This is a genomic window from Bartonella sp. ML69XJBT (assembly GCF_028618515.1).
Classification (GTDB): Bacteria; Pseudomonadota; Alphaproteobacteria; order Rhizobiales; family Rhizobiaceae; genus Bartonella.
On the sequence record NZ_JAQITB010000010.1, the window covers coordinates 1 to 57671 of the forward strand.

Here is a 57671-nt window from a genome sequence, read left to right on the forward strand (position 1 = left end):
GTGGCATTACCTCCAGCAGCTCAGCTTCATCCTTTCGATGGACAACAACAGGCTTCAGTTTTAGCAGATGCTTCATTGACAACAGATCAAATGGTTTTGCGTCCAACTGTTCAGGATCAAATTTCTTCCCAAGCAGGTGAGGAAATATCAAAGCCTCGTTTTTTGACCACCCCTTCTACGGACGCTGTGTTGTCCATGTCTGTGGCTCCAGCAGTTATTTTTCATAATGAGTTGCAAACTGTACGTGCGGGAAGAGGCGATTTAGACAGAAGTCAAAAAAATTCAGCTTTCTGGACATATGCCATCAAAAGCAAAGAAAATATTGTTACAGACCATATAGATTTTAAACTTGAGCAAACTGGTATAGTGTTAGGTCTCAATGGTTTAAGCGAATGGGAGAATGGGGATGTTTATATTGGTGGTTTTGGAAGTTATGATAGAGCACGTGTAGAGCATGCACGAGGTGGTGTGAGTGGTATCAATACTTATGGCGTTGGAGCTTATGTCACTTATTCTGATCATAGTGGATGGTATCTAGATGGTCTTGTCAAATATAATCGTTATCAAAATAGTCTGAAAGCTATTTCAACGAATGGTATAGCGATTGAAGGGAATTATGATCAGTGGGCAGTGGGCTCATCATTTGAAACGGGTTATCGTGTTAAAATGTCTCCGAGCAGTTGGCTACAGCCTTATGGGCACCTCACATGGTTGCAAGTTAAAGGTCAAGAAATTAAACTTTCGAATGACATGATGGGTGATATCAAGCCATTTACGTCACTGCGCAGTGAGGTTGGTCTATCATTGGGATATGAATTTGGTTTGGGAACCATTGGTTCCTCTCTAGCTTACATTACGGCTGGTTGGTTGCGTGAGTATAAAGATGACAACCATACGACGATTAATCAAGGGCACCAATTTACCACAGATTTGTCGGGTAATGCAGGGAAATTAGGAATTGGTTTAAGCAGTTTAGTCAGTGATCACTTAAAGCTTTATGCACAGGCACATTATGTCAAAGGACGTAAGACAAATCAGTCCTTTCAGGGGATTTTAGGATTACGCTACAGCTTCTAAATATGTGTTTTAACATGAAAGATCTGATGTATAATCGGAGAACAATTTTTGAAAAATATTGATGCATCTTTCGGATCAGTTATGCTCTTTAATGGTGTAGGGTATCTTTTGTTTTTTCTATTTTGTAAGGAACCTCTGAAAAATACAAAAAGTAATAGAAGAGACTTTTTGTGCTCTCAATGAAAAAGCATTTAAAGAATATAAAGAGTCATTTCTTGCGGGTGCAAAGGGAATATTCAAGAGAATTATTACAACTTTAGGTTGAAAATATATTTTGCAGAGCTAATTACACTTGATGTCTGCTCAGGCGTGAAGGGGGAGGATATAATTATGCAATATAAGTGGAAAAGAAGTTATTGGGGGCTCATATTATGCAGTTGTTTTGTGCAAATGGCTGCTGCAAGTGAGGGGGGGGAACGACTTTTTTGTCAACCTTCAAGCTATAAAAATGAGAAAATCTCTCATATCTACCATAATGAAGGTGTAAGAACAGGAGAGTGTATAAAAGTCAGGACATCTGGAAACAATGTTGTTGTAGAGGCGTTCGATAAATCAGGATTTTTTGAAAAACTAAATGGCATTACCACGGGTAAAAGTACTGAAATATTGCTTAGTAAATTGCAGGAGCTTAATAGCGATAATGGTATCAACGCTGGACAGAATATGCAAGGAAGCAATATTGCGACGTTTAAAAAGCCTGAACTTATTTTTATTAGGGATGGAGCTCTTCTGGAAAATTTTGTACTCGATAATGATGGCAAAGCCTACATTTCGAATGATGGAGAGAGAGATGATCCAGGGCGGTCTATCAATAATACAGCAAAAAATGGTGCAGAGATTTATGTTTATGCCGGCGGTCTTAGTGAGAATAGCAATATTGAGCATGGTGGAACTGAAAGTGTTCAGGCTTTAAAGGGAAAACAAGGCTTTTCAAAAAATGCTGTTGTTAAAGAAGGAGGGCAGCAAAGCGTTGGCAATGGAGGAAAAGTAGAGGGGACTAAAATTTATGGAGGTGAGCAGCTTGTTTTTGGGGAGGGAGATGTTGAGGGACAAATTAAGGAGAGTAGTGCTTCTAATACGGTCATTTATGGTCAAGGCGAGACATTTGGGCAACAAAAGGTCTATGATGGGGGGGTAACTTGGAATACGAAAGTTATGAGAGGTGGCATACAAGAGATTGCAAAAAAATCTCAAAATGCAAAAAATGGTGGTACTGCATTTGATATACAAATTCTTGGTGGTGGTAAACAGCGTATCTTAGAAGGAGGAAAAGCTGTTAATGTTACTTTAAACGAGACTGCTCTTCAAGAAATATATGCTGATGGATCTGTAAAAAATCTAACAGTAAATGATGAAGCAAAATCGTTCGTACATGCTGGAGCAACACTAGAAGGTAAAACATTACTAAACCATTCTGGACAACTCCACCTTTATGCTGGAAATGATCAGCATCATACCACAGTAGAAGATATCATTTTAAATGGACAAGATACAAAGCTGTACGCGATCACAGATGAGTTTGATGGCAAAAGCTCTCTGATTGAAAAATTAACCGGTGAGGGGAGTGTTATTTTTGCTTTTACTGGCTCTGATCCGTATTACTCACAGCTTCATGTTAATAATCTTTCGGGTAGCTTACATTTCGCATTGAATACTACAATTGCACATAATCGAGGTGATTATCTCCTCATTGAGAATGGTAAAGGGAATCATACAATAAGTGTTGCGGATTCTGGAGTGGAAATCACGGATCCTTTTTCAAATAAGCGTGATTTAATTATGGATCAAAGCGGTGGAGCACATTTTTCTCTGACAGATCTCTCTGGTGAAGACATTCATGCTGTTGATGGAGGGACCTATATGTATGATTTGAAACAGAGAAAAGATGAAAAGGGCAAAACTTGGTTTTTATCTGCCAACCGACTAAGTGGACCAGAATCTTCTCTTCCTGATCCAACAGATCCATCATATCCTGGTTCATCAACAACGCCTTCAGTTGATGCTGTGCTTTCTACAGCAGTGGCTCCTGGACTGATTTTTAACAATGAGCTGGAAATTGTACGTACGGCGAGAGGAGTTCTAGACCAAAACAGAAAAAATACAGATTTATGGGCTTATGCGATCAAGAGCAGAGAGCGTATTGCTAGCGGTCATACAAATTTTAAGCTTGAGCAGACAGGTTTCGTGTTTGGTGTTGATCAGTTGAACGAACTCACACATGGAGATTTGTATGTTGGTGGTTTTGGCAGTTATGATCGAGCAAGTGTCGCGCATAAACGGGGTGGTGATAGCAATTTAAATACTTATAGCATTGGTGCTTACGCAACTTATTTTGATCATCATAGATGGTATTTAGATAGCGTTTTGAAATATAATTATTACCGAGATAGTCTAAAAGCCATTTCAACAAATGGTTTAGCCATTCAAAGCAATTATAATCAATGGGCAATAGGTGGATCATTTGAAATAGGCTGTCATTTTGAGCCAGCACAAAATACTTGGATGCAACCTTATATCAAACTAACAGGTTCGCAGGTTGAAGGCAAAAAAATCACGCTTTCCAATGGCATGACAGCTGATATAAGTCCATCAACTTCATTGCGTAGTGAAGTTGGGTTAACGGCAGGGCATAAATTTATTGTGAATGCAGAAACTTCATTAACAGCTTATATTACAGCTGCTTGGTTACGTGAGAATATAAATAATAACCATACGATAATTAATAACCGGCATAAATTTATTACAGACTTGTCAGGAAATGCGGGTAAGCTTGGAATTGGTGTAAACAGTTTGGTCAATGATAAACTCACGCTTTATGCGGAGGCACATTATCTGAAAGGACATAAGATTAAGCAGTCACTACAAGGTATTTTGGGATTACGCTATAGTTTCTAAAATATGTGTTTTACGCTATTAATTCACTTGAGAAATAGAATTGTTTTGTAAGTTAAACAGTTCAGTGTTCAGTGAAATCTTTTGCAAATGTAGAGACGATGATGATTCTTTCTTTTATTCAAAAGTAATATCGTTTGCTTTATCAATGATGAGAAGTATTGCAAATTATGCCCTTGTATTTAGGGCATAATTTGCATTGTGTGAAGTTATACAGTTTCAGATGCAAAGAGTTTCTTGTGGTTTACAGGAATACAACTTATAGTTGCTTATATATAAAATATACGCCAATAAATTGCATTTAGACATAAATAAAACACATTATGATACATTCTAAAATGAGCTAGCTGTTTGGTAGCAGGGTATTTTTTGAATGATTAAGAATGGAGTGTGGATGATGCAAAATAAACACAAATTGAGTTTTTCGGTATTGCTGATTAGTACTTGTCTCGTGCAATCTGCAAGTGCATCTGAGAGAAGGAATGAAGAGCTAAATAGAATAGAACATGTGGAAAATGGAGGAACGGTACCAAAAGGCTCTGCATTGATTACTATATTATTACCTATTAGCACTAATATTAAGATTGAAGATGGTGGTGTAGAGGTTGTTGATAATGGAGCAACTTCTGTAGGGGCCACTGTCAAAAAAGGGGGGATGCAAATAGTTACACGTGCGGGAACTGCAATGAATACTAAAATTGAGGGTGGAAAACAGTTTGTTCATGAAGAAAGTAGTATTTTAGATCTTGAAAGTGTAGAGAAGAAAAGCGGTGCTTATGATGCTACAGTTACTGGTGGTGGTAGAGCGATAGGACAGCAGAATATATATGATGGCGCGTGGGCTTGGAATACAAAAGTTGGGAATAATGGAGAGCAAAATCTCTATGCGGGAAAAAGAACAGAAGGGGGGAGAGCAAGGGATGCAGAGATTTCTGGAAATGGTAGACAGCATGTCCTAGCATTAGGAGAATCATACAATACTACCTTAAAGGATCAAGCTACTCAAGTTGTATATCCTGATGGATTTGTAGATAGTTTAACAATTATGAATTCTGCTCGTTCATGGTTTCACACTGGTATTCTAAGAGTGGTTGGAGAAGTAAGAGTCAATAATAACGGAGAACTTTATTTGTTTGCTGGTGATAGGACAAATCATATCACTAAACAAAAGATTCCTATAAAGGACAGACCTGAGGAAACAATATTTGAGGTTGGTGAACGAAATATAGGAGAGAAACCGCAGATTGAAATTGAGAATTTAGGTGGTAATGACGGGACTATAATTTTTACTTCTATGCCATATGATCCACGACATGTGTCACTTCATGTTGAAGAACTTTCAGGGAATTTACATTTTCGGTTTAACATAGATACTACAGGTGGTAGCGATTACTTATTGATCGATAATGGTGCTGGTAATCACAAAATAAGTGTTACCGATACAGGTCGTGAAATTACAGGAGCTCTGTCACAGAGGAATGGTTTAAGGACTGAGATTCCATTAATTACCGATAGAAGCCCAAACGGAGAAGCAAATTTTACTTTGGCAAATAGTGTTGGTACGGCAATAGAAGCTGTTGATGGTGGAACTTTTATATATGTTTTATATAAGAAAGAAAGATGTGCTAGTTCTAGCGGTAATTTCACAATTTGGTATTTGGGCATGGGTACTGAAAATACAGAAAGCTCGAGTACTGGGGGGCAGTGCGCAAAACAGAAATCAAAGGTTACTACTTTTTCAAGATCTTTATCTACTGATACGGGGACAAGGACACATCAAGAATCTTCTTCTCGGAGGAAAGGATCTGGTCCTAGGAAGCCTAACAACAGACAGGTATCTAATCCGCGTCCTCCACGCCATTTAAAAGATGCACAAAGTGCTTCAGGATTTTCAGTATCTTCATCTCAGAGAGATAGAGCTAGTGTGGCATTACCTCCAGCAGCTCAGCTTCATCCTTTCGATGGACAACAACAGGCTTCAGTTTTAGCAGATGCTTCATTGACAACAGATCAAATGGTTTTGCGTCCAACTGTTCAGGATCAAATTTCTTCCCAAGCAGGTGAGGAAATATCAAAGCCTCGTTTTTTGACCACCCCTTCTACGGACGCTGTGTTGTCCATGTCTGTGGCTCCAGCAGTTATTTTTCATAATGAGTTGCAAACTGTACGTGCGGGAAGAGGCGATTTAGACAGAAGTCAAAAAAATTCAGCTTTCTGGACATATGCCATCAAAAGCAAAGAAAATATTGTTACAGACCATATAGATTTTAAACTTGAGCAAACTGGTATAGTGTTAGGTCTCAATGGTTTAAGCGAATGGGAGAATGGGGATGTTTATATTGGTGGTTTTGGAAGTTATGATAGAGCACGTGTAGAGCATGCACGAGGTGGTGTGAGTGGTATCAATACTTATGGCGTTGGAGCTTATGTCACTTATTCTGATCATAGTGGATGGTATCTAGATGGTCTTGTCAAATATAATCGTTATCAAAATAGTCTGAAAGCTATTTCAACGAATGGTATAGCGATTGAAGGGAATTATGATCAGTGGGCAGTGGGCTCATCATTTGAAACGGGTTATCGTGTTAAAATGTCTCCGAGCAGTTGGCTACAGCCTTATGGGCACCTCACATGGTTGCAAGTTAAAGGTCAAGAAATTAAACTTTCGAATGACATGATGGGTGATATCAAGCCATTTACGTCACTGCGCAGTGAGGTTGGTCTATCATTGGGATATGAATTTGGTTTGGGAACCATTGGTTCCTCTCTAGCTTACATTACGGCTGGTTGGTTGCGTGAGTATAAAGATGACAACCATACGACGATTAATCAAGGGCACCAATTTACCACAGATTTGTCGGGTAATGCAGGGAAATTAGGAATTGGTTTAAGCAGTTTAGTCAGTGATCACTTAAAGCTTTATGCACAGGCACATTATGTCAAAGGACGTAAGACAAATCAGTCCTTTCAGGGCATTTTAGGATTACGCTACAGCTTCTAAATTTCTGCTTATTTTTTAGATTTTTCTTTGCATGTGTATGGGGGGAGGGGGGGATGCGCGGTGTTGAGGTATCATTATCATATGTTGTTTTTTCTTATATTTTTCCCCTTATTGAATGATAATTTTAGAGAGAAGTATTTAAGATTATGCAAACAATCCAAAATGATAAGAAGAGCAGTGGTACTGTTATAAAAAGATTAGGTACCACAAATGTTTCTATTCTTGACTGAAATTCACACAAGCCAATACAGGTTTTTGAAATTTGCTATTGAAGATTTTTCTACAGTCCCTTGGCAAAGAGCTTCTTGCTCGTTATAGAACAGCCAGATAATGTTATATAAAGGTGGTCAAATGGCTGTAGAACGTACTTTTTCGATGATTAAACCAGATGCAACGCGTCGTAATTTGACAGGAGCAATTACAAAAATGCTTGAGGATGCAGGATTGCGTGTTGTTGCATCTAAACGTGTATGGATGAGTCGGCGTGAAGCGGAAGGATTTTATGCTATTCATAGGGAACGCCCATTTTTTAGTGAATTGGTTGAGTTTATGTCTTCTGGTCCAACAGTTGTGCAAGTTTTAGAAGGTGAAAATGCAATAGCTAAAAACCGTGAAATAATGGGCACTACAAATCCTTCGGATGCACAAGAAGGAACAATTCGTAAAGTCCATGCTTTGTCTATTGGGGAAAATTCTGTTCATGGCTCAGATAGTCCTGAAACCGCAAAAGTAGAAATTGCCTTTTGGTTTTCAGAATTGGAAATTGTGGGTTAATAAAAGCATATAAATAGAAAATCCCGAAATAGTCTATTTCGGGATTCTTTTTATGAAGCTTGTAGTTTTTTTGAGGTACGTGGTACGGACTGTTTTTTTATGTGATAACGTGTTTTAAGCCTGCACGAAAATAATCCCACCCTGTCCACAATGTGAGAAGAGCAGAAATCCATAGCATAGTAATGCCAAATTCTACTGTGTAGGGGAGAACTTTATTACCAGCTGGTCCTGCTAAGAGAAGAACGATAGCTATCATTTGTACAAAAGTTTTCCATTTAGCAAGACGAGAAACAGGAACACTCACTTTCAATTCCGCCAAATATTCACGTAATCCTGATACAAGAATTTCTCGACAAAGAATAATAATCGCTGCCCATAATGTCCATCCAGCAATCGTACTATCTGCGGCTAGCAATAGCAGACAGGCAGAGACGAGAAGCTTATCTGCAATGGGATCTAACATGCGACCAATATTGGATGTCTGTTCCCAAATCCGAGCAAGATAGCCATCCAGAAAGTCAGTAATAGAGGCAATAACAAAAATAGAAACAGAAGTCCAACGTGCAATATCGCTTGATTGCAACCTTCCTTCTAAAAAAAAGCAAGCAACAACCATTGGCACCGCGATGATCCGTGCATAAGTGAGAATATTTGGAAAAGAAAAAGTATGATTTTTCATAGAGCAATTTTCAATTCTTTGTAAGATATGATTTATTTTATAAAGGTAACAAGGCGAATATTATGAAACAAGCCTATTTTTCATTAAAATAGTTATAAACTTTTTTTGCAATGGTGGCCGAAATTCCCATTACTTTTGTTAAGTCTTCGAGTGAAGCATCGGCTACGGCTTTGGCACTTCCAAAATGATGCAGCAATGCACGCTTTCTTGTTGGACCGATATTTTCAATTTCATCAAGCGGGTTTTTGAATGTCGCTCTTTTTCGTTTGGCTCTGTGCGTTCCAATTGCGAAACGGTGTGCTTCGTCGCGTAGACGTTGCAAAAAATAAAGGATAGGGTCACGTGGAGGTAGTGTAAAGGGTGTTTTGTCCTTGATAAAAAACCGCTCACGCCCAGCGTTACGGTCTACACCTTTGGCTATTCCAACAACGGTGATGAGGTTGCCTATTTTTAATTCAGAGAGTACTGTATGCACACTATTAATTTGTCCTTCACCACCATCAATGAGGATAAGATCAGGCCAAAGAGGAGAAGAATCATCGCTTTGCTCTTTCATGTCACTGCCTGTATGAGGCAGATCATGCTCTTTGAGAAGACGTGAAAATCTTCGTTTAATGACTTCTTTCATCATAGCAAAATCATCACCAGGTGTGATATTGGTCGAGCGAATATTGAATTTGCGATATTGATTTTTAATAAATCCTTTGTGATCTGCAACAATCATCGCACCTATCGCATTTGTTCCCATCATATGGGAATTGTCATAGACTTCTATACGGCGAGGAGTATGAGACATTTGGAATATTTCGGCAAGTCCCTGAAGCAATTTTGTCTGTGTAGCTGTTTCAGCAAGTTTGCGTCCAAGTGCTTCATGAGCATTGATAGAAGCGTGATGAATAAGAGTTTTTCGTTCACCTTTTTTAGGTAAAGAGAGTATTACTTTACGATTTGCTTTGAGACTGAATGCCTCCATAAGAAGTGCTTGTTCTTCTATTGCTTCAGATAAAAGGATCAGTTTTGGAAGTGGCTTATCATCGTAGAATTGGGCAAGAAAACTCTCTAAGATTTCAGAACGAGAAAAAGAGGAATCTGCTTTAGGAAAATAGGCTCTGTTTCCCCAATTTTGTCCCATGCGGAAAAAGAACACTTGGATGCAGGTCACTCCTTCTCGTTGTGCAATTGCAAAGACATCTGCTTCTTGTATTGTTTGAGGGTTAATACCTTGATGGCTTTGTATGTAAGAGAGAGCCGATAAGCGATCACGATAGGTAGCAGCTTGTTCAAAATCAAGGTTTTCTGCAGCTTTATGCATAGCTTGAACCATATGACTTTTAACAGATTGGCTTTTTCCTGAAAGAAAAGCTTTTGCTTCTCTCACCAGCACAGTGTAATCACCAATACGAATTTCATCTGTACAGGGTGCAGAACATCGCTTAATTTGATAAAGCAAACAGGGGCGTGTACGGTTTTCATAAACCGAATCGCTACAGGTTCGTAGTAAAAAAGCGCGTTGTAAAACATTGATTGTTTGTGTTACTGCACTTGATGAGGCAAAAGGACCAAAATAATGGGCTTTTTTTGTTCGGGCACCACGATGTTTGTAAAGTGCAGGTGCGCGATGATCGTCAGTGATAATAATATAAGGAAAACTTTTATCGTCACGCAGTAACACATTAAAACGTGGATGTAATCTTTTAATAAGATTAGCTTCTAGAAGCAGAGCTTCTGTTTCCGTATGGGTAACGACAAATTCCATATGGGATGTCGCACGAATCATTCGGGTAATACGGTTATTGTGCCCTTGTTCTCGCGTATAGTTTGAAACGCGTTTTTTGAGATTACGTGCTTTGCCAACATAGAGGATATCACCATTGTCATCAACCATTCGATAAACCCCTGGCTTATGAGGAAGATGTTTGACAAACTCTTGTATGAGTTTGGCACCTTTCAATTGGTTTGTATCATTTTCTTGGTTGGCATTGTCCCACATAATGGGTGAGAGAAAAGAGAGATTTTCTCTTTCATTTTGGAGAAAAGCTGTGTCGTTTTTCAGAACCATTCAGTTTATCCGGAAACATTTTCTATTTATTTTATGAAGTGTTTTTATTCATAAAAGACTATTATTTATGTAATGGTAGTTATTATTTCCTATAAATAACGTATTATGACATGAGACCGTTTAATTTTGGAGTAATTACTTTTCAATAAAACAGAGGGCGTTTTTTAAAAACAATTTTACAAACTTTCCAACACTATTTATCAGTATGAAAGTAGGTTTTGTTGAAAAAATGAAATTCCCACAGCTAACCATGATGTATACTAAGAGATAATATAGTTCAAAAGGTCAAGAAAACCAAGATCCTTGGTATTGCAAGATTTTTAAGCAGTGCAAGAAATTTGATTTTTACCAAGAAAAATTTAACTTAAAATGCAATTTAGATGAAAGACCTAACATAATGAATGTTCTTTTTGGATCCAATTATGAAGTATCCTTGCATGTTTATCTTGTCCAAGACGATGAATAAGAAACGGGGTTAGTTTTTTCATTTCTTCTTCCAAAAGATAAGGAGGATTGATAAGAATTATCCCACTTCCATTCATTGTGGGTGGGATTGAATTTTTTCGAACACGCATTTCGAGTTGTAAAATTTTTGGGATTCCCGTTTGATAAAGTGCATGAAGAAAATTTTCAATTTCTTTGTCGTATTTAACTGGATACCATAGAGCATAAATTCCTCTAGGAAAACGACGATATGCTTTTATCAATCCGTCAATCAGACGGGCAAATTCACCAGTTTTTTCAAAGGGAGGATCAACAAGGATAAATCCACGTTTTTCCTTTGGTGGCAAGTGCGCATTTAAAGAAAGCCAACCATCTAAATGCAAGACTTTTGTTTGATAATCACCGGCAAAATTTTTTGCTAAAATACGATAATCTTCATCATGGAGTTCAATTGCGGTAAGTCGGTCTTGTTTACGCAATAATTGGCGAATAACAAAAGGAGATCCAGGATAGAAGAGAAGTTCTTTTTCTCCTTCATTAAGTAAATCAATAATATTATACCATGGAGAAAGGAGTGTTTTTAAATCTTCTGGAATAGGAGTTGATAAAAGCCGTTGTACACCTTCACGCCACTCTCCAGTTTTGTATGCTTGTACAGAAGAAAGATCATATATGCCAATTCCAGCATGGGTATCTATAACGCGAAAAGCTTTTTCTTTGCGTTTGAGATATTCTACAATGCGGGTGACAATAATGTGTTTAAAGACATCAGCAAAATTGCCAGCATGATAAATATGCCGATAATTCATGAATAAATTCTACCGTATATGACTGCTTACTCAATTTCTCTATTAACATAAAATAATGGTTTTATATCAACAAAAATCCTTTTGTAGAGGTCAAGCAATCGAAAAGTCGTATATGCATCTACTAGAAAAGATAAATGTTATAGCCTTACAATTATGTTTTCTATTTTGGTAATCCATACAATTTGTATGAAGGGGGATTAATCACCAAGGTTTCGAATTTTTTGTCAGAATACGGAAAGAAAGAGAGAAAAGACTTCAAGCATTTATTCTTTATTTTTGTGAAGGAATTTTTTTTATTATTGCTGTCTTACAAAGAAAATCAGAGAGGATACAAATGAGCTGAAGCAGCAATGGAAATCACTAAAATTTTAAAGATAAGTTTTTACGTTGAACAATGAATTTATCAACGAGTTAAAAATTGATATATTTAAAATGCCTGATAAAATACGACTAACGTGTTTTAATAAAATTACTATAAATCTTTGAGAAAAAAGCAAAAACACGGTTATAATATGTAGAAAAACATCTCCTGTCAGCATTTAATTGAGTGAAAGCACAAATTTCACGTGTATGTATGATAAATCATTAGGTTATGTATAATATTGAAATATAGCTTTTAAAAATTGATATGAGGTAGATGAGCTGTGTTTAACAAAATAAAAACTATAATTGTTGGTATTTCCGGTATTTTTGTAAAAGATGAAGAGAAGCTTTCATTATGAAACATAAACCTTGGGCTGTTATTCTGTTCGCACGCAATATAGGGGCAGCAGATGATATCAAGGCGTCTATCACTTCATTTGCGTGAGGTAAGTGGACGGGATGATATTTTTATTGATCAAAAGAGGAAAGAATACACCATCTGTTACCTCACTATCCAGCTGCTACAACATTAAGGAAACTTTATAAAATAAAAAAATCAAAAGAATGCAATTCATGGCACATGGAATCTGTCTCGCATTCATGCTTTTGATTTAATAAAATTTGGCATGAATGCTCGTTGTTTTCCTGTTTTAGATATTCCTACAAGAGGAACACATAATATTATCGGGATACGTGCTTATCTAAAGGAGAAAGAAACAGTTATAGCTTTAGGACGTACGACAGCTCAAAGGTTTATTGATAGGGGTGTTTTACTGGTGATGAAACATATTCGTGAGACATGGACGAACACTTTCTGATACGCATTCTGAGTGAGTATCGCTTGATATCTTAGAAAAATACGATTTTATGCTTTTTTAAAATTTTGCTGATTTATCAACTGTAATGGTAGCATATATTATCTATGAAGCAATCGATGATCGAGTTTCGGCAATATTGTATAAAAAAGCTATTGAGAACATTTTTTGTGAGAAGATAGACTTTTACGGTCTTTGAGTGTCAGATGATGTATCAATCAAAGCTCTTTCAAGGGTTACATTTTCGGAAAATTTTCAGATTGAATACGTAAAATTTTGCAGAAGGTTGTGATGGTGCTCTTCATTGTAATAGTAGTTTGCAAGAGATGTGCATGATTGTACAGATGACACCATTTTAAAAGGTAAAGCATTGGAGCGTGTATAGAGTGCTTCCAAGAAGTTTTTTCACTCCGATAAATCCGATGAGGTTGCTTTAAGAGAAGAGTTTTCAAGCCTTTTTGAATTCTGTTTAAAGCAGCTTATTATTTAAATTTTATGAGGTTCATGATAATAAATTAAGAAAAATGGACGAGAGGTTAAAAAGTGAGTTTACAATAAATAGCGTACGATTGCCTTTAACTGGAAAAGAAAATATACAAGTAAGAGAGGTGTATATTTGATATATTTCTTCAGAATAAACATAAACAAATGAACGCAAATTTAAAAGCAGTGAGAGAAAGTAATGGGTAATATTTTTTCACCAACGCACTTAATTGTAATTTTGTTAATTATCCTTGTACTTTTTGGGCGTGGCAAGGTTTCTGAATTAATGGGTGATGTTGCTAAGGGGATTAAAGCTTTCAAAAAAAATATGAGGGAAGAAGAGGACGCTATCGAAGATAAGCATGAAATAGCAGATTCGTCCAAAACAATTGATGTTGAGTTTCAACAATCTGAACCATTAACGGTAAAGCGTGCAGCAGTGCGTAAAAAAGCTTCTTCTTCCCCTCAAAGAGGAAAGACATCTGTCGCTAAAAAACAGCATATAGAATGATAAAGACGTGATCGCAGTTGTACATTCTTTTTGAATGAGAAAGTCGAGTATAAACAATGTTTGGGATTGATGGGCCAGAGTTTCTCGTGATCTTACTTGTTCTCATAGTTGTCGTTGGACCAAAAGATTTACCTAAAATGTTAAAAACAATGGCAAGAGCAATAGCTTATGTCCGTTCAACAGCAAAAGAATTTCGTCACCAGTTTGATGATGCAATAAGACAGTCCGAGCTTGATGAGTTACAAAAGACATTGTCGGATATTAATGATCTTAATCTAAACAGGAGGGTGACAGAGACTTTTTATCCTATTCATGATGCAGTGGAAGATATCCGCAATAATTTTGATGGAAAAACAACACACCATAATTTGAAAACAGAGAAAGAAATTTTGAAATGTGATCAAAACAAAGCCAATGAAGATTTAACCGCATCCGTTGATTCTCATAGTTATGGAAATATTTCTTTAATTTCCAAAGAGAGAGAGGGTCGTCATGAATATTAAGAAGGATGAAGTTGATGACAATATGGCTCCACTTTTAGAACATTTGATTGAACTGCGTCAGCGAATTATTGCTGCTCTTATTGCATTTTTGATAGCTTTTATTCTGTGTTTTCTTGTCAAAGATTACATTTTAAATTTTCTGATATGGCCTTATCAATGGGCAATGAAAATATCAGGTGGTAATCCTGAGAATATTCGTTTGCAATCAACACAAGTATGGGAAACTTTTTTAGCAAAGATGAAACTTGCGGCTTTTGGGGCAGTTATTTTATCTTTTCCCTATACAGCTTTTCAGTTTTATAGTTTTATCGCACCAGGACTTTATAAAAATGAGCGTATGGCTTTTTTGCCATTTCTGATTGGCGGACCGATTTTATTTTGTATTGGAGGGGCATTTGTTTATGCTCTGTTAGCACCAATAATGCTTTGGTTTAGCCTTTCTCAGCAATTTCTTCCAGATGTTCATTTAAGAATAGAGTTTATCGTCCGTATTTCTGACTATTTGAGCTTTATAATATCATTTATCCTCATTTTTGGTTTGATTTTTCAATTACCTCTTGTGACAAGTCTTTTAACGAAAGTTGGACTTTTAACTTCTCATAGTTTAGTATCTAGACGCAAGTGGGCTATCCTTATCTCTTTTATAATTGCAGCGATAGTAACGCCATCAGATTTTTTTACTATGTTTGCAGTAGCCTTACCAACGATAGCTCTTTACGAGATTTCAATTTTAATTGCTTACTGTATAGAAAAGAGAAAAAAAATCTCTTAAGAGAAGTTTATATCCTGTGTGATAGCGCACGAATAGAAATGATGTAAATGAGGAATTTTGATGCTTGATATTAAGTGGATTCGTGAACACCCTGAAAAATTAGATAAAGCACTGGAAAATAGAGGCATTGAACCGCATGCAGAAAGATTAATAAAACTTGATCTTGAACGCAGGTTACATGTTGCCAAAGTGCAGTCTGCGCAGGAGCGTCGTAATGCAGCTTCAAAAGAAATAGGACAAGCTTTAGCAGCATGTAATCAAGAAATGGCTGAACGTTTGAGAGCGGAGGTTGAAGAGATTAAAGCCTTTCTTTCTTCTGCTACAGTGGAAGAAAAGCGCTTGACTGAAAGTATTGAGGAGGCTCTTTCAGCACTTCCAAATATTCCATTGGATGATGTTCCAAAAGGTAAAGATGAAAGCGATAATGTTGTTATTCGACATTTTTCTACACCTCCAACATTTGACTTTACACCAAAGGAGCATTTTGATCTTGGTCAAAATCTCGAACAGATGGACTTTGAACGAGCAAGCCGTTTATCAGGGGCGCGCTTTACAGTCCTTTCAGGAGCTTTGGCGCGGCTTGAACGCGCATTAGGTCAATTTATGCTTGATGTGCATGTTGAGGAGCATGGTTATACAGAAGTTTCAATACCTCTCCTTGTTCGTGATGAGATTGTTTACGGAGCAGCCCAGCTACCAAAATTTGCTGATGATCTGTTTCGGACAACAGACGGTCGATGGCTTATTTCTACAGCAGAAGTGCCGTTAACCAATTTGGTGAACAATGAAATTCTTGAAATGTCAGATTTACCACTGCGGTTTTCTTCTTTAACGCCCTGTTTTCGCTCGGAGGCAGGTGCGGCAGGTCGTGATACGCGTGGGATGTTACGTCAGCACCAGTTTTGGAAGGTAGAAATGGTATCCATTACCACTGAAGAGCAGTCTTTAATGGAACTAGAACGTATGACAGAGTGTGCAGAAGATGTGTTGAAACGCCTCGATTTGCCTTTTCGCACGGTGGTTCTTTCTACAGGTGATATGGGATTTGCTGCACGTAAAACTTATGATATTGAAGTTTGGCTTCCAGGACAAGGATGTTATCGTGAAATTTCCAGTTGTTCAGTTTGTGGAGATTTTCAAGGGCGACGTATGAATGCGCGCTATCGTAGAGAAGGCGATAAAACATTGCACTTTGTGCATAGTCTTAATGGTTCTGGTACAGCTATTGGACGTTGTCTTATCGCTGTTTTGGAGAATTATCAGCAAGCTGATGGATCAATTATTGTTCCAGATGTTCTACAGCCCTATATGAAAGGCTTACGTTGTATTACCGCTTAATTTTATAACAAAAAAGAACCACTCTATGTTTCTTGCTGAGGGATGATGACGTGTAAACACAAGGCTTTGCCATTTTAAAAAATGAGTTGTAAGTACGGTAAGGGTACCACTTCATTGGAGAACGACTGACATTATGGGGCAAAAGAGTATTTTACGATTTCGTGAGGAATTGGCCAGCCTTGTGCTGAAAATGCGTAGCAAAGGAATTGATGATGTTCGCTTTTTTTCGGCATTTGAGAAAATTCCGCGTCAACAATTTGTTGCTTCTTCTTGGTTCAACAGTGCTTATGATAATAAAATTATTCCTATTGAGTGTGGTGAATATATTGAGCGTTTAGAAGAACAGCTTTTAATTCTTTTTGCTTTATCGTTGAAGAAAAAACATCGTGTTTTAGAAATTGGTACAGGATCTGGTTTTTGTACGGCTCTTATGGCATGTCTGAGTGACCGCGTGACAACAATTGATCGTTATAAAACATTGGTTGATTTGGCAGGTCAGAGATTTCAAAGTTTAGGGCTCGAAAATATTGTTATACGGCAGATAGACGGCAGTTGCACAGGTACAAGTTTAGGATCATTTGATCGTATTCTTATTTGGCCATCACGTTCAGATGAACCCCAAGAGTTTCTCAATCTTTTAGCTGAAAATGGGATTCTTATTCAAGCTATAGGACCTGACGAAGGGGTACAAACGATGACACGTTATAGGAAAATTGGTAGCCAATTTGAGTGTTTAGAAATGTTTCAAGTGCGTTATCAGCCTTTTATTAAAGGCCTTGCAGAAATACTTTAATTTTTTAGGTTTAAGATACTGTGCAAACTCTTTTCCCTTTTTATTTTACGATAAATTCATTTTGATCTTATTATAAAGATATTTATGAATAAAATATCGAATTTTAACTCTTAGGTAATATTAAAAAGCTTTAATAGAGTGAGTTGAGTATTGACGAGTGGGCAAAACTATGTGGTTCAAGGTTTTGGATAGTATTTTTTTTGGTTATTTTCAAAGAATAGCTTTTTTAGCGATGATAATGATTTTTGCGGGGTGTAGTTCTGGTACGCAGCGCTTTACAAATATTTTCTCTCATCGCGCAGGATCACCACACCCGAATATATTTACACCTATGTCTGCAGATCCGCAAGCGTCACCCTATGGTAGCATGATACAAAGCACCGATTTGCCTCCGGTAGATCAGAGTGGTGTTTCATGGACAGGTGATGATACTGGGTATGATTCTCCACAACAAGGAGGGACGTCTCCTGATAGCCGGATTATGGGGACACCGCCACGCAATCTTGGAACTCTTTCTCGTTCACAAATGGATAATTCTCCGGTCTTCCGGCGAAACTCTTATATTGTTCAAAGTGGCGATACACTGTTAAGCATTGCACGGCAAATAGGAGTGAGTGTTGAAGCATTGAAATTAGCAAATGGTATAAGCAATAATTCCATTTATATTGGTCAAGTACTCGTGGTTCCAAGAAAGCGCACACTAGCAACTTCAAACACCTATAATGATGATAAGGGAATATCAGCAGCAGAATCTTCATATCAGTCTCAAGTTATGACTTCTACAAGACAGAGAAAGGTTCCACCTACATATAAAGCGCCGGTCACAACTTCTCCTTCTGCAAGGGTGAACAATTCAAGTATTGAGAAAAAATCTTTTAAACAGATGGCGCAATTCAGTCATGAGACGAATTTATCAAATGCTGTTACAAATACGGATAATATTGTGACTCCGCAAGCCACAGGAATTTCTAAGATGCGTTGGCCTGTAAGGGGGCGTTTATTAAGTCAGTTTGGTCAGAAGAAAGGAACGGCAACGAATAGAGGGATAGATATTGCTGTGCCTGAAGGTTCATCGGTAAAGGCGGCGGAAAATGGTGTCGTTATCTATGCAAGTGATGGGTTAAAAGAGCTAGGCAATGTTGTTATGATTCGACATGAAAACAATATTATTACTATTTATGGATGTAACAGTAAACTTGTTGTGAGCAAGGGCCAAAGAGTACGGCGTGGAGATGAGATTGCTAAATCTGGTGTTTCAGGAAATGTTAAAACGCCACGCGTTTATTTTGAGGTGCGTAAGAATTCATTACCTGTCAACCCTAGCAAATATTTAGAAAACTAATTCATTTTGAAAATCTATGGTTTACGTAGTTTGAAAACAGAATAATTTTTTTTCTTAAACGAAATAGTATTTCGATGGGAAAATTATATAAAAATCATATATTGAAGAAGAGTCGTTAGTTTAGTTTGCTAAAAGATAATGCAATTGATTTATATCGTTAATTCTTCCGTTAATGAGGATGCGTATGATATATAAAGGAAGAAAATAAATCTGTTTCTGAAAAGTTTTTTCTCGTTGCCTTCTGTCTTTTAAGGATTTATTTCCTTTCTATAAAGCTATGGTTACATTGTGTCGTTATCGCTTTGTATGACAATTCCTCTGGGAGAGCTTTTTTTCTGAGCCAAAAGTCTATTTTAATGGAGTGGGAATTACCTGAAGTTTATCTATAGGAGATCAAAATGTTTATTAGTAACGCTTATGCTCAAGTTGCAGGCGGTGTTTCCAATGGGACCTCACTTGTTAGCTTTGTTCCATTCATTTTAATTTTTGTAATTATGTATTTTTTTATGATTCGTCCACAGCGTCTACAAATGAAAAAGCGTCAGGAAATGCTTGATGCTGTGCGCCGTGGTGATACCGTTATAACGGGCGGTGGTATTATCGGCAAGGTTACAAAAGTTTACCATGAGAGTGGTGAATTAGAGGTTGAGATTGGTGATGACATGCGTGTTCGGGTTATCCGTTCCACATTAACTGATGTACGTGTTAAAGGAGAACCCATTGCGGAAAAAAAATCAAAATTGAATACTAAACCAAAAACACCACAAAAATCTAAGACTAAAATAAAGAAAAATGTAAGTGTAACTGAAGAGAAAAAAACTGGATCAGAAGAAAGTGAATCTTAAAATATAATTGCGGCTTATGACGTTATTCTACAATGTATTTTTATAAAAATGGATAACTTCTGTATAAAAAATATTCAGCTTATGGGCAGTTTCGTAGTCGATAAATGAACATAATCCCTTTATTTTCTGCGAATTATTGAAAGACTACTTAAAAAGTAATATTTCATTTGCTAAGTGTTGTAGTCAATCTTCCTATTTTTTGAATAAGTTTATTGTTTAAGAGAACAGAGGTTATCTGTTTTTAGTGAATAGTCTGAAAGAGTGTTTTAGCTAAATATATTGAAATGAATATGATATTTAATAGCATCTTGTTATAAGCTTTTATAAAATCTAGAAACAGATTTTCAATTGAGTGCTTACTGTATGATCAGAAGAGTGTTTATATGAGAGATGCATCAATTGCTATGCGAGGTATGATTACTCTAGTACTATTTATTACAGATCCTTTGCTGATTTTGAGAAGTGAGAGTAAAAATGCAATTAGTTATCAAAAATAAAGGGTACTTTTGATGTCTCATGCCATTCAAATCCGTGAAGCTCATTTTCCAAGACGTGCACCTATTGATGCTTATGGAAATGGTGGATTTCGTTTTGCTGATATGTCCCATAAAGGATCTATTATTTGTGTTCCATCAGGTATTTATGGTATTGACATGGGGGAACCAATTCCCACTAAAGAGGATATATCTCGAATTTTAGAAGAGGCATCTGAGATTGAGGTTTTGCTCATAGGTACTGGAGTTGAATTATTGCGATTACCTGAAGAATTACGGATGCTTTTATGGCAAAAACGGATATCATCGGATACAATGAGTACAGGGGCTGCTGTGCGTACATTTAATGTTTTGTTGGCTGAAGATCGTGCAGTTGCTGCGCTATTGTTTGCAGTAGAATGATATTTTATTTATCTCCTCTTTAGAGGAAGATATTTTTATCTCTTTTATAGCGTTTTTTCCGATGAGCTCTCTTTATGTATGGAGATTCAATACTGTCCTAATGTATATAATTAAAAAGTGTTTTGCCTTGACAGTATAAAGGGTAGACAGCGCTAAAAAATATCGTTGTAAGCCCTATTATGTTTTTTCTCGAAAGAATAGTGTATAGTATAACATATACCTGATATAAATACATAAACTCAAGATTGTTTTTCCCTGCATAGTATAATCATAACCTTCAAGAGGAATATCTATCATTATAAGTTTCTCAGTTACGAGATAATAATGAGAGATGCAGTTATTGCATCTCAATTTTTGAACAGAAAAAAATCTGGGCAGCGGAAGCCATTGCATTTATAGATAGAAAACTGAGATAGAAAAACAAAATCTATTAGAGAGATAATTTTTTGTATCTTAACGGAGTGACTTCTTAGATGAAAAGAGAAAGAAGTGTAGGGCACCAATGTTGAAAGAATGAAAGCAGGCAGAGCTTCTATTGGTTTTGACGATCGTCCTGTTAATTTGCATCATATGCTACAAATAAAAGACGGACCTCTGGTAGAGGTTAGCTCCAGTCATTCCATCAAAAACATACTTCCGTTACTCGCATTGATCTTAACACAGAAAAATCAGCTATTAATAGAGACGAATTTGAGATGGTGAGGAGAGGTATTGGAAGAAACGCGCTGGAGTCTATAAGAATAAAGATAGAGAAACTAAAAAATAATCAGTTATGGAAAATAATTGATGAAAACCTGTACCTTAGATGATGTTGCAGTATTAATTGATAAAGTGAATAAATATGATGGTGATATTAGCAATTTTGGTACTGCAAAAAATGTGGTTGATGATTTTGTAATTGAAAAGGCGGAGAAAACTCTCGGCTTACAGTTTACAACTTCTTATAAGGATTTTTTAAAAAATTATAAAGGCGAGGAAATTGGTGGTGATGAAGTTTTTAGCCTTTATAAGGATTATGGGGAAGGTATTCCTTTTGATAATATTGTTTACCGAAACTTAAATGCTAGAAAACGTGGTTTTGAAACGCCAGAACAGCTTGTTGTTAGCAGAACAGATTTTGGTGAAACCTTTTATTTTGATTATACGCAGTTTTGGGATGGTGAATGCCCACTCTATATCATGCTTTCATCTGAAGATTGCGAATATTACGCGAGTAATTTTTATAAATTTCTCTGTAAAAGAATTAAAGAAAGCGTGGGAGTTGAGATACCTGATGGTGATTAACCGATTGAAAAACCAGAGAATCCTCCCATTCCGCAACTGATACCTTTTTACAAGCGTTTTTGGAAAAAAATATGGAGGAGATGACATTGGTAGTGAGGAAATCTCTAGTTTTTCTAGCGATCCCCTTTATTATTGCAAGTAATTTTTATGAGTTTTTATGTAAAAGGATTAAGGAAAATGTGGGCGAAGATTCATGAAAACCTATACCTCAGATGATGTTGCACAATTAGTTGATAAGTGAACAATGATGCAAACCAAAGATGCAACAGAAATTTTAAAAAGACTAGGCTGGGAGCTCCATCGCGATGAAGTGGGGGATACATTTGCTTATTATTATCTCTCCGATCGTATTGTGCATATCCTTTATGATATTGTAAATTACGGCGAGAATGGGGGAAAGTTTCGGTTGTCTGTTAATCTCACCACTGCTGCTTATTGTCTTGGCTGGGAATATGATAATGGCGAAAAATCGCAATATAAAAATACATTAATTTCCGCAAAAGATGACTTTGATATTAAAGCTTCAGATCTTTCTCTTGTAGCAAAGGCTTTGCTTGGTGATATAGAGGCTTTAAAGAGTTCTGAGGATATATCTCAGTTGTATGTACCAGAATTTTCTGATTACAGCACAATGACGAGGTATGATCGCCTCCTTCTTTTTGCTCAAGCCTATAAAAATGGAGAATTGGACGATATTCTCGCACGCAAAAAGTTCAATCAGCGCTTGATGAATCTTACTGCAGCAAGCCGCATTCTCAAAACGCAAGGGTGGTTTTCTATGGAGCCTGGAAAATGTGGCTCTCTTTGCCGGATCGTTTTATTAAGTTAGTTTTTGGCTTTGTACATCTCCATGATCAGTACAGTGTCCATCTTGAATCTGAAATCTGAAATATCTAACGAAGAGATTTCTTTGGCTTGCTGGTATATTCATTTTCATGGACAATGTAATCTTGTAGGTCCTACGGATATTTATCAGTCTTTTAATACACTTGGAGGGAATAGTATTCTTGATAAAGGGATTGATATTTGTGTGGAGACATTAAACGAGCAAGAGTTGACAAAAATCTCTGAACGGATAATACAATGGGCACGTGCCCAAGATTTACAAGCATCGATAGAAAGTAAAACACTTGTTCAAAAGTATAGCTACAATATAGATATAGTTTGGCATTTGGCTTGTTTAGCATTAACTGGTAAGATTGATGTGCTGAAATCTTATCAATTTTTTTTAGAAGTAGGTACGATTTCTGAATATTTAGAAAGCAATATTGTAAAAAAGTCTGTTAAGTACGCTGTTGAATTTGCTGAAAAACATCTAAAAATCCTTCATGAGCGAGAAACAACAGAAGCACGTCTTGCTCCACAAGTTTTGATTACTTTCAATAAAGTTGCAGAGCAATTAAAACAAATGGGGTGGACAGTTTATCGTGATAAAAACTACAATCGCAATGCTTATTTCATAAGTAAAGACCGTATTATTAATATAGTGTACGAGCTTAATAAAGAAGGAGAAACACCGCTTGTTTTTTCTACAGCTTATCGGCATATATTTCCTAGTAGACCTCAATATATAAGCCCTCAAAGAAGCAGAAGAAGTTTATACAGTTTCTAGTACTGAATTGGACGAAGGCAAACTGAAGGAGATTTGTGCAGATATTCTTGAGTGAGCAGATCGGCAAAATGTTAATCAAATCATCTATGATTATGCCGCTGTGTCTCCAGATAGTGAATATGATTTTGCACAGTTTCACCTTATTGCGCTTATTCTGATTGGGGATGTTGAAAAGCTGAAATCTTACAAGGAGAGTTTTAGAAAGGGAAATCCTTTAGGCTTTGTGAAAGGTATCACGAAATATACAATCAACAACGCTCTTAGTCTTGCACGGGGTTATCGAACGGTTTTTCCCAAAAACACTCCGATTTTAAGCTTGGATCCACAAACAACATCTATTGCTTCCAAAACAGCATCTGTTGAGGCGACAGAGGAGGTAGAAGAAACGGATGATAAAGATGCTTCATTGACCATGGAAAGTGCTCATGCACTTTTAAAAAACCTAGGCTGGTCAACTGAGAAAATCGATGAGAATGATCATATAGCAAGCTATCAATTGGCTGATCGTGAAGTCCAAATACTTTATAACGATGAAATTGCCAAAGATTGTCCACAATTTGATAGTGCCTTTTTGATTAGCACGGGTATTCTTTCTGTTGCTTGCAAATTCATTTATCCTACACATACAGAAGATTTCCCAGCTATACAGCTTAATTTTGAAGCCAAGGGACTGGATTTTTTGAACCAGAAGTCACTGCAGATCGTTTAACACAGGCGCTTGATGATGCGCTAGAATGGGCAGTAAGCGCTATTGATCTTTCTGGAAGGCTTCGCTGTGATTATGGTCGAGATTCTTGGCAACAGGATGCAACGTCTAAAGCAGACAATCCGGATTATGCTTTGCTTCATCTTGGTGCCCTTGCTTTATTGGGTGATGTTGAAACTTTGCATTCTTATCAGCAAAGTTTTGCAGCAGGAGATCATTTAGGCTTTAGCGAAAGCATCCAACAGCTTCATCTTAAACGGGCTATCGCTTTAGCCAAGGAAGTAGCAAAGGTGAAGCAAGTGAGCTACGCTTTGATTGAACAGGTGACAGAAAAGCTTGATGATCAACAAGAGGTTATCAGCAAGAAGCAACCCAGCTCTTGGAGGGAGAAGTTATTAAATCTATTGAGAACAAGGAATACATGATTATTGTGAAAAAAGCGAAGGGGATTATAAATTATGAAATGGCTAAAGAAAAAAGAGTATGGGTTTGCTGAGCCTGTGGAATTTCAAGGTATAAAGGTTTATCAGGCAGATAATCTGTTTGAGCCTGAAACAGTTTCTTCTTGGAAAGAAAAAGGACAGGTAGTAGCAGGCACAAACCTAGAAAGAATGACATCAGGAAGAGCTCCTATTGGTATCGATTATCGGCCTATCATGTTCCATCCTATGACAGACGAACAAGATGGCCCTATAGCTGAGATTCTCTACTCATTTTATCAAAACAAGAGTTTTGTTACCCATATGAAGCCAAAGACCAATTTTATCAAAAAAGCTATTTGTTGGATTTCAAAAAAAAATCCTAAGTAGGAAAAAAGTGATTATTGCAAATATTGAAGTGATGCCACGAAAAAGCTCTCTCTAAGCTTGAAGGATCATCCCTTAAGTTACATCATATATTGTAAATGCAAGATGATCTTACAGCCACAGTTTAGAAAAGAATTTTATCAAGAAAATATTCCTTATATTCTATCAATGTAAACCCAATTCCATTGGCTATGTAGACCAATATTGATCAGTTGAAACACTATTATTAGCGAAAACACACTGTGACTTATGGAGGAAAATTTATGAAAAATTATATGTTATCAGATGTTGTACAATATATTGATACGTATAATCATGTTATTAATTTTGGCACTAAAGAGAATGCGCCTGATGATGTACGGATTAAAACAGCTGAGAAAACTCTCGATTTACAATTTACCTCTTCTTACAAGAGTTTTTTAAAAAATTATGGAGGAGGAGAAATTGGAGGTGAAGAAATATTCAGTATTTATGAAATCTGTGCTGGTATTCCTGCGGGTGATATTGTATACCGAAATTTGCTTGATAGACGAGATGGCTTTACGAATCCCAAACAGCTTGTTATCAGCACAACTGATTTTGGTGAGACATTCTATTTTGATTATTCTCAATTTCGGGATGGTGAATGTCCACTCTATTTCAGGTTTCCATCTGAAACTCCGCAGTATTATGCAAGTAATTTTCATGAATTCCTCTGTAAAAGAATTAAGGTTCATGCGAGCTGATTTTCTTTGTATGGTGTTTTTAGTTTCAAGGTGGAGGCGCTTAGTGGTTATTTTTCCTCGTTTTTAAAAGTGTTAACATTGCTCTATTTTAAAATAAACTAAACAACATAAAAAAGAATGCATTGTGGCTTTAGAACAAAAATTAGCAAAGTATTATGTCAAAACTATACCTCTGTTATACACAAAGAAACAATATGATAAGATTTGATATTGATCAAAGACAAATATCCTATGATGAGACAGAAATATTGGAGGAAAGAAAGAGTATAATCAAAAAGAGGAATCTATTGGAAGCAATTGATACAGAAGATGGTATCAGTAACATAGAATAGAATATATGGGAATGAAAGCTAGAGAAAGGCATGCGCTTTGGTTGATGAAAAGAGGAAAATAACCAATAGAAAAAAAGCTTTGAAAAGTTTTTTATCTGTCTCTTATGAAATCTGCTCCATTACTATTGAAATTGGAGAGTCTATGGGAGGGGGCAACAGCTTTTCTTCAATCAATGAGATTTCATAACATACGCTGTTTTTTCATATTTTTACCTTATGTATGTGCATCATGCTTGAATAACCTATAACGAATAAGTATTGCTTATCAAATGCCTAATTTTTAAAACAGCGCACCAATATTTTCAAATATTTCGTTTAGTTCCTTTATAGTTTTACACGTAATGCGATGAGATATTTGGACATTGAAAGACCAAAATCCTTCATCCCTTATATGTAAAGATATCATAGGAATAAAATCTTGAGGCGATGAACGCATGCCCTCTAAAGTGATTTTTATTTGCGCGCTCATTTCATTAGAAACATGGGTATAAAGGGATAAACTTGCATGATTATTTTCCCATGAATGAATATTCATTCTCAAGTGTCGGCATTGTAGAGTAAGTCAACTTTTAAAAGATAAAAAGACTTTATGTGTTTGGGTAAGCAAAAAATACCCATAAAAGGAATCTTAATTCATATAGATTTATAGAGGTATATTTGAAGAATTTATTCTTCTTGTTGTGTTTTCTCATCTATCGTTTTTTTATATGAATAAAAATAGGGTATTAATTGTTAAAAAAGGAAGTTAAGAAGTGTCATAGAATGATAGATTCTCTTTCTTATTATCTTGATATTTTACGTGCTACAGATCGTGATCGCTATATATCGGTTTTATTTGCGCCTAAAAAAAAGCGCAGAGCATTAGCTGCTCTTTATGCTTTTAATGTAGAAGTTTCTCGTATTCGTGAAATCGTACACGATCCGCTTATCGGTGAGATACGGTTACGTTGGTGGTATGATTCTATTGCTCATGGTGAAATACAAAAGAGTAACAATAATCCGATTTTGGATGATTTGCTTGCTGCAATGGCTCTTTTTGATTTACCTAAAACAGCTTTTTTACGGTACTGTAATGCGCAGATTTTGGATCTTTATCACAATCCTATAGAGACTCTTCATGATCTTAAATTCTATTGGGGTGAAACCGCGAGTATCCTTTTACAGCTTTCTTGTCAGATATTAGCTCCTAATAGAACACAAGATTTTACAGATGCTTGTGAACATGGAGGAATTGCACAAGGATTAAGTGGTGTGTTGCGCCTTTTATCATTTATGCAATCACGATATCATTATTACTTACCTGCTGATGTGCTAAAGGCTGTAGGAGTGGAGAGGAGAGATTTAGAGTCTCATCGTGTCAGTAACGAACAGGAATACCATATTATTGAAGCTATGGTAGCGTTATCGCGAGATCATTATACAAAGTTTTATGAGCGTTCTAATGCGTTGCCTAGAATGCTTAAACCAGCATTTCTTCCATTGGCAATTATACCAGCATCTCTTCAAAGAGCGCAGCAGTTGGGAGCAGCAGTTTTTCAAGAAAGCGCAACTTTGCCGTTGATTTGGCGCTATTGGATAATAACATGGGCAGCGATAAGCGGTAATTTTCCAAAGATATCATAGAGGGAAAAGGAGTATTATTCAAAACCAAGAGAAAGAATAAATCTATTGAAGGTCACTGTATATTATGAATGTAAATCCTTCTTGATTATCCGGATTTATTATCTGGAAAATACTGCTCATGCGTTGATGAGGATTTTCTTCAAACAGTGAAAATTGGATTTATGAAGTTGAAGATATCGTGTGTTTCTTTTGCTATTTATTCATTTTGTTGGGTGCTCTCTATCGGTAGAGGATATAAAAAATATAAAATATAAGCTCAAATTTATAAAATACGTTAGTTGATTTTCTTGCTGTTTGAGAAAAGCTCCTTCAAAATGGGCATTGGAGAGGAAGATTTTGCTACTCAACAGTGAAATGTATAGCTGATATCTCATTTTCCAATGAAGTACAATTTGGGGGATAAGACAATATAATAAGCTCTATAGAAAAATCTGTTATTGGAGAGAAATATAGCACGCAAAACTATAAGGCTATAAACTATTATCGTTTGTTATGAGGACATTCAGAGAGCGGTTTATACGGGTTGAATTCTTTCTTAATATAAAGAACGCCATATTCAAAATCATCCCCACCACTTTCTGTAAACGCACAGGTCCACAGAAAAGCTTATATTTTTACAGATATTATTCGTTCTGACACTACAGAGAAAGAAGTCTATCTTATTTTCTTACATATAGAAGGAACTCTGATTACCTTTTTATCCCTTAAAAGCATCAATGATTCACTGTATTTTATTGGAGAGTATTGAAGATTTGCTGATAATTAGTGCTATTAATTTCCAGAGGATGTTCTTTATTAGCAATTTGCAGCATTCCTAGCTTTAGATCTTCTCTTGTCATCATATCTATATTGGCACGAATATGAGGAGAGAGAGCATCAGGAGACGTATCTTGAGGCATAGTTACGGTCTTTATTTGATACACAATACGATTTGTTATAACTGGACCTTTTACGATGCCATAATGACCTTTTGGAGCAGAAAATAATGCTTTAATACCTTCAACTCCAAAAGTTTCAGATGAATCTTGGCGTCGTAGAGCTTGTGTTGTTTGTGTTATGAGACCAAGTGTATGAGCAAGAGAAATAAGACTTTTTCCTTCCGTGAGTTGTTTGAGAGCATTTTGAGCTTTTTCATCAAGAAGGCGTTGAATTTCTTCACTTTTCCATTGAGATAGAACATCTTTCTTAGCTTCTTCAAGTGTTCTATCGCGAGCGGGGATAACTTTATCTACCTTATACCAGAGATAGCCATCTGTTTGCAAAGAAAGAGGATCAAGATCGACTCCTTCATTTGCTTGATAAATGGCATTCAGTACAATGTCTTTTTGGGGTAAATCCGTGATTATTGTACCTTCAATTGTTTTTCCTGTTTTATCAAGAGTGATTGTCCGAAGAGATAATTTATATTGGTCAGCAAGTTCTTTAAGAGAAGCGCCTTCAAAACGAGCATTTTCGATTGCTGTATAATTATTACGTATGATATCCACAGCACGACTTTGGGCAAGTGTTTGTCGAATATTTTCTTCTACCTTTTCAAAGGGAAGAGAGGCTGAAGGTTCAATATGTATAACGCGAACGATAACAGGGCCTTGTAAATCATTAATTACAGCACTGATTTGTCCTTGCTTGAGTTCAAAGATTTCAGATGCAAGATGATTAGGAAGCTCGCTTTCTGTGAGAGGTCCTTTTTGTATATCACTAAGAGTTTTGTTTTCCGTTTTAACTAACGCTTCAAAACTCAATCCATCGGCTATTTTTTTTGCTGCATTATCAGCAGCCTCGCGTGTAGAGAATCGCAATTCTTCAATGGTGCGTTTTTCAGGAATCATAAAACGTGAGGTATTTTGGGTGTAATAAGCTTTAGTTTCATCTAGGGAAATATCCTCAGGTTTTACAATATCAGCGGACGTCATAGATAACAAAGAAACAGTACGGTATTCAGGAGCACGAAATTCATTTTTATGCGTTTCAAACCACCTTTGCAATGTTTCCTGATCAGGATCAGAATTTTTTTCCTTTTCTTTTAAATCAATAACGAGATAATCAGCAATACGGGTTTCTCCTTGATAAAGAGCAAGGGCTTTGTAAAAGAGGTTTGGTGCCTTCATTCCAGATAACGAAGCTGCAATGAGTTGGTTACGCTTTTCTTTTTGGGTATAATAGTCAAGGAAATTACTTTCGCTGATATGTAAATGTTGAAGATAGTTACGAAACAAATTTTGATCAAAAACACCATTTGTTTGAAACATATTATCAGCACTAAGAATACGAGCTATTGCATCTTTTGAAAGACTAATTTTCATTTTACGCACCTGTTCATCAAACAGTATATCGTGTTGTAATTGATTGAAAACAAAAGCTGGAATTTTATATTGCTGCATTTCATTTGGTGTGAACATTCGTCCAAGATGAGATGTAAACGCTAAACGCGCGCTTTGATCGACCAGTGCAAGACGATAATCATCAACAGTTATTGTGGATTTTCCAGAAGTAATAAGGTCTCTTTCACTCTTGGTGTGTAACTGTGGGATTCCCCATAAAAGGATGAAACATAAGAGTAAAATAGTAAGGAAAATTTTAAAAACCCAAGAATTTGCAGCATTTCTTAAGACGTCAAGCATTGTTCAATTCCATTTTTAGCATGCATTATTATCAAAGCAGTGATGGAATTTGCAATAAAGAAATAAAAGATGCAAGCTTAAAGACTTGCTTTCGTTTTATAATTTGGTACCTAAAGATAAACAATGTATCGTGATAGTTTTTGAGGTGAAAATATGTCTCCAAATATTCGGCCTTTTATCGCTGGAAATTGGAAAATGAATGGAACCGGTGAATCACTTGGAGAATTGCGTGCCATTGCTGCGGGCGTGAGTTCTGATTTAGGCCGTTTATTTGAAGCGCTTATTTGTGTTCCAGCAACACTTTTATCACGTGCTTTTGATACATTGGGCGGTGAAAATCTTCTTCTAGGGGGGCAAAATTGTCATTTTGATGATCATGGACCTTATACTGGAGATATTTCGGCTTTTATGCTTAAGGAAGCCGGAGCAAGTCATGTCATTATTGGGCATTCAGAACGCCGCACAATTTATCAAGAAAGTGATGCAATTGTTTGTGCGAAAGTGCAAGCGGCGTGGCGAGCAGGTCTCGTTGCTCTTGTTTGTATTGGTGAAACATTAGAAGAGCGTAAAAGTAATAAAGTGTACGATGTGCTTACGCACCAGCTTGCAGGATCTTTACCAGACGATGCAACAGCAGAGAATACTATTATAGCTTATGAGCCTATATGGGCTATAGGTACAGGCAATACAGCTAGTGTAGCAGATGTTACAAGAGTTCATGATTTTATTCGTGATGAGATGCGTTCTCGTTTTGGGGGTGAAGGGGACAAGATGCGTCTGCTTTATGGTGGATCAGTAAAACCATCTAATGCATTTGAGCTTTTGAGTATTGCTCATGTTAATGGCGCTCTGATAGGTGGAGCAAGCTTAAAAGCAAGTGATTTTTTAACTATTTGCGATGTTTATCGTAAATTATAAGAGAGGAATCTTGGTTTCCCCTTGGATTATGCGTTATTTACGTGTAAAGAGCCATGGAGAGTTATTTGAAGAGCAAGGTTTATGCAAACAGTACTTATTATTATCCATTTTTTGGTCGTTATTCTTTTGGTTGGTATCATATTAATTCAACCTTCAGAAGGAGGTGGGCTTACTGCAAATAGTGGTTCTGGGTTAATGAGAACACGTGGCTCTAAGAATCCGTTAACGCGTTTGACTGCTATTTTGGCATGTTGTTTTTTTGTGGTATCCATTGGGCTTACCGTAGTGGGTAATATATCGAATTCTAGTTCTGACATTCTCAAGCGTATTCCGGCGAATTTAGAACAGAACTCTACAAATAAAGAAACGCCAGAAGCATCATCATCAGATAGTAAGCCTCAACCTTCTATTCTTGAGCAGCTAGGAGGTGTTTCGGTTCCACCTCAAGAGCAAAAACAGCCTACAAATTCTACAACAGAAAATCCGCTACCACCGGCCCTTGAAACTCCAATTCCGGATAATGGTACAAAATAGTTTTTTCACAAGAGAATAGATTTTTAAAAAGGTGTTTTTGCACCTTTTTTATTTTAGAGAAGAAAACAGTTTATTTTTGCATTTTTTGCTGGAAAAATCATTCTAAACGGCTTATCACCATAAGCCCATGGCACGTTATATTTTTATTACTGGTGGTGTGGTTTCTTCTCTTGGAAAGGGCATCGCTGCAGCGGCATTGGCAGCACTATTACAAGCGCGTGGGTACCGTGTAAGGCTTCGCAAACTTGATCCTTATTTAAATGTTGATCCAGGGACGATGTCGCCTTATCAACATGGTGAGGTGTTTGTGACCGATGATGGTGCAGAAACGGATCTTGATCTTGGTCATTATGAGCGTTTTACCGGACGTTCTGCAAATAACCAAGATAATATTACAACAGGACGTATTTATCGGAATATCATTGAACGAGAACGACGTGGTGATTATTTAGGGGCAACCGTTCAGGTTATTCCCCATGTTACTGATGAAATTAAGAAGTTTATTACTACTGGAAACGAAGAATTTGACTTTGTTTTGTGTGAAATAGGTGGAACGGTTGGTGACATTGAAGCGATGCCTTTTTTAGAAGCGATTCGTCAACTTCACAATGAATTACCACGCCATAATGTTGTTTATGTGCATCTTACCTTAATGCCTTATATTTCGTCAGCTGGTGAATTAAAAACCAAGCCAACACAACATTCTGTCAAAGAATTACAATCAATTGGTATTGCCCCCAATATTTTATTGGTGCGTGCAGACCGGCCTATTCCAGAAACAGAGCGAAGTAAATTATCACTTTTTTGTAATGTTCGCCAGAATGCCGTTATTCAGGCATTAGATATGCCAACGATTTATGATGTTCCCATAGCATATCATAAGGAAGGGCTAGATTCGGAAGTTCTTTCTGCTTTTGGAATAGAACCGGCACCTAAGCCCAAAATGGAGTGCTGGGAAGATATTACACATCGAATTCATCATCCCGAAGGGGAAGTGACAATTGCTGTTGTTGGCAAATATATCGGATTGAAGGATGCTTATAAATCCCTTACCGAAGCGATTGCCCATGGTGGTTTAGCCAATAAAGTAAAAGTTAATATTGAATGGATTGATGCGGAGCTTTTTGAAAAGGAAGATCCTACATCCACTTTATACAAAGTGCATGGGATTTTGGTTCCTGGTGCTTTTGGAGCACGTGGAGCAGAAGGAAAAATGCGAGCAATTCAATTTGCGCGGGAGCATAAAGTTCCATTTTTCGGCATTTGTTTTGGCATGCAATTGGCTTGTATAGAAGCTGCACGCAATATTGCACAGATTGAGAATGCTTCATCAAGTGAATTGTGTGAAACCAAAAATCCGGTTGTTGGTTTGATGCGGGAATGGCTCAAAGGGGATGTTTTTGAGAAACGTACACAATATGGAGACCTTGGTGGGACAATGCGTCTTGGTGCTTTTGCTGCTGAATTAAAAGAAAAGAGCCATATTGCCCAAATTTATGGGATGACAAGGGTTTATGAGCGACATCGTCATCGTTATGAGGTCAATATTGATTATAAAGATAAACTAGAACAGTGTGGTTTAATTTTTTCTGGTATGTCTCCCGATGGTATTTTGCCAGAGGCGGTAGAATATACAGATCATCCATGGTTTATTGGTGTTCAATATCATCCAGAATTAAAATCACGTCCATTTGATCCACATCCACTTTTTTCTTCTTTTATTGAAGCAGCTGTAGAACAAAGTCGATTAGTTTAGTTGATAAATGAAGTTATTTGCTTTTTGAGGGATAAAATGTCTGAACAAAATGCCCCAAATGCTCTTGTGAAAGTTGGAAATGTTGTTTTTTCAAATGAAGCACCTTTTTCATTGATTGCGGGACCATGTCAGATAGAAAGTAGAGATCACGCTTTTGAAATGGCTGGTCGGATCAAGACAATTACCGATCAAGTTGGTATGAGATTTGTTTATAAATCAAGTTACGATAAAGCCAACAGGACATCTTTAGATGCGGCACGTGGTATTGGTCTTGAAAAAGCAATGGCTATTTTTGCTGATTTGAAGAAGGAATTTGGTTGTCCGATCTTGACGGATGTGCATACAGAAGAGCAATGCACGATGATTGCTTCCACAGTAGATATTTTGCAAATCCCTGCTTTTTTATGTCGTCAAACAGATCTTTTGGTAGCAGCAGCCAAAACGGGACGTGTTATCAATATTAAGAAAGGTCAGTTTTTAGCGCCGTGGGATATGAAGAATGTCTTAAGAAAGGTCACACAAAGCGGTAATCCGAATGTTATGCTTTGTGAGAGAGGAACTTCATTTGGTTATAACAGGCTTATTTCTGATATGCGTTCATTACCTATTTTACGTTCATTTGGTGCTCCTGTTATCTTTGATGCAACGCATTCTGTTCAAGAGCCAGGTGGTCAAGGCGATTCATCTGGTGGACAGCGTCAATTTGTTGGAGTTTTGGCGCGTGCAGCTGTTTCGATTGGGGTCGCAGGTCTTTTTTTAGAAACACATCAAGATCCCGATAATGCTCCTTCTGATGGACCGAATATGGTTAAAATTGATCAGTTGCAAAGATTGCTTGAGACTTTAATGGAATTTGATTATTTATCCAAAAGGATTAATTGAATATACAATTATAGGGGATATTGCATCATTATGGTGTTAAAAATAAATCGAGGGTTTTGTTGGATAAGGAAAAACACATGGCTATAATTGTTGATATCATTGGACGTGAAATACTTGATAGCCGAGGTAATCCAACGGTAGAAGTTGATGTTCATTTGGAAGATGGCGCTTTTGGCCGTGCTCTTGTTCCCTCTGGTGCATCAACAGGAGCTCATGAAGCTATTGAGCTTCGTGATGGTGGTATGCGTTATCAAGGAAAGGGTGTTGAAAAAGCAGTTTCTGCAATAAATGGCGAAATTCTTGAAGAGCTTGGCGGGCGAGATGCAAGAGATCAAATTGCCATTGATCAAGCGATGATTGCCTTGGATGGCACACCCAATAAAGCACGTCTAGGTGCGAATGCACTTCTGGGTGTTTCATTGGCTGTTGCAAAAGCGGCAGCAAATTCATTAAGTCTGCCTTTATATCGTTATATTGGTGGTGTACAAGCGCATGTTCTTCCCACACCTATGATGAATATTATTAATGGTGGTGTTCATGCTGATAACCCGATTGATTTTCAAGAATTTATGATTATTCCTATAGGAGCGCCGACAGTGAAAGAAGCTGTCCGCTATGGCGCTGAAATTTTCCATACGTTAAAAAAACGTTTAAAAGATGCAGGTCATAATACCAATGTTGGTGATGAAGGTGGTTTTGCACCGCAATTTAAAGGTGCAGAACAGGCAATTGATTTCATTATGGAATCTATTATAGCGTGTGGATATCAGCCAGGTGAGCAGATTGCTCTTGGTTTAGATTGTGCTTCAACCGAATTTTATAAAAATGGTTCGTATTTTTATAAAGGTGAGGGTAAATGTCGTGATGTGGGAGAACAAGTCGATTATTTAGCGCGACTTGTTGAAACTTATCCCATTATTACGATTGAGGACGGGATGGCTGAGGATGATTGGGAAGGTTGGAAGTTACTTACAAATTCGATTGGTAAAAAATGCCAGCTTGTTGGTGATGATTTGTTTGTAACAAATTCCGCACGTTTGCGTGATGGTATCAAAATGGGAGCAGCCAATTCCATTCTTATCAAAGTAAATCAGATTGGCACGTTGAGTGAAACGCTTGATGCTGTAGAAACAGCGCATAAAGCAGGTTACCGTGCCATTATATCTCATCGTTCAGGTGAAACGGAAGATTCTTTTATTGCAGATCTTGCTGTTGCAACGAATTGTGGGCAGATTAAAACGGGTTCGCTTGCACGCTCAGATAGATTAGCAAAATATAATCAGCTCATTCGTATTGAAGAAATGCTAGGCAATCAGGCATGTTATGCTGGTTGTTTGCGCCGTTGATCGTGGTGATCATAACATTTTAAATAATGAATATCATTGGGATTGTAAGTTTAATTGTAGGAGATAGGGGGGCAAAGATTTTATAGGTGTTAAAAGATGAGAGGTATAATTATCAGTCAAGATCAGGGAACTTATCTCGTTTCTGGAGATGATGGTAGGCGTTATCAATTTGCGACTTGGGATTGGCTAGGAAAAAATCCACCACGGATAGGTGATAGCGTTGATTTTGTGTGTGAAGGCGATAATGTTAATTCTGTTTTTCCATTGTTACAACAAGATTCAGAGCCTTCAAAGCCAATGTTAGCACTCATTTGTTGGTTCTCTGGTGTATTTGGTGTTCATCGTTTTATGGTTGGTAAAATGAAAACTGGTGCTTTAATGCTTATTCTCTCTTTAACACTTTTTGGCTTGATGGTTACAGGAATTTGGGCAATTGTTGACTTTGTAGTCATTACGGGGGGAAAGTTTACTGACAAAGATGGCAAGCAAATTACACGTTGGTAGAAATTTTACATTACAAATAAAATATAAAAAGTAAATAATATTATTTACTTTTTTACAGTAAATGTATTAAATATGTAATAAAAAGCTCTGATGTGTATAGTTGTTAAGATATTAAAAAATTATGCACAATTGATTTAACAGTATAAAGAAAGACTGTACCTATTTTATTATGAATAAAATAGGTACACAAATCGTTCGTGTATTTTGTATTACTCGTTTATAGCGGTGGGAAATTTAAGATCATTGGGGGGAATTTTAAGCTATTTCACTATCTATTTATTCTGGTGAGTACGGCTTGTATTCATGCCATAAAGCACATCAACAGTTTATCAAGAGAGCAAAAACTTATTTTATAAATAACAGTACGTAACAATTTTAGAGGTGGTAGAAATGAGAGGTAGAATTATTGGTCAGGATCAAAGTGTTTATCTCGTTTTGGGTGATGATGGTAAACGCTATCAATTCTCGAGTTGGGATTGGTTAGGAAAAAATCCACCCAAAGTGGGTGATGCCGTTGATTTTGTGTGTGAAGGGGATAGCATTAAATCTGTTGTTCCTCTTTTGGGGCAACAACCGTCAGAACAACCACAAGCGATAGTGGCGATTGTTTGTTGGTTTTTTGGTTTATTGGGAATTCACCGCTTTATGGTTGGTAAAGTTGGAACGGGTGTTTTAATGCTTATTCTATCTTTATCAGTTATTGGGTTAACTGTGACTTTGATTTGGCGCGTTATTGATCTTGTATTTATTTTGACAGGGAAATTTACTGACAAAGATGGGAATAGAGTCACAAATTAGTAAAAAGCGTATATTAATATAAAAATAGTTAATATGGCATGGCGATTTAGCATGTAATAACAAATTATTTGCATATGTAGATTTGGTAATGAGGTATTAATTAAAATTATGCATAGTTGAGCAAATGTTAAGAGAATTATGTTGTAAAGACTGTGCTATTATATGTGGACAAAGCAAAAACGCAGATCGATTAAAGTACGCTTTGTGCTCCCAATTATGACAGTGGGTGTTTTAAGCTATTTCAGTTATCACATTTACCATGGTGAATATGGGTTGTATTCACGCAGTGAAGTTAATCAGCGTATTGTTGAATTAGAAGAGGAACTTTATCAGGTAGAATCTGAACGGTTATCCATTGAAAAGCGTATTGCTCTTTTACGCAATGGGCACATTGAGAGAGATATGTTGGATGAATATATTCGGAAGAATTTGAATTTCTCTAAGGCAAATGAGTTAACAATTCTAACGCCTTGAAAATGATATTAAAAGTCGATGAAAGATCACTCAATTTTTAAAAATATTTTAAAACAACTACCGGTGAGAGCATTTAAGCTGATGGATAATGCTTGTAACTTTTGTTCGTAACGGTTATTCCTAAACAATCATAAAAGGGAGTTTAGTATGGCAGAAAAATCTAAAAAAGGTTCTGCATCGGTGGTGCACACTGCATTATCAAACACCACAAAGAGAGCACCAATAGCGCATTTTACAAAAAAAGAAGAAATTGATGCTTATCGTGAGATGCTTTTAATTCGTCGCTTTGAAGAAAAGGCGGGGCAGCTTTATGGTATGGGTTTTATTGGTGGATTTTGTCATCTCTATATTGGGCAAGAAGCTGTTGTTATTGGAACATTGCAGGCAGCAAAAGAAGGTGATCAGGTTATTACCTCTTACCGTGATCATGGCCATATGTTGGCGGTTGGTATGAGCCCACGTGGTGTCATGGCAGAATTAACGGGGCGTCGGGGTGGCTTTTCTAAGGGCAAAGGGGGCTCGATGCATATGTTTTCAAAAGAAAAGAATTTTTATGGTGGGCATGGCATTGTTGGTGCACAAGTCCCAATTGGCTCTGGGTTGGCATTTTCGAATCAGTACCTTGGTAAAGACAATGTGGCATTGGTGTATTTTGGTGATGGTGCTGCCAATCAAGGACAGGTTTACGAAAGTTTTAATATGGCTTCGCTTTGGAAGCTTCCTGTTATTTATATTATTGAAAATAATCAATATGCTATGGGAACGTCTGTTGCACGAGCATCGGCCGAGACTGATTTTTCTCGTCGTGGTCTTTCCTTTGAAATTCCAGGTTTTGTTGTTGACGGTATGGATGTTCGGGCAGTAAAAGGAGCTGCTGATGAAGCAATTTCTTGGGCACGCTCAGGCAAAGGGCCAATCATTCTTGATATGCAGACTTATCGTTATCGTGGTCACTCCATGTCTGATCCAGCAAAATATCGCTCAAAAGAAGAAGTTCAGAAAATAAAAGAGGAACACGATCCCATTGATCAAGTAAAGAATCGGATTCTTGAACAAGGCTTTGCAAGTGAAGACGATTTAAAATCTATTGATAAAGAGGTCCGTGCAATTGTTGCGGATGCAACAGATTTTGCACAGCATGATCAAGAGCCAGATGCTTCTGAGCTCTATACTGATGTTTTAGTTTGATGCGAGGGAAGCGAATATGTCTATTGATATTTTGATGCCAGCGCTTTCACCAACGATGGAAGAAGGTAAATTGTCTAAATGGCTCAAGAAAGAAGGCGATAAAGTGAGCTCTGGTGACATCATTGCTGAAATTGAAACAGATAAAGCCATGATGGAAGTAGAGGCTGTTGATGAAGGTATTCTTGGTAAAATTTGTGTGCCTGAAGGTTCTGAAGGTGTGAAGGTTAACACCGTTATTGCAGTATTGTTGGAAGAAGGTGAAACGGTTGAAGGCATTTCACAAACGACCGATTCTCTAAGTATGCATCAAAAAACTGGGAACGCTTCTTTTTCTTCATCAGTGCTACAACCTCCTATTTTGGATACACTTCCTGATTTTGATATTCCAGCGGGGACACAAATGGTTACAATGACGGTGCGCGAAGCGCTTAATCAAGCTATGGCTGAAGAAATGCGACGTGATGAAAAGGTTTTTCTCATGGGGGAAGAGGTCGCACAATATCAAGGAGCTTATAAGGTTAGCCAAGGGCTATTGGAAGAATTTGGTGCACGCCGGGTTATTGATACACCAATTACAGAACATGGTTTTGCAGGATTGGCTGTTGGTGCTGCTTTTGGGGGATTGCGTCCCATTGTCGAGTTTATGACATTTAATTTTGCCATGCAGGCTATTGATCAAATTATTAACTCTGCAGCAAAAACCCGTTACATGTCTGGTGGACAAATGACTGCTCCTATGGTTTTTCGAGGTCCCAATGGGGCGGCTGCACGTGTTGGTGCCCAGCATTCTCAGTGCTACGCTGCTTGGTATAGTCATGTGCCAGGACTTAAAGTTGTTATGCCTTATAGTGCTGGCGATGCAAAAGGTTTGCTAAAAGCTGCTATTCGTGATGACAATCCTGTTATTTTCCTTGAAAATGAGATTTTGTATGGTCATCAATTTGATGTGCCTCAAATAGATGATTTTGTTCTACCTATCGGGAAAGCGCGTATTCATAAATCTGGACAAGATGTTACGATTGTTGCCTGTGGGATTGGTATGCATTATGCGATTCAAGCGTTGCCAGAAATTGAAAAACTTGGCATTGATGTTGAATTAATTGATTTACGAACCATTCGTCCAATGGATCTTCCAACAATTATTTCGTCAGTCAAGAAGACAGGTCGCTTGGTAACCATTGAGGAGGGATATCCTCAGTCATCTGTTGGAACAGAAATAGCAACGCGTGTTATGCAGCAGGCTTTTGATTATCTTGATGCGCCAATTGCTACCATTTCTGGTAAAGATGTTCCGATGCCCTATGCTGCTAATCTTGAAAAGTTGGCTTTACCGAGCACTTCTGAAATTGTTGAAGCCGTTAAGGCTGTAACTTATAGAACATAACGGAGGAAAGCACTATGCCCATTAAAATTACCATGCCTGCGCTTTCTCCAACAATGGAAGAAGGAAATTTATCAAAATGGAATGTTAAGGTAGGCGATAAAGTTTCTTCTGGTGATGTTATTGCTGAAATTGAGACAGATAAGGCAACAATGGAAGTAGAGGCCGTTGATGAGGGGACGGTTGCTCAACTTGTTGTTCCTTCTGGAACGCAAGGCGTTAAAGTAAATAGTTTAATTATGATTTTAGCAGCAGAAGGTGAAGACTTAGCCGAAGCAGCAAAAGCAGAAGAAAACTCTTCTGCTTTTGCCATGAGAGAAACAGAGGATGCAAAACAGATAGCTTCAAAGACAACACAAGCTTCTCATGTGTCATCGGTTCAGCAAGTCATACAGCAGGATAAAAAGGATATACGTTTTTTTGCTTCCCCCTTGGCTCGGCGGTTAGCAGCTCAAGCTGGTCTCGATTTATCACTTGTTTCTGGTAGCGGCCCCCACGGGCGTATTATCAAGCGCGATGTAGAAAAAGCTATGAGTGGTGGTATTTTAACGACGCCTTCATCACAAACTGGTCCTTTGGTAGTGGCAGGTTCTTCTGACGAACAGATACTAACACTCTTCAAAGAGGATGAATATACATTCACATCTCATAATAATATGCGTAAAATAATCGCTAAACGTTTGGTCGAATCAAAACAAACAGTACCACATTTCTATGTGACGGTGGATTGTGAGCTCGATGCATTATTGGAACTGCGTGCGCAATTAAATGCTGCTGCACCAATAGTTAAGACGCAAGAGGGGGCGAAGCCCGCTTATAAGCTGTCCGTTAATGATATGGTTATTAAAGCTGTAGCACTTTCTTTAAAAGCTTTGCCCGATGCGAATGTTTCTTGGCTGGAAGGTGGAATACTCTATCACAAACACTGTGATGTTGGGGTAGCTGTTTCTGTTCCGGAGGGATTAATTACCCCAATTGTCCGCCATGCAGAGGAAAAGTCTTTATCGATTATTTCTAACGAGATGAAAGATTTTGCAAAGCGTGCACGTGAGCGCAAGTTAAAAATGGAAGAATATCAAGGGGGCACGACAGCTGTGTCAAATATGGGGATGTATGGTGTGAAAAGTTTTTCTGCTATTCTTAACCCACCGCATGCGACAATTTTTGCTGTTGGTGTAGGTGAACAACGTGCCGTTGTTAAAAATGGTGCATTAGGGATTGCGAGCATCATGTCTGTTACACTTTCCGTTGATCATCGTGCTGTTGATGGTGCACTGGCAGCAGAACTTGCACGGACTTTTAAGAAGATGATTGAAAATCCATTAGCAATGCTCATTTGAGTTTTTAAAAAATGCTTCACGTAAAATGTTTGTATGCGTGATATGTTAATATGGTAAAAGCGGATTTAAAGAGTTTAATTAGAGGTATTGCTGTTGATTTGGCAAAGGCATTTTATGTGAAACTGAGAGTGAAAGACACAAGAGAATTTTGTCATATTATTTTTTTAGTTTTAAGCTCAAAGAGTGTGTATCTGTTTTGTGTATATCCATGGAGGGATTACTGTGGCGAATCTTTATGATGTAATTGTGATTGGATCTGGACCCGGTGGATATGTAACCGCAATTCGTGCGGCACAATGTGGCTTCAAGACTGCGATTGTTGAACGTGAACATCTAGGTGGAATTTGCTTAAACTGGGGATGTATTCCAACAAAGGCGCTTTTGCGTTCAGCAGAAATAAAACATTTTGCTGAGCAGTCAAAAAATTATGGTTTAAATCTTAACGGTTCCATTGAAGCAAATATAAAAGATGTTGTTGCACGGTCACGCGCCGTTTCAGGGCGTTTAAATGCTGGTGTTGGTTTTTTAATGAAGAAAAACAAAATCGATATTATTTGGGGTGAAGCAAAATTTACAAAGGCCGCAAAGGCAAGCCAGCTTGCAGAAATCGTGGTTTCTGCATCATCCAAACCGATTATGCAACCGCAAAATCCAGTACCTAAAGGAACATTAGGAGAAGGGACTTATCAAGCAAAACACATCATTATCGCAACGGGTGCACGTCCTCGGGTGCTTCCTGGTATTGAACCAGATGGAAAGCGCATTTGGACTTATTTTGAAGCGATGATTCCCCATGCAATACCGAAATCACTTTTGGTCATGGGATCTGGGGCAATTGGCATTGAATTTGCTTCTTTTTATCATGATATGGGAGCCGAGGTCACTGTTGTTGAAATGATGCCTAACATCATGCCGGCTGAAGATATCGAAATCTCTGCATTTGCTCGTAAACAGTTAGAGAGAAAAGGTATCCGTATTCTTAGCCAAGCAAAAGTAACAAAGGTTGAAAAAGTTGCCGATTCTCTCATTGCACATATTGATGTGAAAGGTAAGACAGAAATGGTCACAGCGGATCGATTGATTTCAGCTGTTGGAGTTCAGGGTAATATTGAAAATTTGGGGCTGGAAATATTAGGCATAAAAACGGATCGTGGATGCATTGTAACTGATGAATGGAGTTGGACAGGTGTCGAGGGTATCTATGCCATTGGTGATGTCGCTGGTCCACCTATGTTAGCACATAAAGCAGAAGAAGAAGGTGTGATATGCATTGAACGTCTTGCAGGTTTGGAGAATGTTCATCCGCTTGATAAGAGAAAAATTCCAGGCTGTACTTATTGTACACCGCAAGTTGCATCCGTAGGGCTTTCGGAGGCGGCAGCAAAAGAAGCAGGTTATGATATACGAGTTGGTCGTTATTCCTTTTCAGCGAATGGTAAAGCGATTGCTTTGGGTGAAGATCAAGGCTTAGTGAAAACTATTTTTGATAAAAAAACGGGACAGCTTCTTGGTGCCCATATGGTAGGGGCGGAGGTAACAGAACTGATACAAGGTTTTGTTATTGCCATGAATCTGGAAACAACCGAGGAAGAATTGATGCATACTGTCTTTCCGCATCCGACATTATCGGAAATGATGAAAGAAAGTGTATTGGATGCTTATGGTCAAGTTTTAAATGCTTGACGACTGGAGAGCCAATGAAAAATTTGGTGTTTAATTTGCTCATTGGCACTCCATATTGATAAGGCAAAGGCTTAAATGGTTACGGTTGTTGATAGAGTTACGAATAGACGTTTGCGTCATCCTGAGAAGGCACATCGTCCGGATACAAACATTCAAAAAAAACCGGATTGGATTCGTGTAAAAGCGCCAACGTCACAGATCTATAAGGAAACGCATGGTATTGTCCGTGCTCATAAATTAGTAACCGTATGTGAAGAAGCAGGTTGTCCAAATATTGGGGAATGTTGGAGCCAGCGTCATGCCAGCTTTATGATTTTGGGTGAAATATGTACACGGGCATGTGCGTTTTGCAATGTTGCAACAGGTATTCCACTTACTGTTGATGAGAACGAGCCAGAACGTGTAGCAGATGCTGTTGCACGGATGGAATTAAAACACGTTGTTATTACATCGGTTGATCGTGATGATCTTGCTGATGGTGGTGCTGAGCATTTTGCGAAAGTAATTTATGCGATTCGTCGAAAAGCTCCTAAGACAACAATTGAAGTCCTCACACCTGATTTTCGCCATAAGGATGGAGCTTTGGAAATTGTTGTTGCTGCTAAACCTGATGTTTTTAATCATAATTTAGAAACGGTTCCTTCTAAATATTTAAAGGTTCGCCCAGGAGCACGTTATTTTCATTCGATTCGTCTCTTACAACGCGTAAAAGAACTTGACCCGACAATCTTCACAAAATCAGGAATTATGGTTGGACTTGGGGAGGAGCGAAATGAAATTCTTCAATTGATGGATGATTTACGCTCTGCAGATGTTGACTTTATGACAATTGGGCAATATTTGCAGCCTACACGAAAGCATCATCCGGTTATTCGTTTTGTGACTCCTGAAGAATTTGAGTCTTTTGCCAAAATTGGTAAAGTTAAGGGTTTTTTACATATGGCTTCTAATCCTCTGACCCGTTCATCGCATCATGCGGGCGATGATTTTGCGATTTTGCAAAAGGCGCGTGATGAAAAATTTGTCTTACAGAGATAGTTATGCCAACTTTTACAACACATCGGCAGATTGCCCATAGTGCGAGTGAGATGTTTAATCTTGTTTCAGATATTGAACGTTATCCTGAATTTTTACCGATGTGTGAGGCTTTAATAGTTCGCTCTCGCAAAGAATGTGAAGAAAAGACATTGCTTCTTGCTGACATGATCGTTGGTTATAAGGTTATTCGAGAAATTTTCACGACCCAAGTATTTCTTCAACCGAAGAAAAATCTCATAGAGGTTAAATATATTGATGGTCCATTCAAATATCTTGAAAATCGTTGGGCTTTTCATGCTATTGAGAATAGCAATTCGTGTAATGTAGAATTTTTTATTGATTATGAATTTAAAAGCAAAATGCTTAAGCTGATAATGGGCTCAATGTTTGATATTGCTTTTCACAAATTTACCGATGCTTTTGAAATGCGTGCGCATCAAATCTATGGACCTCCTGTCACATGATGTATTGAGTTGGCATTTTTGTATGACAGCTATTGTAAGTTATATACAATAGTCGCGGTAATATAAAATCTGGAAATCAGATAGAGAAAGCTTCATTGGAGAGATTTCAAAATCATTTTCAAAGCATTTTCAACGGTTGCATAACGAATAGCCTTGCGATCAAGCTTACCAAAGCGCATTTCTCTGTGTAGGGTTTTGTGATTTTTGTAAGCAACAGCCAAATGCACAAGCCCCACAGGTTTATCGAGAGATGCTCCTCCTGGTCCTGCAATTCCTGTTACAGCAACGGCAATTCCAGCGTATGAATGTTTTAATCCACCCTCTGCCATTGCAAGAGCAACTTCTTTTGAAACGGCACCATAGTTTTTTATAAGTTGAGCACACACGCCAACAAGGCGTGTTTTTGCTTCATTTGAATAAACAACGAATCCACAATCGAGTACATCGGATGATCCTGCAATATTGGTAAGATTTGCAGCAATGAGCCCTCCAGTGCAAGACTCGACAGTTGCTAAACGCAAACCTTTTTGGCGACAAGCTACAAGAACTTCATATGCTTGTTTTTCACAAAAATATGTCATTTTGGAACTTCTCCTGGATAAAGGACGCTCACTGTTACAAAAGCAGCAATGCCTTCACCGCGACCAATAAATCCGAGCTTTTCATTTGTTGTTGCTTTGATAGAGATTCGATCTGATGAAATTGTGAGCATATTCATAAGATTTTCTACCATTGCATGACGATAGGGGCCAATTTTAGGTTCTTCGGCAATCAAAGTGATATCAACATTAGCAATACGACCACTTGCTTGTTTCACAATATCAAGAGCATGACAGAGAAAAATTTCTGAAGATGCTCCTTTCCATTGAGGATCAGAGGGGGGAAAATAGGTACCGATATCTCCTGCTCCTTGCGTTGCAAGAAGAGCATCTGTTAATGCATGAAGAGCGACATCAGCATCGGAGTGCCCATTTAATTTTTTATGAAAAGGAATTTTTACGCCGCATAATACAAGAGAAGTTCCTTCCTCGAATGCGTGAACATCATAGCCATTGCCAGTCCGGATATCAGGGAATATTTGCATTTTTTTCTGGAGATAGAAATGTGCAGTATCAAAATCTTCGTGCCATGTAATTTTTATGTTGTGAGGATCACCAGGAACAGTACGCATAGGAATCCCACACCATTCGGCGATTGCAGAATCATCAGTGAATTCTTTTTTTCCTGCTTGTCTTGCTTTTTCATGGGCCGTTAAGATGTCTTTGAAGGGAAAACATTGGGGTGTTTGTGCACTGTAAAGATGTCTGCGTGGAATTGTTTCTACAACAGAATGTGCATTATTAACACGTTTAAGGGTATCAGAGACAGCAAGAACGGGAAGAACACCTTCTTGGTGGGTGAGGTTGGTATGGATTTTATCGAGGAGTTGTTTTTCGATAAAGGGGCGTGCACCATCATGAATATGCACATATTGGGGTTTTAATTTTTTAAGTGCATAAAGCCCACGTAAGGTGGATATCTGACGTGTAGCACCTCCTTCAACGATGATGAGCTGTTCTTTAAAATCAGCAATAGCTTGTGCACAGATTTGATGATCTTCAGGATGAATAACGAGGATAAGTGTTGTAATAGCTGGATGCTGTAAAAAACAACGCACAGTATGACAAATAACCGGCTCTTGTCCAAGAAACCGGTATTGTTTTGGAATTTTTTGTGGAGATCCTGCTCTTTTACCGCGTCCAGCGGCTAATATGACTGCTGCAATAGAAATATTCAATCTCCTTTTTATGATTTTAGTTTATTGTTTTATGATCATCAGTTTTAAATTGTTTTTGAAAAGTTGGACGTTTTAGATCCGCAAGAGATATGACTGACAATACATCAAAAAAAGCGTTTAATGCTTTTTGAAGGGCAGTGTTTAAACCACAAAAATCGATCAATGGACAATGAGTTTCTGTCGTATCAAAACATTCTGCCATAGAAAAATTATCTTCTGTTACTTTTACAACATCAGCTACTGAAATTTCTGCTGCGGGTTTAGCCAATTTAACACCACCATTGCGTCCACGCACTGTTTGTACAAAACCTGCTTCAACAAGTGGTTGAAGGATCTTAAATAAAAAAAGCTCAGAAACAGCATAGGCTTTTGCAATTTCTGGAATACGACTGAGAGATCCTTGATTATCTGCACAATACATGAGCATTCGGAGTGCATAATTTGTTTGTTTGGTTAACCGCATTTCATTTCCTCTGTAAACTATCACCGGACGCATTTTATTTTAAAGATATTTTGAAAATGTAGAAGTTTCTTTTCTCTTTGATAAATTGGCTCTCTATTTTAAATGCAGTACTGGACTTGTCAATTTTTGTTACAAGAGGTTATATGAGAACAATGGGATAAGGGTATATAAGCGCATCATGAATACAACATCTATAACGAATCTCCAAGAGGCAGATCATAATATTTATAACGATGAGTTGTATCGCTTAAGTAAGGTGTATATCTTTTTAGGTATCACAATTATTGTCTTGGCTTTGCTCACAGCGTCTGTTTCATTCATCATTCTTATTGGATTAACGCCTGTTGTTCCCAGTAGAGGTGTAACTCTCATTCTTATAGGAATTAATAGTGTCTGGGTTTTAGGGCTTGTGATCATTGTTTTTTATGAGATGATCCCTATCATTCGTGCGTGGCGCTCGAGGCGTGCAGGTTCTCGTCTTCATGTGCGTCTTATTTCATTGTTTGCACTTGTTGCAACCATGCCAGCTGTCGCTGTAGCTCTTGTATCTGGTCCTGCACTGAATCTAGGACTTGATCGATGGTTTGATACGACAACACGGCAAATTGTTGGTTCTTCTATCGATTTAGCGAACGCATATGCGGATGAAATGCTACAAAATTTGAAAAATTTATCCTATGCGATGGCCTTTGCCCTTGATAATAAAAAGCTTTTAGAGCGTAATCCCGCTGAATATAGGATGCAATTAACGCGTCATGCTATAGGACGTAATCTACGTGGTGCATTTTTGTTAAGTTCGAGCGGAACTGTTTTTATATCGAGTAATCTTGGAGATGAAGATAAACTCCCAATTCCGCCCTCCAATCTTATTGAGCGTGCAACGAGTGCAAAACCTTTTTCTTTTCAACCAGGAGTTCATGATTATTTTGGTATTATTTTAAAATTTACCAATATTCCAAACACATTTTTGTATTTGGTGCGCGATGTTGATAAAGAAGTTTTATCTGCTTTACGTTTGACGGAAGTCAATACAGATCGTTATCGTGATTTAAATGAAAATCGCCTGTTAACACAAATTGCATTTGGTATGCTTTATCTGTGTCTTTTTTTTAGTTTATTCTTATCAGCCATTTGGGCGGGAATTGCTGTTGCTGATCGTTTGGTACGTCCTATACGCCTTCTTATTAGTGCTGCTGATGATGTAGCTTCTGGGAATATGGAAGTTTTTGTACCAGTGCGTGCAAAAGATGGGGATATTGGGCAGTTATCAAAAACGTTTAATTACATGGTTAGTGAATTGAAAAGTCGGCGCAATGAGTTGATTGCAGTTCGCGACCAAATCGATGAGAGACGGCGTTTTTCTGAAGCTGTTTTGTCTGGTGTAACAGCAGGGGTGGCTGGTATTGATGATAATGGCGATATTACAATTATCAATCGGTCTATGGAAACAATGTTCGACATTCGTTCTGAGCAGGTTATTGGCCACAGCCTTTTATCATTAAGTGCTGAAATTTGGCAGGTTTTTCAACTTGCACGTTCGCTAGAACGTAAGAATCATCGTGAACAAGTAACTTTAAGTGTGGCAGGACAAGAACGCGTTTATAATGTACAAATTACCATGGAAGAAGACGACGGACAGGGGCAATCTTGGGTTCTCACCATTGATGATATTACAGATCTTGTTGCAGCACAACGGACATCGGCGTGGGCAGATATTGCACGTCGTATTGCGCACGAAATTAAAAATCCACTTACTCCGATTCAATTATCGGCTGAACGTATTCGTAAACGTTACAACAAAGTTATTACACAAGATAAAGAGGTTTTTGAGCGATGTATTGATACGATTATTCGCCAAGTTGGAGATATTGGGCGTATGGTTGATGAATTTTCTTCTTTTGCGCGTATGCCCAAACCGCAAATGAATGTTTTAGATATACGCGAATTGCTGCGTGAAGCATGTTTCTTGATAGAAGTTACGCGACATGATATTCATTTTGAGCAAGATTTAGGAAGTACACCACTTGTGGGTGCATTTGATAATCGTCTTATTGTGCAGGCTTTTTGCAATGTTATTAAAAATGCGAGCGAATCTATAGATTCGGTTATAAGAGAGGAAATTATTCACGGTCATATTCTTATACGTTCTTATTGTAAGAAAGGATGTGTGGTTGTGGATGTTATTGATAACGGTAAAGGGCTTCCTAAAGAGCAAAGGCAAAAGTTATTAGAACCTTATATCACAACGCGGGAAAAGGGAACAGGACTTGGGTTAGCTATTGTGCGCAAAGTTATTGAAGATCATGGTGGTTCTATGGAGTTGCATGATGCGCCGAAGAGTTTTTATGAAGGTCGTGGTGCAATGATCCGTTTGATGTTTCCCTCATATGGGGCTAAGCAGGGTAGTCTTGCACAAGTTACAAGTGATAAGATAGGGGAATAGAATGGTGTCAGATATCTTAATTGTTGATGATGAAGCAGATATTCGTGAGCTTGTTTCTGGTATTTTGGATGATGAAGGTTATGAAACACGTGTTGCTTGTAACTCTGATGAAGCTTTAGCACAAATTAGTGAGCGTATTCCAAAGCTTATTTTTTTAGATATTTGGTTGCAAGGAAGTCGTCTTGATGGTTTAACGCTGCTTGATGAAATTAAAACGCGATACCCTGCTCTTCCAGTGGTTATGATTTCAGGTCATGGTAATATTGAGACAGCTGTTTCTGCTATAAAACGGGGAGCATATGACTTCATTGAAAAACCATTTAAAGCTGATCGGCTTGTTTTGGTTGCGGAACGAACTCTTGAAAACTCAAGTTTAAAACGTGAGCTTTTAGAATTACGAAAACGCTCGAATGAGACATTAGAACTTCTTGGAACATCGAGTGTTGTAAAAAATTTGCGCCAAATCATAGAAAAAGTAGCACCAACCAACAGTCGTATCATGATTACTGGTCCCTCAGGTGCAGGAAAAGAGATGGTTGCACGTGCTATTCACGCACTTTCAACGCGTTCGAATGGTCCATTTGTTACCATAAATGCTGCAACAATTACTCCTGAAAGAATGGAAATAGAATTGTTTGGCAGTGAAATGGAGGGAGGAGAGCGTAAAATTGGTGCCTTAGAGGAAGCTCATGGTGGAATATTATATCTTGATGAAATTGCGGACATGCCACGTGAAACTCAGGGGAAGATTCTTCGGGTTTTAACGGGGCAGACATTTGAGAGGGTTGGAGGCACAAAACGTGTTAGAGTGGATGTTCGTATCATTTCTTCAACGGCACAAAATCTAGAAAACCTCATATCAGATGGGCGTTTTAGGGAGGATCTCTTTCACCGTCTTTCTGTTGTTCCTATTACAGTTCCACCATTGGCAGCGCGTCGTGAAGACATCCCAGAACTTGTGCGTCATTTTGTTAAAACAATATCACAGCAGGTTGGGATTAAGCCGCGTGAGATTAGTGATGATGTGATAGCTATTTTACAAACGCATGCTTGGCCAGGTAATGTGCGGCAATTACGCAATAATATTGAGCGCCTTCTCATTCTTGTACGTGATGGTGAAGGTCCAATAACAGCGGAGTTTCTTCCTAGTGAAGTGAGTGATTCTTTGCCACGTATTCAAATGGATGCAGATGAGAGTATAATGGATTTACCATTGCGTGAAGCACGGGAATTGTTTGAAAAGAGGTATCTGGTCGCGCAGATTGGGCGTTTGGGTGGAAATATATCACGTACAGCTGAATTTATAGGTATGGAGCGTTCAGCTTTGCACCGCAAACTTAAAGCGCTTGGAGTTTCGTAAGGTTATGCGTGTTATTATTTGTGGTGCAGGGCAGGTTGGTTACGGAATAGCAGAGCGTCTTGCTGCTGAAAATCACGATGTCACTGTTATTGATATTGAAACAAGATTGATTGAAAAAATTCGCGATACGTTAGATGTAAGAGGTTTTGTTGGTCATGGCTCACGACCTGAGGTTCTTTTGGCTGCTGATGCAGACAAAGCAGATATGTTGATTGCCGTAACTTTATTTGATGAGGTGAATATGGTTGCTTGCCAAGTGGCACATTCCTTATTTAATGTTCCAACGAAAATAGCGCGTATCCGTTCACAATCTTATTTAGAACCACGCTATAAAACACTTTTTTCTAGAGAGAATATTCCCATTGATGTGGTTATTTCGCCCGAAGTTGAAGTTGGAGAAATGGTTCTACGTCGTATTGCTCTGCCTGGTGCAATAGATGTTCTTTACTTTTGTAATGATGATATTGTTGCATTGGCTTTGGAATGTATGGAAGATTGTCCAGTTATTAATACGCCTTTGCGTCAGTTAACGGAGCTTTTTCCAGATCTTCGCACGACAGTAACGGCTATTAAGCGTGGTGCAGAATTATTGATTGCGCATTCAGAGACGCAATTGCGCGTTGGCGATATAACCTATATCGTTGTTGCTCGTGATCAAATGCGTCGTGCGGTTGGTCTTTTTGGTCATAAAGAACAAGATACTCATCGCATGATTATTGCAGGAGGTGGTCACATTGGTCTTTATGTTGCTCAGGCTATTGAAAAGCGTCTTCATAAATTAAGATTGAAAATTATAGAATCAGATAGAGAAAGAGCGCTTACAATTGCGGATCAACTTGAAAAAACAACGGTTTTATATGGTAACGTATTGGATCCTGTGATTCTTCAAGACGCGAAAATTGAACAAGCCGATTTAATGATTACATTAACTAATCAGGATCAGGTTAATCTTTTAAGTGCTATTATTGCTAAAAGATTAGGATGCAAGGCCAATATGGTGTTGATCAATAATGTTGCTTACCAAGAGTTTAGCCGTGCAGTTGGTGTGGATGCCTATCTTAATCCACATAGTGTTACCATATCGAGAGTTTTACAACAAATGCGTCGTGGTCGTATTCGTGCGGTTCATTCAGTTTTTAATGGACAGGCAGAAATTATTGAGGCTGAAGTAATGCAAACCTCTTCATTGGTTGGTAAGTCATTGTCGGAATTAAATTTATCAAATGGTTTGAGAATTGGTGCTATTTATCGCAATAAGACAATCATACAGCTTTCAGCGGAAACACGTATTTTATCTGGTGATCGGATAGTGATTTTTGCTCTTGTTGAGTGTGTTCGCGATGTGGAACAGCTCTTTCGTGTCAGTTTAGAATATTTTTAATCTATTGCCTATGGATATTTGCACTTTTTGGTATAGAGGACAATTGAGATTGGTGGATAGACTTTGTTTGTCTTCAATGGTCAAAACTGGGCAACGCGTTAAGCTTTTTAGTTATGATAAACAAATAGATAATCTCCCTGCTGGTGTTGAATTATGTGCAGCAGAATCAATTCTACCACGCTCAGCAATTTATCGCCTTGATCCCAATTTTTCGGATGATAAACCAGGGTGTACAATTGTTCAGTTTTCGGATTTTTTTCGTATTATGCTGATGAAATATCAGCAAGGTGTTTGGTTAGATACAGACGTTTACCTCGTGAAACAATTTCATCCAGATGCGAATAAAGTTTGGCTTGCCAGAGAAAATGCTGTAAGAGTAGGCGTTTCTGCACTTTATTTTCCTCCCTATAACCCTATTATAAAAGAGTTTGAAGATTATTGGGCAGGCACAGAAATGGTTCCGCATTGGCTTGGATTTAAACGTCGTGTTTGGAAACCATTTTGGTTGAAGAGGAAAAAAATGCCGATTTTGCCAGGAAATCTTGGAGTGACAATATTTGGTAATGATGGGATTTCACGATTAGCCAAACGATATGGTTTTTTTCATGAAGCAAAGGAAAAAGAAACCTTTTATTATTGGACAGGGAGAAAAACTGAATATATCTTTGATCCAACTTTTGGCGTTGAACCTCTTGTAAATCCACGTGTGATAGGGTTTCATATTCACAGAAAGATGAAGACTACTCAAAAGCCTCAAGAAGGGAGTTTTTATCATTGGGCAGTGTCTCGTATTCCTAATGCAGATGAATTTTTCAGTTAGAGTTATTATTGCTATTTTAACCACTAGGATTTTAATCTTTCTTGAAGAGCATTGATTATGGCTTGCTTAACAGAGTAATGTTAGCCTATGGAGAAAATATTGAATGCGTAAAGAGCGATTGTTATATGAACGGAAAGTGAAAATATGAGTGATCCAATGAAAACAGCATTAAGCCTTGTGCCTATGGTTATTGAACAAACTAATCGTGGTGAGCGGGCCTATGATATTTTTTCCCGTCTTTTAAAAGAGCGGATTATTTTTATTAATGGTCCCGTTGAAGATGGTATGGCGATGCTTGTTTGTGCACAATTACTTTTTTTGGAAGCGGAAAATCCTAAGAAGGAAATTAGTCTTTATATTAATTCGCCTGGTGGCGTCGTAACATCTGGTATGGCAATTTATGATACTATGCAGTTTATTCGCCCTCCTGTTTCTACACTTTGTATGGGGCAAGCTGCCTCTATGGGGTCGTTACTTTTAACAGCTGGAGCAAAAGGTCATCGTTTTACATTACCCAATGCACGGATTATGGTGCATCAACCCTCTGGTGGTTTTCAAGGTCAGGCTTCAGATATTGAACGACATGCGCAAGATATTATAAAGATGAAACGGCGTTTAAATGAAATTTATGTTCAGCATACAGGCCAAGATTATGAGGTTATTGAAAGAACTCTTGATCGTGATCATTTTATGACAGCAGAAGAGGCCAAGCAATTTGGCTTAGTTGACGATGTTATACAATATCGTGCAGAAACCGAAAAAGATGAAAAAGATTAAGAGTTTTTATAGAAAAAAGAACTACTTTAAAGAGAGAGCTTTGTAAAAGTATCGCGAAAATAAGAAAAAACATTTAAAGATATTGTGACACGCAGGTTTTTATATGTCTTATAATTTTCTTTATGAAAGACTTCTTTTGAAAAAACGAAGTATTTATATATCGTGGTGAAAGGAAAGAAAAATGAGCAAAATTGGCAATAGTGGGAACGAATCAAAAAATACTCTCTATTGCTCATTCTGCGGCAAAAGTCAGCATGAGGTGCGTAAGCTCATCGCAGGGCCTACAGTATTCATTTGTGATGAATGTGTAGAGCTTTGTATGGATATCATTCGTGAAGAAAATAAATCTTCTGGGATTAAGGCACGTGATGGTGTTCCTACTCCACAAGAGATTATAAAGGTTCTTGATGACTACGTTATTGGTCAGCAACATGCGAAGCGTGTTCTTTCTGTTGCTGTTCATAATCATTATAAGCGACTTGCGCATCAGTCTAAGAGCAATGATATTGAGTTAGCAAAATCGAATATTCTCCTCGTTGGTCCAACAGGCTGTGGTAAAACTTATCTCGCACAAACATTAGCCCGTATTATCGATGTACCTTTTACCATGGCCGATGCTACTACTTTGACTGAAGCAGGCTATGTGGGTGAAGATGTTGAAAATATTATTCTAAAGCTTCTTCAAGCTGCAGACTATAATGTTGAACGTGCACAGCGTGGCATTGTTTATATTGATGAAGTCGATAAGATTTCTCGTAAAGCTGAGAATCCTTCTATTACAAGGGATGTTTCGGGGGAAGGTGTTCAACAGGCGTTGTTAAAAATTATGGAAGGAACGATTGCTTCAGTTCCTCCTCAAGGTGGGCGTAAGCATCCGCAACAAGAGTTTCTTCAAGTGGATACAACAAATATTTTGTTCATTTGTGGAGGAGCTTTTGCTGGCCTGGAACGGATTATTTCAGGACGTGGTGACAAAACGTCTATTGGTTTTTCTGCTACCGTTAAAGCACCTGATGAGCGTTGTGTTGGTGAGATTTTTCGTGATTTAGAGCCTGAAGATCTTATAAAGTTTGGTTTAATACCAGAATTTATTGGTCGTCTTCCTATTGTTGCTACCTTAGAAGATTTAGATGTCAACGCTCTTGTTCAAATTTTATCACAGCCTAAAAATGCGTTGGTGAAACAATATCAACGTCTTTTTGAGATGGAAAATGTTGAATTAGCATTTCATGAAGATGCGTTACGGATGATTGCGAAGAAGGCGATTGACCGTAAAACCGGTGCGCGTGGTTTACGTTCTATTATGGAGAAGATACTTCTTGAGACAATGTTTGAGTTGCCAGCTCTTGAAGGTGTTCAAAAAGTGCTCATTTCGAGTGACGTAGTTGATGGGAAAGCACGTCCTCTTTATATTTATTCAGAGTGTGCAGAAGATAAAGAAAATGTATCGGCATGACGTTGTGTGATATGAGAAGTGGTCATGAACACAATTTGAGGATGATGTTTCTAGATATTGTAGTGATAATGCTTGATTTATACGTTCCCAGTTACTACTTCATGTATTGTGGAAAGCTAAAGTTTTTCAAAGGATGGGCTTGTGTAGTGGATAGATCATAGGCTCCAGAAAGGAGAATTATGCAATATATTGATGAAAAGACAGATGAAATAAGAGAAGGGTTTTACGCTGTTTTGCCTCTTCGTGATATTGTTGTCTTCCCACATATGATTGTTCCGCTTTTTGTGGGCCGAGAAAAATCAATTCGTGCTCTTGAAGAAACGATGGCGGTTGATAAACCGATACTATTGGTTACACAAAAAAATGCTTCTGATGATGATCCAAAATCAGAAGATATTTATGATATTGGTACCTTTGCTAATATTCTTCAACTTTTAAAACTTCCTGATGGAACGGTAAAAGTTTTGGTTGAAGGAACAGCACGTGCAAAAATTAGTCAATTTGCTTTGAGTGAAGATTATCATCAGGCCTTTGCAACTGTTACAGAGGAGCCTAGAGAGAATGATGTTGAGATTGAAGCTCTTTCAAGATCAGTGATTGCGTATTTTGAAAATTATGTAAAACTGAATAAAAAAATTTCTCCTGAAGTTGTCAATGCTATTGGCCAGATTGATAATCCTTCTAAGCTTGCTGATACGATTGCCTCTCATTTGATGATAAAACTTTCAGAAAAGCAAAAAATATTAGAGCTATTACCTGTGCGCGACCGCCTTGAACGTGTTCTTTCTTTTATGGAAGGGGAAATTTCTGTTTTGCAGGTTGAAAAGCGTATTCGTTCGCATGTAAAACGGCAAATGGAAAAAAACCAACGGGAGTATTATCTCAATGAGCAGATGAAGGCTATTCAGAAAGAGTTAGGAGCAGGTGATGATAGTCGAGACGAACTCTCTGAATTAGAAGAACGCATCAAAAAGACAAAACTCTCTAAGGAAGCGCACGAAAAAGCTGGGACCGAACTCAGAAAATTACGCAATATGTCTCCGATGTCTGCGGAGGCAACAGTTGTACGTAATTATCTTGATTGGTTATTAGCAATGCCTTGGGGTAAAAAGTCAAAAATTAAGAATAATTTAGACTTTGCTGAAAAGGTTATGAATAATGAGCATTTTGGTCTTGAAAAAGTGAAAGAACGCATTGTTGAATATTTAGCAGTGCAAAGCCGAGCATCAAAAATAAAAGGACCCATTATTTGTTTACTAGGTCCTCCAGGTGTAGGGAAAACGTCACTAGCGCGCTCTATTGCAAAAGCAACGGGGCGTGAATATGTTCGTATTTCATTAGGAGGAGTGCGGGATGAAGCAGAAATTCGTGGACATCGCCGGACATATATTGGCTCTATGCCTGGGAAAATTATTCAGTCTATGAAAAAAGCTAAAAAATCTAATCCACTCTTCTTGCTTGATGAAATTGATAAAATGGGGCAGGATTTTCGTGGGGATCCTTCGTCAGCTTTGTTAGAAGTGCTTGATCCTGAACAAAATGGTACATTTATTGATCACTATTTGGAAGTTGAATATGATCTTTCTGACGTCATGTTTATAACAACTGCCAATACACTTAATATTCCAGGGCCGTTAATGGATCGCATGGAAATTATCCGTATTGCGGGCTATACAGAATGTGAAAAAATGGAGATTGTTAAGCAGCATCTTTTACCAAAAGCATTAAAAGATCACTGTTTATCTAAAAAAGAGTTTAGTGTATCGGATGGTGCAATAAAGTCGATTATTCAGTTTTATACACGTGAAGCAGGGGTTCGTAATCTTGAGCGTGAATTAATGAAGGTAGCACGTAAATCCGTTACAAAAATTCTTAAAACGCATCAAAAATCTGTAAAGATTACAGAAGATAATATTGATGATTTCTTGGGTGTTAAGCGTTATCACTATAACCAGATTGAAGGAGAAAATCAGATTGGTATTGTTACTGGGCTTGCTTGGACAGAGGTTGGTGGAGAGCTATTAACCATTGAAGGGGTGATGATGTCGGGTAAAGGCAAGATGACTGTAACGGGGAATTTGCGTGATATCATGAAAGAATCAATTTCAGCAGCAGCATCTTATGTGCGTTTTCGTGCAGTTGATTTTGGTATTGAACCTCCACTTTTTGATAAACGCGATATCCATGTTCATGTTCCTGAGGGTGCTACACCAAAGGATGGTCCATCAGCTGGGATTGCAATGGTCACAGCAATTGTTTCAGTCCTCACAGGGATAGCAGTACATAAAGATATTGCAATGACTGGTGAAATTACTTTGCGTGGGCGTGTTTTACCGATTGGCGGATTGAAAGAAAAATTACTCGCAGCTCTTCGAGGAGGTATAAAAAAAGTACTTATTCCTGAAGAAAATGCCAAAGATTTGATTGATATTCCTGATGATGTCAAAAATAATATGGAGATTATTCCAGTAAATCATGTGAGTGAAGTTTTGAAATATGCTTTAGTCCGTTTTCCTGAACCTATTGAATGGACAGAGCCTTCCACAGTACCTGTTCCCGTTAGATCAGAGAGCGAGAGTGAAGGAATACAAATTGCACACTGATTCATTCACCTCATTTACAACGGTATTTTCAAAGCAGCAGAAGGTATTTGGGGGGTGTTTTTCTCTTTATTTTGAAAAAAAGTAAAAAAATCCGTGAATAACTGTGATTATTGCTAAAAAAACAATATTTTGGATAAAAATAAGGCTTCTGTTTGCTGTACTTTTCAATAAACTGATCGA

General features: G+C 37.8%; 45 protein-coding genes and 2 pseudogenes. 40 read left to right on the forward strand and 7 right to left on the reverse strand.

Translation table 11 applies throughout. The features are described 5' to 3' along the window. The 4 genes from PVV68_RS04735 to ndk form a co-directional block, all read left to right on the forward strand. A partial coding sequence (locus PVV68_RS04735) for an autotransporter outer membrane beta-barrel domain-containing protein (RefSeq protein ID WP_273720798.1) occupies window positions 1–1077 on the forward strand: 1077 nt, incomplete at its 5' end. 330 nt (window positions 1078–1407) lie between these two features. Further along, complete coding sequence (gene bafA, locus PVV68_RS04740) at window positions 1408–3972, forward strand: BafA family autotransporter (RefSeq protein ID WP_273782692.1); 2565 nt, start codon at window positions 1408–1410, stop codon at window positions 3970–3972. A 394-nt stretch (window positions 3973–4366) separates the two neighbouring features. Then, window positions 4367–6970, forward strand: a complete 2604-nt coding sequence (bafA, locus tag PVV68_RS04745; RefSeq protein ID WP_273720849.1) for a BafA family autotransporter — start codon at window positions 4367–4369, stop codon at window positions 6968–6970. 351 nt (window positions 6971–7321) lie between these two features. Next, window positions 7322–7744 (forward strand): nucleoside-diphosphate kinase, encoded by a 423-nt coding sequence (gene ndk / locus PVV68_RS04750; protein ID WP_273720800.1) that lies wholly within the window; start codon window positions 7322–7324, stop codon window positions 7742–7744. Window positions 7745–7841: 97 nt separating this feature from the next. Here ndk and pgsA read toward each other — a convergent pair whose 3' ends face one another. The 3 genes from pgsA to PVV68_RS04765 all read right to left on the reverse strand — a co-directional run bounded on the left by pgsA (window position 7842) and on the right by PVV68_RS04765 (window position 11735). Continuing rightward, window positions 7842–8423 carry a CDP-diacylglycerol--glycerol-3-phosphate 3-phosphatidyltransferase gene (gene pgsA / locus PVV68_RS04755; RefSeq protein WP_273720801.1) on the reverse strand — a complete coding sequence of 194 codons (582 nt, stop codon included), beginning with the start codon at window positions 8421–8423 and terminating at the stop codon, window positions 7842–7844. 73 nt (window positions 8424–8496) lie between these two features. Continuing rightward, window positions 8497–10482, reverse strand: a complete 1986-nt coding sequence (gene uvrC, locus PVV68_RS04760) for an excinuclease ABC subunit UvrC (RefSeq protein ID WP_273720802.1) — start codon at window positions 10480–10482, stop codon at window positions 8497–8499. 389 nt (window positions 10483–10871) lie between these two features. Beyond that, on the reverse strand, window positions 10872–11735 hold the full coding sequence (locus PVV68_RS04765; protein WP_273720803.1) for a 23S rRNA (adenine(2030)-N(6))-methyltransferase RlmJ: 864 nt from the start codon (window positions 11733–11735) through the stop codon (window positions 10872–10874). Between the two features lie 989 nt (window positions 11736–12724). Between PVV68_RS04765 and PVV68_RS04770 the strand changes: the two genes are divergently transcribed. The 15 genes and pseudogenes from PVV68_RS04770 (at window position 12725) to PVV68_RS04840 (ending at window position 27484) form a co-directional block, all read left to right on the forward strand. Next, on the forward strand, window positions 12725–12916 hold the full coding sequence (locus PVV68_RS04770; protein WP_273720804.1) for a hypothetical protein: 192 nt from the start codon (window positions 12725–12727) through the stop codon (window positions 12914–12916). 679 nt (window positions 12917–13595) lie between these two features. Continuing rightward, window positions 13596–13907 carry a twin-arginine translocase TatA/TatE family subunit gene (tatA, locus tag PVV68_RS04775; protein ID WP_273720805.1) on the forward strand — a complete coding sequence of 104 codons (312 nt, stop codon included), beginning with the start codon at window positions 13596–13598 and terminating at the stop codon, window positions 13905–13907. A gap of 56 nt (window positions 13908–13963) precedes the next feature. Further along, a complete protein-coding gene (gene tatB, locus PVV68_RS04780) occupies window positions 13964–14410 on the forward strand; it encodes a Sec-independent protein translocase protein TatB (RefSeq protein WP_273720806.1) in 447 nt (148 codons plus the stop codon). Beyond that, window positions 14400–15182: a twin-arginine translocase subunit TatC gene (gene tatC / locus PVV68_RS04785; RefSeq protein ID WP_273720807.1), complete on the forward strand. Its 783-nt coding sequence runs from the start codon at window positions 14400–14402 to the stop codon at window positions 15180–15182. The genes tatB and tatC overlap by 11 nt, the downstream gene beginning before the upstream one ends. Window positions 15183–15242: 60 nt before the next feature. After that, a complete protein-coding gene (gene serS / locus PVV68_RS04790; protein ID WP_273720808.1) occupies window positions 15243–16520 on the forward strand; it encodes a serine--tRNA ligase in 1278 nt (425 codons plus the stop codon). A gap of 133 nt (window positions 16521–16653) precedes the next feature. Beyond that, window positions 16654–17313 carry a protein-L-isoaspartate(D-aspartate) O-methyltransferase gene (locus tag PVV68_RS04795; protein WP_273720809.1) on the forward strand — a complete coding sequence of 220 codons (660 nt, stop codon included), beginning with the start codon at window positions 16654–16656 and terminating at the stop codon, window positions 17311–17313. A gap of 169 nt (window positions 17314–17482) precedes the next feature. Then, window positions 17483–18655 carry a M23 family metallopeptidase gene (locus tag PVV68_RS04800; RefSeq protein ID WP_273720810.1) on the forward strand — a complete coding sequence of 391 codons (1173 nt, stop codon included), beginning with the start codon at window positions 17483–17485 and terminating at the stop codon, window positions 18653–18655. 398 nt (window positions 18656–19053) lie between these two features. Continuing rightward, window positions 19054–19500 (forward strand): preprotein translocase subunit YajC, encoded by a 447-nt coding sequence (gene yajC, locus PVV68_RS04805; protein WP_273720811.1) that lies wholly within the window; start codon window positions 19054–19056, stop codon window positions 19498–19500. A gap of 509 nt (window positions 19501–20009) precedes the next feature. Further along, complete coding sequence (locus tag PVV68_RS04810) at window positions 20010–20396, forward strand: Mth938-like domain-containing protein (RefSeq protein WP_273720812.1); 387 nt, start codon at window positions 20010–20012, stop codon at window positions 20394–20396. Window positions 20397–20906: 510 nt separating this feature from the next. Beyond that, window positions 20907–21098 (forward strand): annotated as a pseudogene (locus tag PVV68_RS10705) (HNH/ENDO VII family nuclease); the annotation flags it as partial. An 84-nt stretch (window positions 21099–21182) separates the two neighbouring features. Beyond that, window positions 21183–21680 (forward strand): SMI1/KNR4 family protein, encoded by a 498-nt coding sequence (locus PVV68_RS04815; protein ID WP_273720813.1) that lies wholly within the window; start codon window positions 21183–21185, stop codon window positions 21678–21680. Between the two features lie 247 nt (window positions 21681–21927). Beyond that, window positions 21928–24423, forward strand: a pseudogene (locus PVV68_RS04825) (DUF6990 domain-containing protein). Between the two features lie 33 nt (window positions 24424–24456). Continuing rightward, window positions 24457–24807, forward strand: a complete 351-nt coding sequence (locus tag PVV68_RS04830; protein WP_273720814.1) for an HNH/ENDO VII family nuclease — start codon at window positions 24457–24459, stop codon at window positions 24805–24807. Between the two features lie 260 nt (window positions 24808–25067). After that, on the forward strand, window positions 25068–25529 hold the full coding sequence (locus tag PVV68_RS04835; protein WP_273720815.1) for an SMI1/KNR4 family protein: 462 nt from the start codon (window positions 25068–25070) through the stop codon (window positions 25527–25529). A 1094-nt stretch (window positions 25530–26623) separates the two neighbouring features. Then, window positions 26624–27484 carry a squalene/phytoene synthase family protein gene (locus PVV68_RS04840; protein WP_273720816.1) on the forward strand — a complete coding sequence of 287 codons (861 nt, stop codon included), beginning with the start codon at window positions 26624–26626 and terminating at the stop codon, window positions 27482–27484. A 731-nt stretch (window positions 27485–28215) separates the two neighbouring features. Here PVV68_RS04840 and PVV68_RS04845 read toward each other — a convergent pair. Then, a complete protein-coding gene (locus PVV68_RS04845; RefSeq protein WP_273720817.1) occupies window positions 28216–30105 on the reverse strand; it encodes a peptidyl-prolyl cis-trans isomerase in 1890 nt (629 codons plus the stop codon). A gap of 153 nt (window positions 30106–30258) precedes the next feature. Here PVV68_RS04845 and tpiA point away from each other — a divergent pair, with 153 nt between their 5' ends. The 14 genes from tpiA (at window position 30259) to PVV68_RS04915 (ending at window position 44411) form a co-directional block, all read left to right on the forward strand. Beyond that, window positions 30259–31023 carry a triose-phosphate isomerase gene (gene tpiA / locus PVV68_RS04850; RefSeq protein WP_273720818.1) on the forward strand — a complete coding sequence of 255 codons (765 nt, stop codon included), beginning with the start codon at window positions 30259–30261 and terminating at the stop codon, window positions 31021–31023. 81 nt (window positions 31024–31104) lie between these two features. Further along, entirely contained in the window at window positions 31105–31557 is a 453-nt protein-coding gene (secG, locus tag PVV68_RS04855) for a preprotein translocase subunit SecG (RefSeq protein WP_273720819.1), read from the forward strand. Between the two features lie 127 nt (window positions 31558–31684). Continuing rightward, window positions 31685–33313 (forward strand): CTP synthase, encoded by a 1629-nt coding sequence (locus PVV68_RS04860; protein WP_273720820.1) that lies wholly within the window; start codon window positions 31685–31687, stop codon window positions 33311–33313. Window positions 33314–33349: 36 nt separating this feature from the next. Continuing rightward, complete coding sequence (gene kdsA, locus PVV68_RS04865) at window positions 33350–34195, forward strand: 3-deoxy-8-phosphooctulonate synthase (protein WP_273720821.1); 846 nt, start codon at window positions 33350–33352, stop codon at window positions 34193–34195. Between the two features lie 77 nt (window positions 34196–34272). Further along, window positions 34273–35541 (forward strand): phosphopyruvate hydratase, encoded by a 1269-nt coding sequence (gene eno / locus PVV68_RS04870; RefSeq protein WP_273720822.1) that lies wholly within the window; start codon window positions 34273–34275, stop codon window positions 35539–35541. A 96-nt stretch (window positions 35542–35637) separates the two neighbouring features. Next, window positions 35638–36045 (forward strand): TM2 domain-containing protein, encoded by a 408-nt coding sequence (locus PVV68_RS04875; protein WP_273720823.1) that lies wholly within the window; start codon window positions 35638–35640, stop codon window positions 36043–36045. Window positions 36046–36435: 390 nt separating this feature from the next. Further along, window positions 36436–36843 (forward strand): NINE protein, encoded by a 408-nt coding sequence (locus tag PVV68_RS04880; RefSeq protein ID WP_273720824.1) that lies wholly within the window; start codon window positions 36436–36438, stop codon window positions 36841–36843. 162 nt (window positions 36844–37005) lie between these two features. Further along, the gene (locus PVV68_RS04885) at window positions 37006–37317 is read left to right on the forward strand and encodes a septum formation initiator family protein (protein WP_273720825.1); all 312 of its coding nucleotides are present in this window, start codon (window positions 37006–37008) and stop codon (window positions 37315–37317) included. 147 nt (window positions 37318–37464) lie between these two features. Beyond that, complete coding sequence (pdhA, locus tag PVV68_RS04890) at window positions 37465–38505, forward strand: pyruvate dehydrogenase (acetyl-transferring) E1 component subunit alpha (protein WP_273720826.1); 1041 nt, start codon at window positions 37465–37467, stop codon at window positions 38503–38505. A 16-nt stretch (window positions 38506–38521) separates the two neighbouring features. Then, the gene (locus PVV68_RS04895; protein WP_273720827.1) at window positions 38522–39889 is read left to right on the forward strand and encodes a pyruvate dehydrogenase complex E1 component subunit beta; all 1368 of its coding nucleotides are present in this window, start codon (window positions 38522–38524) and stop codon (window positions 39887–39889) included. Between the two features lie 14 nt (window positions 39890–39903). Next, window positions 39904–41226 carry a pyruvate dehydrogenase complex dihydrolipoamide acetyltransferase gene (locus tag PVV68_RS04900; RefSeq protein ID WP_273720828.1) on the forward strand — a complete coding sequence of 441 codons (1323 nt, stop codon included), beginning with the start codon at window positions 39904–39906 and terminating at the stop codon, window positions 41224–41226. A 222-nt stretch (window positions 41227–41448) separates the two neighbouring features. Next, complete coding sequence (gene lpdA, locus PVV68_RS04905) at window positions 41449–42909, forward strand: dihydrolipoyl dehydrogenase (protein WP_273720829.1); 1461 nt, start codon at window positions 41449–41451, stop codon at window positions 42907–42909. Window positions 42910–42984: 75 nt separating this feature from the next. Continuing rightward, complete coding sequence (gene lipA, locus PVV68_RS04910; RefSeq protein ID WP_273720830.1) at window positions 42985–43947, forward strand: lipoyl synthase; 963 nt, start codon at window positions 42985–42987, stop codon at window positions 43945–43947. Between the two features lie 2 nt (window positions 43948–43949). After that, window positions 43950–44411: a type II toxin-antitoxin system RatA family toxin gene (locus PVV68_RS04915; protein ID WP_273720831.1), complete on the forward strand. Its 462-nt coding sequence runs from the start codon at window positions 43950–43952 to the stop codon at window positions 44409–44411. 92 nt (window positions 44412–44503) lie between these two features. Here the strand turns inward: PVV68_RS04915 and PVV68_RS04920 are convergent, their stop codons facing one another. The 3 genes from PVV68_RS04920 to rirA are packed head-to-tail and all read right to left on the reverse strand — an operon-like array spanning window position 44504 to window position 46651. Then, window positions 44504–44992, reverse strand: a complete 489-nt coding sequence (locus tag PVV68_RS04920) for a CinA family protein (protein WP_273720832.1) — start codon at window positions 44990–44992, stop codon at window positions 44504–44506. Next, window positions 44989–46188: a bifunctional 2-C-methyl-D-erythritol 4-phosphate cytidylyltransferase/2-C-methyl-D-erythritol 2,4-cyclodiphosphate synthase gene (locus tag PVV68_RS04925; protein ID WP_273720833.1), complete on the reverse strand. Its 1200-nt coding sequence runs from the start codon at window positions 46186–46188 to the stop codon at window positions 44989–44991. The genes PVV68_RS04920 and PVV68_RS04925 overlap by 4 nt, the downstream gene beginning before the upstream one ends. Before the next feature lie 16 nt (window positions 46189–46204). Next, window positions 46205–46651 carry an iron-responsive transcriptional regulator RirA gene (gene rirA, locus PVV68_RS04930; protein WP_273720834.1) on the reverse strand — a complete coding sequence of 149 codons (447 nt, stop codon included), beginning with the start codon at window positions 46649–46651 and terminating at the stop codon, window positions 46205–46207. A gap of 178 nt (window positions 46652–46829) precedes the next feature. Between rirA and PVV68_RS04935 the strand changes: the two genes are divergently transcribed. The 7 genes from PVV68_RS04935 (at window position 46830) to lon (ending at window position 57491) form a co-directional block, all read left to right on the forward strand. Next, complete coding sequence (locus PVV68_RS04935; protein WP_273720835.1) at window positions 46830–49094, forward strand: PAS domain-containing sensor histidine kinase; 2265 nt, start codon at window positions 46830–46832, stop codon at window positions 49092–49094. Between the two features lies 1 nt (window position 49095). Next, window positions 49096–50454, forward strand: coding sequence for a sigma-54 dependent transcriptional regulator (locus PVV68_RS04940; protein WP_273720836.1), 1359 nt, complete (start codon window positions 49096–49098; stop codon window positions 50452–50454). 4 nt (window positions 50455–50458) lie between these two features. Further along, entirely contained in the window at window positions 50459–51835 is a 1377-nt protein-coding gene (trkA, locus tag PVV68_RS04945; protein WP_273720837.1) for a Trk system potassium transporter TrkA, read from the forward strand. A 10-nt stretch (window positions 51836–51845) separates the two neighbouring features. Beyond that, the gene (locus tag PVV68_RS04950) at window positions 51846–52655 is read left to right on the forward strand and encodes a hypothetical protein (protein ID WP_273720838.1); all 810 of its coding nucleotides are present in this window, start codon (window positions 51846–51848) and stop codon (window positions 52653–52655) included. Window positions 52656–52799: 144 nt separating this feature from the next. Further along, a complete protein-coding gene (gene clpP / locus PVV68_RS04955) occupies window positions 52800–53432 on the forward strand; it encodes an ATP-dependent Clp endopeptidase proteolytic subunit ClpP (protein WP_273720839.1) in 633 nt (210 codons plus the stop codon). Window positions 53433–53613: 181 nt separating this feature from the next. Beyond that, entirely contained in the window at window positions 53614–54888 is a 1275-nt protein-coding gene (clpX, locus tag PVV68_RS04960; RefSeq protein WP_273720840.1) for an ATP-dependent Clp protease ATP-binding subunit ClpX, read from the forward strand. 179 nt (window positions 54889–55067) lie between these two features. Next, window positions 55068–57491, forward strand: a complete 2424-nt coding sequence (gene lon / locus PVV68_RS04965; protein ID WP_273720841.1) for an endopeptidase La — start codon at window positions 55068–55070, stop codon at window positions 57489–57491. The last annotated feature ends 180 nt before the right edge of the window (window positions 57492–57671 follow it).

What these genes read in the sequence shown, in the direction of transcription:
- bafA (WP_273782692.1), top strand. Translation starts at nt 1,408, where the DNA reads ATGCAATATAAGTGGAAAAGAAGTTATTGGGGGCTCATATTATGCAGT.
- bafA (WP_273720849.1), top strand. Translation starts at nt 4,367, where the DNA reads ATGCAAAATAAACACAAATTGAGTTTTTCGGTATTGCTGATTAGTACT.
- ndk (WP_273720800.1), top strand. Translation starts at nt 7,322, where the DNA reads ATGGCTGTAGAACGTACTTTTTCGATGATTAAACCAGATGCAACGCGT.
- pgsA (WP_273720801.1), bottom strand. Translation starts at nt 8,423, where the DNA reads ATGAAAAATCATACTTTTTCTTTTCCAAATATTCTCACTTATGCACGG.
- uvrC (WP_273720802.1), bottom strand. Translation starts at nt 10,482, where the DNA reads ATGGTTCTGAAAAACGACACAGCTTTTCTCCAAAATGAAAGAGAAAAT.
- PVV68_RS04765 (WP_273720803.1), bottom strand. Translation starts at nt 11,735, where the DNA reads ATGAATTATCGGCATATTTATCATGCTGGCAATTTTGCTGATGTCTTT.
- PVV68_RS04770 (WP_273720804.1), top strand. Translation starts at nt 12,725, where the DNA reads ATGAATGCTCGTTGTTTTCCTGTTTTAGATATTCCTACAAGAGGAACA.
- tatA (WP_273720805.1), top strand. Translation starts at nt 13,596, where the DNA reads ATGGGTAATATTTTTTCACCAACGCACTTAATTGTAATTTTGTTAATT.
- tatB (WP_273720806.1), top strand. Translation starts at nt 13,964, where the DNA reads ATGTTTGGGATTGATGGGCCAGAGTTTCTCGTGATCTTACTTGTTCTC.
- tatC (WP_273720807.1), top strand. Translation starts at nt 14,400, where the DNA reads ATGAATATTAAGAAGGATGAAGTTGATGACAATATGGCTCCACTTTTA.
- serS (WP_273720808.1), top strand. Translation starts at nt 15,243, where the DNA reads ATGCTTGATATTAAGTGGATTCGTGAACACCCTGAAAAATTAGATAAA.
- PVV68_RS04795 (WP_273720809.1), top strand. Translation starts at nt 16,654, where the DNA reads ATGGGGCAAAAGAGTATTTTACGATTTCGTGAGGAATTGGCCAGCCTT.
- PVV68_RS04800 (WP_273720810.1), top strand. Translation starts at nt 17,483, where the DNA reads ATGTGGTTCAAGGTTTTGGATAGTATTTTTTTTGGTTATTTTCAAAGA.
- yajC (WP_273720811.1), top strand. Translation starts at nt 19,054, where the DNA reads ATGTTTATTAGTAACGCTTATGCTCAAGTTGCAGGCGGTGTTTCCAAT.
- PVV68_RS04810 (WP_273720812.1), top strand. Translation starts at nt 20,010, where the DNA reads ATGTCTCATGCCATTCAAATCCGTGAAGCTCATTTTCCAAGACGTGCA.
- PVV68_RS04815 (WP_273720813.1), top strand. Translation starts at nt 21,183, where the DNA reads ATGAAAACCTGTACCTTAGATGATGTTGCAGTATTAATTGATAAAGTG.
- PVV68_RS04830 (WP_273720814.1), top strand. Translation starts at nt 24,457, where the DNA reads ATGAAATGGCTAAAGAAAAAAGAGTATGGGTTTGCTGAGCCTGTGGAA.
- PVV68_RS04835 (WP_273720815.1), top strand. Translation starts at nt 25,068, where the DNA reads ATGAAAAATTATATGTTATCAGATGTTGTACAATATATTGATACGTAT.
- PVV68_RS04840 (WP_273720816.1), top strand. Translation starts at nt 26,624, where the DNA reads ATGATAGATTCTCTTTCTTATTATCTTGATATTTTACGTGCTACAGAT.
- PVV68_RS04845 (WP_273720817.1), bottom strand. Translation starts at nt 30,105, where the DNA reads ATGCTTGACGTCTTAAGAAATGCTGCAAATTCTTGGGTTTTTAAAATT.
- tpiA (WP_273720818.1), top strand. Translation starts at nt 30,259, where the DNA reads ATGTCTCCAAATATTCGGCCTTTTATCGCTGGAAATTGGAAAATGAAT.
- secG (WP_273720819.1), top strand. Translation starts at nt 31,105, where the DNA reads ATGCAAACAGTACTTATTATTATCCATTTTTTGGTCGTTATTCTTTTG.
- PVV68_RS04860 (WP_273720820.1), top strand. Translation starts at nt 31,685, where the DNA reads ATGGCACGTTATATTTTTATTACTGGTGGTGTGGTTTCTTCTCTTGGA.
- kdsA (WP_273720821.1), top strand. Translation starts at nt 33,350, where the DNA reads ATGTCTGAACAAAATGCCCCAAATGCTCTTGTGAAAGTTGGAAATGTT.
- eno (WP_273720822.1), top strand. Translation starts at nt 34,273, where the DNA reads ATGGCTATAATTGTTGATATCATTGGACGTGAAATACTTGATAGCCGA.
- PVV68_RS04875 (WP_273720823.1), top strand. Translation starts at nt 35,638, where the DNA reads ATGAGAGGTATAATTATCAGTCAAGATCAGGGAACTTATCTCGTTTCT.
- PVV68_RS04880 (WP_273720824.1), top strand. Translation starts at nt 36,436, where the DNA reads ATGAGAGGTAGAATTATTGGTCAGGATCAAAGTGTTTATCTCGTTTTG.
- PVV68_RS04885 (WP_273720825.1), top strand. Translation starts at nt 37,006, where the DNA reads ATGTGGACAAAGCAAAAACGCAGATCGATTAAAGTACGCTTTGTGCTC.
- pdhA (WP_273720826.1), top strand. Translation starts at nt 37,465, where the DNA reads ATGGCAGAAAAATCTAAAAAAGGTTCTGCATCGGTGGTGCACACTGCA.
- PVV68_RS04895 (WP_273720827.1), top strand. Translation starts at nt 38,522, where the DNA reads ATGTCTATTGATATTTTGATGCCAGCGCTTTCACCAACGATGGAAGAA.
- PVV68_RS04900 (WP_273720828.1), top strand. Translation starts at nt 39,904, where the DNA reads ATGCCCATTAAAATTACCATGCCTGCGCTTTCTCCAACAATGGAAGAA.
- lipA (WP_273720830.1), top strand. Translation starts at nt 42,985, where the DNA reads ATGGTTACGGTTGTTGATAGAGTTACGAATAGACGTTTGCGTCATCCT.
- PVV68_RS04915 (WP_273720831.1), top strand. Translation starts at nt 43,950, where the DNA reads ATGCCAACTTTTACAACACATCGGCAGATTGCCCATAGTGCGAGTGAG.
- PVV68_RS04920 (WP_273720832.1), bottom strand. Translation starts at nt 44,992, where the DNA reads ATGACATATTTTTGTGAAAAACAAGCATATGAAGTTCTTGTAGCTTGT.
- rirA (WP_273720834.1), bottom strand. Translation starts at nt 46,651, where the DNA reads ATGCGGTTAACCAAACAAACAAATTATGCACTCCGAATGCTCATGTAT.
- PVV68_RS04935 (WP_273720835.1), top strand. Translation starts at nt 46,830, where the DNA reads ATGAATACAACATCTATAACGAATCTCCAAGAGGCAGATCATAATATT.
- PVV68_RS04940 (WP_273720836.1), top strand. Translation starts at nt 49,096, where the DNA reads ATGGTGTCAGATATCTTAATTGTTGATGATGAAGCAGATATTCGTGAG.
- trkA (WP_273720837.1), top strand. Translation starts at nt 50,459, where the DNA reads ATGCGTGTTATTATTTGTGGTGCAGGGCAGGTTGGTTACGGAATAGCA.
- PVV68_RS04950 (WP_273720838.1), top strand. Translation starts at nt 51,846, where the DNA reads ATGGATATTTGCACTTTTTGGTATAGAGGACAATTGAGATTGGTGGAT.
- clpP (WP_273720839.1), top strand. Translation starts at nt 52,800, where the DNA reads ATGAGTGATCCAATGAAAACAGCATTAAGCCTTGTGCCTATGGTTATT.
- clpX (WP_273720840.1), top strand. Translation starts at nt 53,614, where the DNA reads ATGAGCAAAATTGGCAATAGTGGGAACGAATCAAAAAATACTCTCTAT.
- lon (WP_273720841.1), top strand. Translation starts at nt 55,068, where the DNA reads ATGCAATATATTGATGAAAAGACAGATGAAATAAGAGAAGGGTTTTAC.